Source organism: Polaribacter vadi (genome assembly GCF_018861005.1).
Classification (GTDB): domain Bacteria; phylum Bacteroidota; class Bacteroidia; order Flavobacteriales; family Flavobacteriaceae; genus Polaribacter; species Polaribacter vadi_A.
This window is the reverse complement of sequence record NZ_JAHKQL010000004.1, coordinates 150,854-207,839: the sequence shown is the minus strand read 5'-3', so window position 1 is coordinate 207,839 and position 56,986 is coordinate 150,854. Positions and strand designations below refer to the sequence as shown.

Below are 56,986 nucleotides of genomic sequence, written 5' to 3'. Positions count from 1 at the left end.
TTCAGTATTCAGTATTCAGTGTTCAGTGTTTTGGTGTGGTAAAAAGAGTTGTTTTTTTCTTTGATTTTCGACTTTAAATTTATTTTGCTACTGCTAACTGCTAACTGCTACCCCTTAACAGTTCTCCTGCTTTGCAACCATAAATAAAATTGTAATCCAAATAAAATGGCGCCTGCTAATAAATGTGTAGCTTGTGTGCCTAAAGGGAATTCAGCATAATACATTAAAATACCAGTTAAGGTTTCTAAGAATAGTAAAAAGATAATCCAATTAACTAATTTATAGCCTAACTTTTTTATTTGATTGATGTAAAACATCCCAAAGTTTACTAGCAAAATAGCAATAGTAAAAGATCTATGAAAGTAAAATTTAAAACTAGGTTCCATTAAACTGTAGTTCTTGTTCTCGAAACCAAAAAGTTTTACTTGCTCATCAATAAACTGCCTAACTTGTGTGCCCATTGCAATTTGTATCAAAGAGAAAATTACAGAAACAATTAATAGTTTATTAAAAGTTGAGTTGTAATTATAAGTTTTTTTGTCAGAAAGAATAAATTTTAACTTTAGTAAAATGGCAATGATAATTAAGCCAATTACCATGTGAATTGTAATAATTGCGGGAGTTAAATTAGTGTCTACCACTGTTTTTCCTAACCAAGCTTCAAAAAGCATTAAAAAGAAAGCTGCAAAAGATAAGTAAGTAATTGTTTTGTTTTCTTTCCAGAATTTGGTGGCTCCATAAATTAAAAATAGAAATACAAAACCAGCTAAAACAGAAGTTAATCTATTAATGTATTCTGTCCAAGAGTGATATTTATTAAACTTATTATAATCGTGTTTGGTGTATTTAGCCCAATTATTCGCGTTAAATTCAGAAGATGTTTTTAAATCATTTTCAGCAACAAATAAAACCTCATCTTTAATAATGATAAAACCTTTTTTAAATTCAGTATTTGGTTTCCAAGTAATTTGTTCTTCAGAAGTTGGTGGTATGTAATAGCCAAAACATTTAGGCCAATCAGGGCAACCCATTCCAGAGCCTGTCATTCTAACTACAGAACCAGCTAAAAAAATAAGATAAAGAGATATTATAGAAATTTGAACAATTTTAGGAAATCTTGTTTTCATCAAAAAAAAATGTTTTTGCAAAAATACGGCAAAAAAAAGTCGCTTAAAATAAATTAAGCGACTTGTGTCTTATGTAAAAAAATTCTAAATAATATAATTAGATAACTCTAACGTCTACTGCGTTTAAACCTTTTCTACCTTCTTTCAGGTCAAATTCTACTGCATCACCTTCTCTAATTTCGTCAATTAATCCTGATACGTGTACAAAATACTCTGTTTTTGAACCGTCTTCAATTACAAATCCAAATCCTTTAGATTCGTTGAAGAATTTTACTGTTCCGTTTTTCACTTTGATATATAATAAATGTTAATAATACCACAAATATAAGATTATATGTAGTAAGTTTTACAATTCTTTGCTTTAAATAATTATCAATAAGATTATTTAGAATATATTTTTATTTTGATGATTCTTTTTTGATGTAAAAAGTTCAAATAAAAAATCATTTTAAGAATGTCAGCAATAGTAGGCTTTAGAAAGCTTTTAGTATTTTAAGTAGCTGTAAATCAGTGTTTAATATTTTTAAAAAAATCACATAAAATATGTTAAAAGTTTCTTTTTGTTAAAAACTTCAAGGGTTTTGTGAATAAGTAGGGCTTTCTTTTTTTAGTAAAAAATCCAATCTTTGTAGAGGTCGTTCTTAACGATTAAATAACATTCATAAACACTCAAATTTTTCACAATAATGTCTAAACAAGAGCCAATTTTACAACCAAATAACAATCGATTTGTTATTTTTCCTATTCAACATAACGATTTATGGGAATGGTATAAAAAACAACAAGCTTGTTTTTGGACAGCTGAAGAAATCGATCTACATTCAGATATTGTAGATTGGACTACCAAGTTAACTGATGATGAGCGTTATTTTATTAAACACATCTTAGCATTTTTTGCAGCATCAGATGGAATTGTAAATGAAAATTTAGCAGAAAACTTTGTAAATGAAGTGCAATATTCTGAAGCTAAGTTTTTCTACGGATTTCAAATAATGATGGAAAATATACACTCAGAAACCTATTCTTTATTAATTGATACTTATGTAAAAGACGAAGTAGAAAAAGATCAATTATTTAGAGCTATCGAAGTTTTTCCTGCCATAAAGAAAAAAGCAGATTGGGCTTTAAAATGGATCGAATCAGATTCTTTTGCAGAGCGTTTAATTGCGTTTGCAGCAGTAGAAGGTATTTTCTTTTCAGGTGCATTTTGTTCAATTTTTTGGTTAAAGAAAAGAGGTTTATTGCCAGGTTTAACGTTTTCTAACGAGTTAATTTCTAGAGATGAAGGTATGCATTGTGATTTTGCAGTGCATTTACATAATAACCATATGGTTAACAGAGTAGCACCAGAACGTATAAAAGAAATTATTGTAGATGCTTTAAATATTGAAAGAGAATTTGTGACAGAGTCATTACCAGTAAGTTTAATAGGTATGAATGCGCGTTTAATGACACAGTACTTAGAATTTGTAACAGATAGATTGTTGTTAGAATTCGGATGTGAAAAAGTGTATGATGCTACAAATCCTTTCGATTTTATGGAAATGATTTCTTTAGAAGGAAAAACAAATTTCTTCGAAAAAAGAGTGTCAGAATATCAAAAAGCTGGTGTAAAATCTGGTGGAACTGGAAGTATCAGTTTCGATTCAGATTTTTAAGATTTAAAGAATCTTTTCTATCAGTAAATAATAAATACTTAAATAAGTATATCATAAAAAAGAGCCTTCCAAAATTTGGAGTTTTTGTTGGCTGTAATAACTAGTGAATAATCGTAAATAATTAAATCGTAAATCTAAATTATGTTTGTATTAAAAAGAGATGGCAAGAGAGAGCCAGTTATGTTTGACAAGATCACAGCTAGAGTTAAAAAGATGTGTTATGGCTTAAACAAAATTGTTGACCCAGTAAAAGTAGCAATGCGTGTTATAGAAGGTCTTTATGATGGAGTAACAACTTCAGAATTAGATAACTTAGCTGCAGAAACTGCTGCAACAATGACAACTGCTCACCCAGATTATGCAAGATTAGCTGCAAGAATTGCTGTTTCTAACTTACATAAAAATACAAAGAAATCTTTTTCTGATACTATGGATGATTTATATTTCTATGTAAATCCACGTACAGAAAAAAAAGCACCTTTATTGGCAGATGATGTCTATAAAATTATTCAAGACAATAAAGAAAAATTAGATTCTACGATTATCTACAACAGAGATTTTAATTACGATTATTTTGGTTTTAAAACATTAGAGCGTTCTTACTTATTAAAGTTAAATGGCCAGATTGCAGAACGTCCACAACATATGTTAATGCGTGTTTCTATAGGTATTCATAAAAATGATATTGATGAAGCAATTGCTACTTACGAGTTAATGAGTAAAAAATATTTTACACACGCAACACCAACTCTTTTTAATTCTGGTACTCCAAAACCACAAATGTCTTCTTGTTTTTTATTACAAATGCAAGATGATAGTATAGAAGGTATTTACGATACATTAAAACAAACCGCTAAAATCTCTCAATCTGCAGGTGGTATAGGTTTGTCTCTACATAATATTAGAGCTACAGGTAGTTATATTGCTGGTACAAATGGTACATCTAATGGTATTGTACCAATGTTACGTGTTTTTAACGATACTGCACGTTACGTAGATCAAGGAGGAGGAAAACGAAAAGGATCTTTTGCAATGTATTTAGAACCTTGGCATGCAGATATTTTCGATTTTTTAGATTTAAAGAAAAACCATGGTAAAGAAGAAATGCGTGCAAGAGATTTATTCTATGCCATGTGGATTTCAGATTTATTTATGGAGCGTGTTCAAAATGATGCTGAATGGACTTTAATGTGTCCTCATGAATGTCCGCATTTATTTGATACTTATGGCGAAGAATTTGAACGTTTGTACACAAGTTACGAGGCTGCAGGTAAAGGAAGAAAAACCATTAAAGCTCGTGAATTATGGGAGAAAATCTTAGAATCTCAAATTGAGACAGGTACACCATATATGTTGTATAAAGATGCAGCAAACAGAAAATCTAATCAGAAAAATTTAGGTACAATTCGTTCGTCAAACTTATGTACAGAAATTATGGAGTACACTGCAAAAGATGAAGTTGCTGTATGTAACTTGGCTTCTATTGCATTGCCAATGTTTGTTTCTGAAAGAGAAAATGGAGAAAAATACTTTAATCATAAAAAATTATTCGATGTAACTAAGAAAGTAACTCGTAATTTAGATACTGTTATTGATGCAAACTTTTATCCTGTAAAAGAAGCAGAAAACTCTAACTTTAGACACAGACCAGTAGGTTTAGGTATACAAGGTTTAGCAGATACATTTATCAATTTACGTTTGCCTTTTACAAGTGAAGAAGCAAAAAAACTGAATCAAGATATTTTTGAAACAATGTATTTTGCAGCTGTAACATCATCTATGGAAATTGCAAAAGCAAAAGAACCATATTCTACATTTAAAGGATCTCCAATGTCAGAAGGAGAATTCCAGTATAATATGTGGGGAGTTAAAGATGATGAATTAAGTGGAAATTGGGATTGGGATAAATTACGTAAAAACGTAATGAAACATGGAGTTAGAAACTCATTGTTAGTTGCACCAATGCCAACAGCATCTACATCTCAAATATTAGGAAACAATGAAGCTTTTGAGCCTTATACTTCTAATATTTATACAAGAAGAGTTTTATCTGGTGAGTTTATTGTAGTAAACAAACATTTACTAGAAGATTTAGTAGAATTAGGTTTGTGGGATAATGATATGAAAGAAAGCATTATGCGTGCAAATGGTTCTATACAGCATATAGAAGAAATTCCTGCAGAATTAAGAGAATTGTACAAAACTGTTTGGGAAATGAGTATGAAAGATATTATTGATATGGCACGTCATAGAGGTTATTTCATTGATCAATCTCAGTCTTTAAACTTGTTTATGAAAGATCCAGATTATGGTAAATTAACATCAATGCATTTCTATGCTTGGAAATCTGGCTTAAAAACAGGAATGTATTATTTAAGAACAAAATCTGCAGTAAATGCAATTCAGTTTACAGTTTCTAAAGAAAAGAAAAAAGAAGAAATAGAAAAGCCAATGAGTGCTGCAGAATTTAAAGCAATGGTAGACGCTTCTAGAAATGCAGAGCCAGATGATTGCGAAATGTGTGGTTCTTAAATAAAAGGTTATTACATTGAGCTTTATGCAGAATTTTAATATTATAGATTGACAAAAAGAGAAGTAGAAATACTTCTCTTTTTTTGTATTTTCGAAAAATGAAAAAAATAATATATTTATTTGTTTTTTTGTCTTTTTATTCTTGTAAAAAAAATGATATAAAACAAAACGATATCATCATCGAAAAAGAAAATAGTATTAATTTAAATCAAATAAATTTTGATAACTATTTGTTTAATACTCTTAACAATCAGCAAGAAAAAATTGAATTAGAAAAAGGCAAAAAATATATTTTAGATTTTTGGTATTTAGAATGTCCTCCTTGTGTAAAACAACATCAGGAAATTAAAGAGCATCAAAATTTACTTGCTAAAAATAACATAGAAGTTATTGGTGTTTCTATTGATAGGAACCTTGAAAATTGGATAAGTTATATCAATAAACATCAATATAATTGGAAAAATTATAATCAATATTCTCAAGAAAATGAAATTAAAACGGATTATAAAATCAAACTTTTTCCAACTTATTTATATATAAATGATGAAGGAGTAATCTTAAAGAAGTTAAATTCTTTTCAAGAATTAATTACTTCATTAGAATTAGTAAGTGAAAATAAATAAAATAAAATGTTGAACTCAAATTATGAGTTTTGCATTAGTAAATTAAGAAATAAATGAATTGGGAACAACTCCTTTCTTTAAAACGTTTTGGTGATACACAAAAACGACCAAGAATAGCACAAGATGAAACACGCTTAGGGTTTGATGTAGATTTTGATAGAATCATATTTTCATCAGCATTTAGAAGTTTACAAGATAAAACACAGGTAATACCATTATCAGAAACCGATTTTGTACACACACGTTTAACACATAGTTTAGAAGTTTCTGTTGTTGGTAGAACTTTGGGTAGAAGAGTAGGTAAAGTGTTGTTAGAACGTCATCCAAATTTGGTGAATTTAGGTTATACTTTTAATGATTTTGGAGCCATTGTTGCTGCAGCATCTGTAACTCATGATATTGGAAATCCACCTTTTGGGCATTCAGGAGAAAAAGCTATTGGCGAGTATTTTAAAACAGGAAATGGTGCTAAATACAAAGACCAATTATCAGCAAAGGAGTATCAAGATTTAATAGATTTTGAGGGTAATGCAAACGGATTTAAAATTCTTACAGAATCTAGAGAAGGTATTTCTGGTGGTTTACGTTTAAGTTATGCAACATTGGGCGCGTTTTTAAAATATCCAAAAGAAAGTTTACCTAAAAAACCAACAAGTCATATAGTTGATAAAAAGTATGGTTTTTTTCAATCAGAAAAAAATGAGTTTTTAGATGTGGTGCAAGAATTAGGAATGAAACCTAAATCGTTAGAAAATAACTCTTTTTACAGACATCCTTTAGCATATTTAGTAGAAGCCGCAGACGATATTTGTTACACTATTATCGATTTTGAAGATGGTATAAACCTTGGTTTAATTGATGAAGATTATGCTTTAGAGTATATGATTAAGCTAGTAAAAGATACTATTGACAGTAAAAAATACCATTCTTTACAATACAAAAAAGATAGGGTAAGTTATTTAAGAGCATTAGCAATTGGTGTTTTAATTAATGAAGCTGTAGCCATATTTTTAGCAAATGAAGAAGCTATTTTAAGCGGGTCTTTTGAAAAATCTTTACTTGATAAATGCAAATACGAAGCACAAATAAACGATATTATTAAAATTAGTATCGATAAAATTTATAAAAGCAATGAGGTTGTAGAAAAAGAAGTTGCAGGTTATAAAATAATTGCAGATTTATTAAATGTTTTTGTTTATGCCTTAAATAATAAGTTTGATGGTAATCAATCTAATTTTGACAAATTGGTACTTAATTTAATGCCTAAAGAATATCAATTAGAAAGTGAGTGTTTATATGATAGAATAATGCAGGTTTGTAGCTATGTTTCTAGAATGTCAGACAGTTATGCAATTAGAATGCACAAAAAATTAACAGGTAATATTATTTAATTATTATAGTTTATTAACGAAACGTTAAAATTTAACATAATTATTAATCAATTATAGTTAAATTAGTGGTTCTATATTTAAAATTTTAACACTTATGAGAAAAAAAGTACTTGGTTTACTAGCTTTAGTTTTGGTTGCTTTTGTTGGTATAGTTTTATTATCTGATAAAAATGAAGCTAATAATGAAGTAGCATCTTTAAAAAAGATAAAAAAGAAAAAGAAAACCATAGAAGAGAAAATGCTTTATGCAAAAGAAAGAGAATTGTATGAGTTAGGGTTTCAAATCAATCCAACAACTGGTAAAATTCCTTTAGAAGAGAAAGAGCAAGAATACAATACCGCCTATAAATTATTAAATACAAAATCTAAAAGTAGTGTTGCAAGTAGAAGTTTTATCTCTAGAGGGCCTTCTAATTTAGGAGGAAGAACAAGAGCTTTAAGAATAGATGTTTCAGACCCTACAGGAAATACAATTATCGCTGGTGGTGTAAGTAGTGGTGTTTTTAGAACTACTGATGGTGGTGCAAACTGGACCAAAGTATCTAATAATGATGAAATACATAATGTTACAGCAATTGCGCAAGATACAAGAGTAGATTCTCAAAATATATGGTATTATGCAACAGGAGAATGGTCTGGAAATAGTGCGTCATTGGGTTCTGCATATAGAGGTCAAGGTGTTTGGAAATCTATTGATAGTGGTCTTAATTGGTCTCAAATTGCTTTAACAAATTCAGTTCATGAAGCTTTTGATTCTTATTTCGATTATGTAAATGCTTTAGAAGTAAGTCCTATTAATGGAGAATTATTTATTGCAGCTACAGGTAAAATTTATAGATATGATGGTACAACTATGAATGTTGAACTAGAGATGGCAGATGATGCTACAGGTTGGACAGATGTTAAAATTGCAAGTAATGGTAGAGTTTTTGCAGCTATAGAAGGTACATCTAAAACAGCAGGTGTTACAACTTCTCCTACAGGAAATGGTTCTTGGACTCTTTTAGCAAGAAATGGTAATCCAACAGGTTGGTCTGCTGCAGGCAGAATAACTTTAGCTGTTGCACCTAGTAATAATGATGTTTTTTATGCATTATATAATAATGGAAAAACATCTGATGCTTCTTCAGATACTTATGAAATAGAAGCAGATTTATGGAAATACGATTTATCAACTTCTACTTGGACAAATTACTCAGATAAATTACCAGATGAATCTGGAGGGAACTCAGAAGGTAATGACCCTTTTGCTATTCAAGGAGGGTATGATTTAGTAGTGTCTGTTAAACCAGATAATGAGAATTTTGTTGTTGTTGGTGGTACAAATCCATATAAAATTGAAAATATTACTACAGATGTTATGTTTTCAAGAATTGGAGGTTATGTAAATAATTTAAGTTATGGTACATATAGTGTTGGTGGTACAAATCATCATCCAGATATACACCAATTAGTATTCGATCCTCAAGATCCAACAACTCTTTACAGTGGTACAGATGGTGGAATTCATAAAGCATTAGTTACGGTGCCAAGTGTAGCTTGGACAAGCTTAAATAATAACTATCAAACATATCAATATTATCATGTTGCTATGGATCCACAATCTGGGAAAGATATTGTTTTAGGTGGTGCACAAGATAATGGAACTACTGTTGGTGGTTTAGATTATGCTAGTTCAGCAATTACTGATAAATCAACAATGGTTAGTATGGCTGGTGGAGATGGAGTTGCTGTTGGAATAGGTAGAAATAGTAATGCACTTAGATATTATTTAGGTTTTCAAAACGGAACAATTTATCAAAGAAAAAATGGGTTTTTAGAAATAACTCCAGATGATTCTTCTAGTCAGTTTGTTACTTATTTTTATTTAGATCCAGATAATAATGAAACATTATATTATGCAGGTCAATCTAGTTTATTTGTAACCAATGATGCAGAAAATATAACTAGTGAAACTTGGACTAATTTAGGAACTTTACCAGGTACTAACGAGTTTATTAGAACTATAGCAACTACAAGAGGTACATATAATGCTGCAACAAGTCACATTTATATTGGTGGTCAAAGTGGTGGAATTTTTAGAGTGTCAGATCCTCAAAATGTAACATCTATTTCTACTTCAGCTGTAAATATAACTCCAGCTTCAGCAAGTAAGGCAAGTGGGTCAATTGTAAGTGATATTGCTATTCACCCTACAAATCCAGATATTGTATTAGCAGTTTATTCAAACTACGGAATTAATAATATATACCTAACAACAAACGCAACTGCTGCATCTCCAACTTGGGATTTAGTAGAAAGAAATTTAGATGTTCATTCAATAAGATCTGCAGCAATTACACAAGTAGGTTCAGAAATAACATACTTTGTAGGTACAGCAAAAGGATTATATAGTTCTACAGATCCAACAAGTATAGATTGGGCTATTGAAGGAGCTAACGATTTAGGTTTAGCTATTATTAGTTCATTAGTTTATCGTCCTTCAGATAATAAATTATTAATTGGTACTCATGGAAATGGTATGTACGAAACTACTATAGAAGAAACACTTTCTGTTAGTTCTTTTAATGATGATTTAAAATTATCAATATATCCTAACCCTGTTGCAACTAATGTTTTCTTAAAGAGTAGTTTAATAGATTCAAATGATGATGTTACCTATGAAATTTATAATTTAATTGGTAAATCTGTAAAAAAAGGACAACTTAAAGATGCTCAAATTAATGTAGAAAATTTAACTGTAGGTGCTTATATTTTGAATATAAAATCAAAAGATTTAAAGCAGTCTGTTAAATTTATTAAAGAATAAAAATATGATAAAGAAGTTCTACAGCTTTCTTTTAATGTTTATTTTCCTTTTTGGATGCGCTAGTGGTAATATGAAATTAGAAGATAAACCTTTAGTAGAAATTAAAGAAGCCTACTTTTCTAAATATTCATCAGGAATAAAAGGAGGTGGAGCTGGTTTTAATGTTCATATTTCTATAAGTGATAAATTAGAACAGGATAAAAAACTTTCAGGTGTTTATTTTAAAGAAAAATATGCCAATTTAAAGTTTAATGAGCCTAATATTTATACAGCTTTTATAAGAACAAAAAAGTCAGAAGAAACAAATTTAGATGCTATTAATAGTTCTATAAAAGATGAAAAAACTAAAGAGGTTTTAAAAGATGATTTTCCTTTTCAATTAAAATCAAATGAAGCAGTTTTGGTTTATATGATAAAAGAAAAAAAGAAATATTTTAAAGTTCTTTTAGAAAAAAAAGATATTGGTATACCACAATAATATATAAATTAAAAAGACGCAGAAATGCGTCTTTTTTTGTTTTATATCAATCTAGAAAACACTTCTGATAAAGTTCTTGAATCTAGTCCGTTTTTTAATAGTAATCTTTCTTTAGAACCTTGCTCAATAAAATCATCAGGTATACCTAAAATTTTAATTTTATTTTGATAATAATTTTCAGCAGCAAATTCTAAAATAGAAGAACCAAAACCACCTTTTAAAACTCCATCTTCAATAGTAACTATGGTTTGATGTTTTTTTAAAATGGTATGCAATAAATTTTCATCCAAAGGTTTTATGAAACGCAGATCATAATGAGCAATTAAAGAAATTGAGTTTTCATTATTTAATTTTTTTTCTGATAAAACAATGGCTTTAGAAACATTTTCTGTAATTGTACCAACACTCAAAATAGCAATAGTTTTACCATTTTTTAAACAAATACCTTTACCAATATCAATTCTTTGAAAAGGTTTTTGCCAATCAACAATATTACCTAAACCTCTAGGATAACGAATTGCAATCGGATTTTTTAAACCTAATTGAGCTGTATATAAAATATTACGCAATTCAATTTCGTTTCTTGGAGCAAAAATAATTAGATTTGGTATACATCTTAAATATGCCAAATCAAAAACACCATGATGTGTAGCACCATCTTCGCCAACTAAACCAGCTCTATCTAAACAAAAAATTACTGGTAAATTTTGCAAAGCCACATCATGAATAACTTGATCGTAAGCACGTTGTAAAAAAGTGGAATAAATATTACAAAAAGGCACTAAACCTTGTGTAGCCATTCCTGCAGCTAAAGTAACAGCATGTTGTTCTGCAATACCAACATCAAAAGTTCGGTTAGGAAACTTTTTTAACATTAAGTTTAAAGAACTACCAGTTAACATTGCTGGTGTAATTGCTACAATTTTATCATTTTTTTCTGCGAGTTCAACAATGGTTTTTCCAAATACATCTTGATACTTTGTATATAAACTAGCTTCTTTCTTTAAACGCTCTCCAGAAATTTTATCAAATTTACCAGGTGCATGATAGGTTATTTGATCTTCTTCAGCCTTTTGTAAACCTTTACCTTTGGTAGTTATAATGTGTAAAAATTTTGGACCTTTTACAGATTTTAATCGTTCTAATTCAGTTAATAGTTTTGGTAAATTATGACCATCAATAGGTCCAGAATAATTAAAATTTAATGCTTTTATAATATTATTTTGAGCTGCTAATTTTCTATCGGATTTTACCTTAGTTAAATACTCTTTTAAAGCACCAACAGCAGGATCAATTCCAATAGCATTATCATTTAAAATGATGAGTAAATTTGCTTTAGAAACTCCTGCATGATTCAACGCTTCAAAAGCCATTCCGCTTGCAATAGAAGCATCACCAATTACAGCAATATGTTGTTTTTCTTTTTCTCCTTTTAAGTTCGATGCAATTGCCATTCCTAAAGCAGCAGAAATAGAAGTAGAAGAATGGCCAACACCAAATGCATCAAATTTACTTTCTTTTCTTGACGGAAAACCAGAAATACCACCAAATTGTCTGTTGGTATGAAAAACGTCTTTTCTTCCAGTTAAAATTTTATGTCCATAGGCTTGATGACCAACATCCCAAACTAATAAATCATTAGGTGTATCAAACAAATAATGCAAAGCAATTGTTAATTCTACAACACCTAAACTTGCACCCAAATGGCCTTCTTTAGTTGATACAATATCAATAATAAATTCCCTTAAATTTTTAGCTAATTCAGGTAATTGATTAGGATTTAATTTTCTTAAATCAGAAGGATTTGATATGTTGTCCAACAAATTTTTTGACATTCTACAAAAATACAATAATCCTTTTTTGTAATATTGATTTTTATTTTCTTTAAATTATGATACAACCTTTTGATGATACTTATTTTATGAGAAAAGCCTATCAAGAAGCAGAAATTGCTTTTGATAAAGGCGAGGTTCCTGTTGGTGCTGTTATTGTTTTAAAGAATAAAATAATTGCAAGAGCACATAATTTAACAGAGACTTTAAATGATGTAACAGCACATGCAGAAATGCAAGCATTTACTGCAGCTGCAGATTTTTTAGGTGGTAAATATTTAAAAGATTGTATTTTGTATGTAACTTTAGAGCCTTGCCAAATGTGTGCAGGTGCAAGTTATTGGGCACAAATAAGTAAAATTGTCTATGGTGCTTCTGAACCTGAAAGAGGTTTTGTAAATTTAAAAACTACTATACATCCGAAGACAAAAGTTGTATCAGGAATTTTAGAAAACGAATGTTCTCAAATTTTAAAACGGTTCTTTATCGAAAAACGTAATCTAAATTAAAAGTAAACTGTTAAATATTTAACAAACTCTTCTTAAAAAATTTGTAGTGTAATTTGTTTTAATCAACTTTAGGGTTAATTCAAATTTAATCAAACATTACAAATGAAAAATTTCATCTTGTTTTTTGTGTTTTTATTGACTGTTTCAATAAGTTTTGCACAAGAAACTCCAAAACCCAATTACAGAGCTGCAGCTAAATATTCGCCTAAAAATTTAGCAAAAATGGTACATTCAACCAGTGTAAATCCTCATTGGTTAAAAAAAGGAAACCGTTTTTGGTATTCTTACAAAACATCAGAAGGTTCTAATTATTATTTAGTTGATTTAGACAGAAAAACTAAAAAAACACTTTTTGATAACATAAAAATGGCAAAATGGTTAACAGAAATTACCAAAGATCCTTACGATGCAAAACATTTGCCACGTTTCAGTTTTAAATTTAACGAAGCAGAAAATGCAATTCGTTTTTATGTAACTTCTACAGAAGAAGTAGAGGTTATAGAAGAAAAAAAAGAGGTTAAAAAAGATTCTACATCAACCAAAAAAGGTAAAAAAGCAAAGCCTAAAAAACCTAAAAAGGAAAAGAAAGTTTACTATTTAGAATACAAATTAGGTAGTAATAGTTTAACCATTTTAGATAATAAAAAGAAAGAAAAAGAACCTTGGAAACGTTGGGCAAATATTGCTCCAGATAGTTCTATCGTTTTGTACTCTAAAAATTACAATTTGTATTGGATGGATAAAGTAAACTTTAAAAAGTTTATTAAAGATGAAAAAGACAGTACTGTTGTAGAAAATCAATGGACAAAAGATGGTGAAAAAAACTATGGTTATGGTAGAGGTGGTAGAGGACGAGATAATGAAGATATAGAAAAAAATAAAGATAAAAGAAATGGAGTTGGAGGTATGTGGTCTCACGATTCTAAAAAGTTTGTTTTTCAAAAATCAGACTCTAGACATATTAAAGATTTATGGGTAATTAACTCTACAGGTAAAAAAAGACCAACGTTAGAAACGTACAAATATCACATGCCAGGAGAGCAAGAATATTATAAATCAGAATTATTAATTTTTGATATTCCTACAAAAACACATGTAAGAGTTCCTTTAGATACTATTAAACAACAAAGTATTTCTGTTTTTAGAGCGCCAAGAAAACAGTCTGAAAGAGATGACGATTTTAGACCTTCTTTACTTTTATCTAAAAAAGGGAAAGTATATTTTAGTGTAATATCTAGAGATCGTAAAAAATACGATATTAATGTTGCTGATATTAATACAGGAGAATATAAAACCTTAATCGAAGAGCGTTTTAATACCTATATAGAATCTAAACCTTTGGTTTTATTTAATAATGAAACAGAAATGTTACATTGGGCAGAACGTGATGGTTGGGCACATTTTTATTTGTATGATGCCAATGGTAATTTAAAAAACCAAGTTACAAATGGCGATTATCATGTGTCTAATTTTGAGGGTTTAAACGAAAAAACTAGAACTTTATATTTTTCTGCAAATGGAGTAAATAAAGAACAAGATCCTTATTATGCTCATACTTATAGTATCAATTTAAATGGTACAGGATTAAAGACTTTAAATCCTGGTAATTTTACTGCAAGAACAAGTATGTCTGATTCTAATCAATACTTTGTAAATAATTTTTCTAGAGTTAATACAGTTCCAAAATCGGAAGTTAGAGATGCTAACGGACGTAAAGTTATGGATTTAGAAACCGCAGATTTATCGCAATTATTTGCATCAGGATATAAATTTCCTGAGCCTTTTAAAGTAAAAGCAGATGATGGAATTACAGATATTTACGGAGTAATGTACAAACCTTTTGATATGGATTCTACCAAAGTTTATCCGTTGTTAGAATATGTGTATCCTGGCCCACAAACAGAAGCTGTTAACAAATCTTTTTCTTACAGAATGGATAGAGTTGATAGAATGGCGCAAGTTGGTTTTATTGTAATTACGTTAGGAAACAGAGGTGGACATCCAGATAGATCTAAATGGTATCATAATTATGGTTATGGTAATTTGCGTGATTATGGTTTGGCGGATAAAAAATATGTTGCGCAACAATTGGCAAATAAACATAAATTTATCGATATCGAAAAAGTAGGAATTTACGGTCATTCAGGAGGTGGATTTATGTCTACAGCTGCAATGTTAGTGTATCCAGATTTCTTTAAAGCAGCAGTTTCATCAGCAGGAAATCATGATAACAATGTGTACAATTCTTGGTGGAGTGAAACGCATCATGGTGTAAAAGAAGAAATTGACGAGAAAGGGAAAAGTTCTTATAAATATAAAATTGATGTAAATCAGTCTTTGGCAAAAAACCTAAAAGGCCATTTAATGTTGATTCATGGAGATATGGATAATAACGTAAATCCTGCAGGAACCATAAGAATGGCAAACGAATTAATTAAAGCAAATAAACGTTTTAAATATATGATTATGCCAGGACAAAGACATGGTTTTGGTAATATGACAGAATATTCTTTTTGGTTAAGAGCAGATCATTTTAGTAAATATTTGTTAGGTGAAGAAAATACAAGTGCAGATTTTATGTTTATGAATTTAGACAAACCAATGAATAGATAAAACTGTTTATAGGTTTTATAAAATAAAAACTCCGAATGAAAATTCGGAGTTTTTTTTGGTTGAATTTAAAAGTTCTTGATATAATTTTTCTTCCTTTGTCAGAAAAACCACTCGAACTGACAATTAGATTTCTTTAAAGTTTTTAGTCTGTAATATCGAGTGATTTTGCTTTTTTGCAAAATTGTATCGAGATGTTTTTAATCTTGTTGATACTCTAAAATATCTGCAGGCTGGCATTCTAAAGCTTTACAAATTGCCTCTAAAGTAGAAAACCGAATCGCTTTTGCTTTACCAGATTTTAAAACGGATAAATTTGCGGTAGTAATGCCAATTATTTCTGCCAATTCTTTACTGCGCATTTTGCGTTTGGCAAGCATTACGTCTAAGTTTACAATGATTGCCATATTATATTGTTAAATCGTTTTCTTGTTTTTGATGTTTTGCAATTTTAAATATTTCACTTAAAACTAAAAAGAATAAGCCTAAACAAATAATTACTAAATGTTGATTCAATCCGAATTCTAAAGTTATTTTTTGTTCAAAATAAATTTTACTAATCATAGAAACTGTGAGAGAAATAATTCCGGAAACAGATAATAAATTTCCTGTTTTTTTTAATAATGTTATAACTGTTTCTTCAAATATTTTTATTCTTATAAAGTAGTTTAATACTTTTCTAAAAAAATATAAAGCTGTAATAATTAGTAAATAATTTAGTGCTGAAATAACCAATAATGTTTTTGATAACAAACTATCATTATTAAAATTTACTGAATTTATTTTGATATTTACCTCACTTAAATCAACAAAGAAAATCGCAATAGAAAAACCAAAAATCATTAGTATAATTGGCATAGAAAATATCCAAAGTAAATCTACAATCGCTTTTAAAATATTAATTTTTCTCATAGTTTTAAATTGTTAAATCGTTTTCTTGTTTTATAATATTTCCGTTTTTAATTAATGAAGAAATTATTAATACAAAAAGAGAGATCATGTATAAGTACATTCTTTTTGCAATGTTAGTTCCAAGAGCGTAACCCAAGTTATAAGAATTGGATTCTTTAGAGCTAACAGTACTATCTAAAAACGAATGGTCTATAGTTGTTTGTACAATGATAAGAATTGATGTGAAAACTATAATACCTTTTCCTATAGCATGTAATTGATTTGCGTTTTTGTTAGTGAAAACCTTGTTATCAATGAGGTTTTGAGCTATTCTTATCAAATTAAACAACTGATATATTAAATAAATTAAGCTGGCTAAAATAAAAATACTTATTATCCAGAGTAAAGATTGATTAATATCTTCAGGATACTCTATTCCAAATATTTTATTTAGTTTTTTATCGTTATTACTAATTAAATATAGATTCTGTATTTGTTTAAAAGTAAGATAGATAAGTCTTATTAAAAATATAAGCGATAGCCATTTTAAAATGTTCGATTGTGTTTTCATGGTTTTTTAAATTGTTAAATCGTTTTCTTGTTGAATAGTGTTTCCTTTTTTTATCAAATCTTGATAGAAGTATAAAAAGAATGCAACAACTAAATGAATAAATACAAAAAAATGAGGCTCATCAAATTTAAAATATCCTAAAGAAAAGTAACGATACAAGATGCCAATAAAGCCAATAATTATAGGGAAAAAGTTTAATTTGTAAAAAAGATTAAGCTGTTTTACAGCATGTTGATCAAAAGTATTTTCAAAAATAAATATTTTGAAAAATTTTTGTAATGCATAAAAATAAATAGCATAAAAAATCATTGTTCCCCACATTAAAATCATGGTATAATTGAGCCAAAATTCAATACCAATATTTTTAATTTTAGCAAAATCTAAACCTTCTCTTTTAACAATTTCTACAAAAGGAATATCCCAATTAAAATAATATTCTAAAAAAGAGGATAATGAAAGAGGGATCAGAATTAAAGTAAATAAAAGAAAACCCCAAAAAGTTATTTTAGAAATTAAATAGGCAATTTTTTTCATAACATTTTATAGTATTTGATATCACAAATATATAAAAATTATCGAAAAACAATAATAAAATACTAAATAAAGGTAATTTATACTTTTTTAATCACACTTGTTACAATTCCCCAGATCATAAAATCATTCTCTTCTGTAATGTTTATAATTGGGTAATCAGGATTTTCTGGTTGCAACCAAACTTCATTTTTTTCAACTCGTAAACGTTTTACGGTAAACTCGCCATCTAAAAAACAAACCGCAATTTTATTGTTGGCAGGTTCTAAACTTCTGTCAATAACTAACAAATCGTTATCATCTAAACCAGCATCAATCATAGATTGACCTTTTACTTTGGCAAAAAAAGTAGCGTCTTTGTTTTGAATTAATTCATCATCTAAAGAAATTCTAGTTTCTCTAAAGTCATCTGCAGGCGAAGGAAATCCAGCAGAAATGCCAACATCAACCAAAACAGCTCCATTACCAGAAGAAGCTTTTGGTGTAAAAAAAGTAAGATTTTTAGTTCCAATCATAAGTAGTTGCAAATTATAACTTTTCTTGAAATGTTTTAGCTATTATTTTAGAATTAAAATACTGTTTTACAATTATTACAGATGTGTTTTGTTTTTTCAAAAAAAGGAAATAACATAAAAAATATATTTTTCCTTTTAAGAGGAGCAATTAAAATTTGATTAGAATTACAGTTAGGACAAAAAATATCGTTTCCACTTTCATCTTTCTGATATGTTCTAATTTCATTGTAAATAGTAGCTGCTTTTTCAAAATCGTTTTTATGAACCAACAATTTTACGCCACCAATTGCATTGCTAACCAAAGGATCAGTATCTATCGTTTTTTCGTCCATTAGTAAGGTTTTTAAACCTTCTGAATCTAATTTAGATTTGGTAACATGTGCTTCTGTAGAATAATCAAAAACGGCTAAAATGTTGTAATTATCATTCATAAAAAAAACTTATTTAGTGGCTTTTATAATTAAAATATCATTGATGTTTGTGGTGAATTTAGGTGATAATCTTTCTTGACGCATTTTCCAAGTACGTTTTAAATCTTGATTCCCTAATTTAATTTTGTCTGCTTTAAATTTACGATTTAAATGATCAATCGCAGACATTAACGGCTTGTGTTTTGGGTTTTCGTGCGAAAATAAATTGAGTTGAAAATTATCATTAGGAACTAAACCAGTAACAATTACACCTGCTCTTTTGTATTTAATTCCGGGTTTAAAAATACTTTTTACAGCTTCAACAGCAGCTTTAGAAATGGTTAATGTAGAGTCTGTTGGATACGAAAAAACCACGGTTTTACTCTCTCTGTGTTGTGGTTCATTTTTTTGATGACGATTGCTAGAAAGCTGCACAATTAACATATGACAGCTCGATTCTTGATTACGCAATTTTTCTGCACAACTTGCAGCAAACGTAGAAATACGTTCTTTAAGATTATTGATATCAGAATACGTGTATTCGAAACTACGAGTTGTGGCAATCATTTTTTTTGATGAAACTTCTTCTAACGGAATTTTAGAAATGCCTTGTAAATCTTTTTGCAAACGCCATTCTACAATAGAAAAATTCTTTAAAACCCAATCGCTTGGTAATTGTGTAAAATCATAAGCAGTTGTACAACCTTTTGCTTGCAATCTGTTTTTTAAGCGTCTTCCAATTCCCCAAACATTGCCAATTTTTGTCCATTTTAAGGCTTTAATTCTGTTTTCTTCGCAATCAATAACACAAATTCCTTTAGATTGTTTTAGGTTAGAACGTGCAATTTTATTGGCAACTTTACTCAATGCTTTGGTGGGCGCAATTCCTACACAAGTTGGTATGCCTGTCCATTTTAAAACTCTACTTCTAATTTTTGTAGCATATTCTTGTAAATCATAATTATCAAAACCTTTTAATTGTAAAAAAGATTCGTCAATAGAATACACTTCAATATCTGGCGAAAAATCGGCCAGAATATTCATTACTCTTGCACTCATATCCCCATACAAAGGATAATTAGAAGACAAAACTGTAATGTTTTTTTCTTTGCAAAATTGTTCCCATTTAAAAATTGGAGCACCAAATGGGAGTTCTAATTTCTTAGCTTCATCGCTCATAGAAATTACGCAACCATCATTATTGCTTAAAATAGCAACAGGTTTGTTTTGCAAGTTTGGGTTAAAAACTCGCTCGCAAGAAGCATAAAAATTATTACAATCTACAAGTGCAAACATGGTATAAAAATACCTAAAAATAGCAGACAAAATTGCGTTGTTAATATCTTAATTTGTAAAAGAAGCAGAATATTATCAACCTAACTTAAAGACAGATTTTTATAAGCGCTTTTTAATTTCTGAATAACAATTTCGATTTCATTTTCATTTAAATGACCAAACCCAAAGCGAATTGCACAAGTGTTTTTATTCTGATATAAAATAGTTTTGGGTAAAAATAAATTGTTTTTTTCTGCTTCTTCAGCCAATTTAACTAAAGGTATGGTTGGGTAAAATGTTAACCAAATTGCCAAACCACCTTCAGGAATTTTCCAAGCTGCAATTTTATCAAAATATTTAGATAGTAATTGATTTAAATAATCTCTTCTTTTTTTATAAATAACAATATTCTTTTGCATTAATCTGTATATTTCTCCTTCATTAATTAATTCTGATAACATTTGTTGCTGAATTAAATCTCCTTGTTCATCTAATAAATACAAATAATTTTTAGCTTCTGATATTAAATTTTCTGGTGCAATTACAAATCCGATTTGAAAACTAGGAAACAAAGATTGCCCCAATTTGCCTAGATAAATGACCATTCCATTTTCATCAGAATTTGTCATTGGTAAAACAGGAGAATTATCAAACTGAAAATCAAAATCAAAATCAAAATCATCTTCAATAATGGCAAAACCAAATTCTTTGGCCAATTTTAGTAATGCAGTTCTACGTGTTGCGCTTAAGGTAACTGTGGTTGGGTAATCTCTGTGCGCACAAAGATAAACACATCTAATACTGTTTTTTATAAAGTTTTTTCTGATAAATTCAACATCTAAACCATCATCATCAGTAGGAATTGTAATTAGTTGAGCTCCTACTTGCTGAAATATCATATTAGAAGCATAATTGCTTAAATCGCCAACCAAAACAACATCATTTTTTTGAATTAAAAGTTGAGAAACAATGTACAAACTCATTTCTGTACTTCTGGTACTAATTATATTTTTAGGGCCTACATGTAATCCTCTTGTGGCATTTAAATAATTACACAGTTGTGTTTGAAACATAGAGAGTGATGCTTCTTGAGGTCTGTTCCATTTTTGAATTAAAGTTTTACGTTTCATAGCTGCACTATACCATCTTGTAAATTGATTTACAGGATGTAAACGCAAATCTGGTTTGCCATCATTTATAGAATATTTAGCTTCTGTTAATTGCACAGTAGATGCCAAATGAAACGATTTTTGAAATTCGAAACCAGTAGTTTTGGCTAAATTTTGATGATTTATAAATTCAGTTTTTCGGTTTTTATTAGTGAATCTCACTTTTTTAGTAGATACAAAAGTGCCTTTGTTTGGTTTAATGTCTACCCAACCTTGAGAGGCTAATTCATCATAAATAGCGACAGCAGTATTTCTATGAATTTGTAATGTTTTTGCAAGAGCTCTAGTGCCTGGTAATTTTGTTTTTTTTAGGATGATGTTCCTCTGAAACAAGTGTACAAATGCTTGCGCAACTTGTATGTAAACAGCTTGTGTTTTAGATTTATCAAAAGTGACGTTTTTCTGGATTATTGACAAAAGTGGACTATCTCTCATTTAAAAACCGGACTATTTTAAGCGGTTATAAAGTTACGACTTTTGCAGTCTATTTAAATCACTATTTATGAAAATTAAAATTACGTTAGTAATTCTTGGAATGTTATCCGTTTTACAAGTAAAAGCACAAGAAAAAGTTATAAAAAGAGATACTTTAAAAGAGGTTGTTATTACATCAACAAGAATAGATTTGCCTTTTAAAGCAAATTCTAGAACTATAAATGTTATTTCATCCAAAGATATTAAAAATAGTGCAGCTACTAATGTTGCAGATTTATTACAACAAGTTGCAGGTGTAGATATTAGAAGAAGAGGTACTGCTGGTAGCCAAGCAGATTTATACATTAGAGGTGGAGGTTTTGATCAAACTTTACTATTAATTGATGGTATTAAAATGGACGATTCTCAAACAGGGCATCATACATTAAATGCGGCTTTACCAATAGAAGTTATTGAAAGAATAGAAGTAATAAAAGGACCTGCAGCAAGAGTTTTTGGTCAGAATGCATTTACAGGTGCTATAAATATTGTAACTAAAAAGAAATTGAATAATGTTGCTTCTGTAAATGTAGAAACAGGTTCTTTTGGGCAATTAAATGGTTCTGTAACTGTGGGCAAAGAATTTGAAAACTCATCAATAATAGCACACGTTGGTGCATTAACATCAGATGGTTATAGAGAAAATTCAGATTATAACAATTACAATTATTTCTTAAAAGGAGTTTTTAATAAAAAGAGCCAACCAATAGAGGTTTTGGCTACTTTTTTCGATAAAAAATTCGGAGCAGAAAACTTTTATACCACTAACGAAACGTTTCACGAATACGAAGAAACTCAGAATAGTGTAATTGGTGTCTCTACTACTTTTAAATCAGAAAAATTAAAAATTACACCAAGAGTGTATTGGAGAAGAGGTCAAGATATTTTCTTGTTAAGAAGAGACGATCCTAGTTTTTACAGAAACTTGCACATTACCAATAAAGTAGGTGTAGAAACAAATGCAGCTTACACATCTAATGTAGGTGTTACTGGTTTTGGAATAGATGTTTCTAGAGTTTCTATTAGCAGTAATAATTTAGGTGATAGAAATAGAACAATGGCTAATTTGTTTTTAGAGCATCGTTTTAGTTTGGCTGATGATAAATTAGACATTACTCCAGGTATTGCAGTTACTTATTTTTCTGATTTTAAATTCCATGCTTTTCCAGGATTAGATTTAGGGTTTAAAATATCAGACAAAGTAAAAGCTTACGGAAACATTGGTTATACGTATAGAATACCAACTTACACAGATTTATTTTATAGTGATCCTGTAACAGTGGGTAACGAAAATTTAGAGCCAGAAGAAGCTTTTGCACAAGAAATTGGTTTTAAATTTGATGATGCTAAATTCTCTACTTCAGTTGCTTTCTTTAATAGAGATTCTGATAATTTGATAGATTATGTAAGAGAAAATACAGATAATAGTGCATTTACAGCAACAAATATTACAAAAGTTAATACCAAAGGTTTTGAATTAGATGCAGGTTATAATTTTAAAATAGGTAGTTATACTCAAACTATTTCTACAAACTATACTTTTTTAGAGGATGATATTTTAGATCAAAATAAAGATTTATCTCGTTATTCTTTAAATACGTTAAGACATCAATTTACAACACGTTTTACAAGTAAATTGTTTAAAAATGTGCGTCAGAATATTATTTACAAACATGCAGAACGTACAGTTGGTACTTCTTATAATGTTTGGGATGCATCTATTATTGTTGATGTAAATAAAATTAACTTTACAATTACAGCTAATAATATTTTTAATGCAGATTATATAGAATCTGGTTTTGTACCAATGCCTCCAAGCAATGTTTTATTTGGATTGAGATACAATTTTTAAGGAATCTAAAATTCCCGTTTTTTTACTTTAAGCCTTGATAATTTTTTTTATCAGGGCTTTTTTTTTGTCTATTATTGTAACAAAATATATTTTTTATCTACTAATAATATACAATCACTTTTTTATTTTTTCAAGAATATAAATTGATCTTTTTTGCCGAAGATAAAGTCAGTTTATAAACGCAAAAAGCAGTATATTTATTCACTTTAAAATTAATTTTCTATGATGGAATGGTTTCAAGAATTAGCGTCCTTCCCTAAAACGTATTGGATTATTACAGGAATCTCTACACTTATTTTTCTATTCGTTTTAATCACCACCTTTATTGGTGCTGATACAGATGATATTGGTGATGTAGATATGGAGGTTGATGCAGACACAGGAGCAAGTTTTCAATTTTTTACCTTTAAAAATGTAGTAGCCTTTTTTGCTATTTTTGGGTGGAGTGGAATAGCGTGTATAGATGCAGGTTACTCAAGATCTACCACAATAATTGTTTCCTTACTTTGTGGTTTGGCAATGATGTTTGTAATGGCAGCAATGTTTTATTACATCAGTAAACTAACTTCTAGTGGCACCTTAAAAATGCAAAATGCTTTAAATTCTATTGGTGAAGTTTATTTAACAGTAGGCGCAAACAGATCTAGAATAGGCAAAGTACAGGTAAAAGTACAGGGAGCTTTAAGAGAATTAGAAGCTTTAACAGATTATAAAGAAGACTTAAAGCAAGGAAATGTTATAAAAGTGATTGAAGTAACTAACAACGGAATTTTAATAATAGAACCTCAAAAATAATAAATTACTATGCTAAATTTAATGATATTACAAAGTAGCCCATTTGCGGGTTTAGTAGGAATAGGAATTGCAATTCTCTTTATTTTTATATTGATAGTTGCCATGATAAAACGCTACAAAAGATGTCCATCAGACAGAATTTTGGTAGTGTATGGTAAAGTTGGGGGAGGCGAATCTGCCAAATGTATTCATGGTGGAGCTGCATTTATTTTTCCTGTAATACAAGATTATGAGTTTTTAGACTTAACACCAATTTCTATAGAAGTAAATTTGGTAAATGCACTTTCTAAGCAAAATATTCGTGTAAATGTTCCTTCTAGATTTACTATTGGGGTTTCTACAGAACCAGGAATTATGCAAAATGCAGCAGAAAGATTGTTAGGTTTAAATCAAGATAACATTCAAGACTTAGCACAAGAAATTATATTTGGGCAGTTGCGTTTGGTGGTTGCATCTATGGATATAGAAGAAATTAACAATGATAGAGATAAGTTTTTAACCAATATTTCTCAAAGTGTAGAAACTGAGTTAAAGAAAGTAGGTTTAAAATTAATCAACGTAAATATTACAGATATTGTAGATGAATCTGGTTATATAGAAGCTTTAGGTAAAGAAGCTGCAGCGCATGCAATTAATGCTGCAAGAAAATCTGTAGCAGAAAAAAATAGAGATGGTTCTATTGGAGAGGCAGATGCTGTACAAGATGAAAGGATTAAAGTTTCTGAGTTACAGGCAAAAGCAAAAATTGGGGAAGCAAAAGCAGCTCAAAATGAAAGGACTCAAGTAGCAGCTTCTATGGCAGAAGCAAAAATTGGGGAAGCTAATGCAAATCAGAATGAAAGAGTACAAACCGCAAATGCAATAGCACTAGCTAAAATTGGAGAAGCAGAAGCTCTAAAATCAGAAAGAATTAAAACATCAGAAGCCAATGCACGTGCCATTACTGGAGAAAATACAGCTAAAATTTCTATTGCAGAATCAGATGCTTTAAGAAGAGAAAGAGAAGCAGAGGCAGAAAAACGAGCAATTGCATCAGAAAAAGTGCAAGCAGCAAAAGCTTTAGAAGAAGCATATGCAGCAGAACAAGAAGCAGAAAATGCACGTGCGTCTAGAGATAAAGCTACAAAATATGCAGATATCGTTATTCCTGCAGAAATAGCAAAATCTAAAGTAGAGATTGATGCAGAAGCAGAAGCAGAAAACATAAGAAGAATTGCTAAAGGAGAGGCAGATGCTATTTTCTTAAAAGCAGAAGCAGAGGCAAAAGGTGTATATGAAGTATTAACAAAGCAAGCTGCAGGTTTAGATGAAATTGTAAAAGCTGCAGGTAACGATTCTAAAAACGCAGCTTTATTATTAATTGCAGATAAATTGCCAGAATTAGTTAAAACACAAGCAGAAGCAATTAAAAATATTAAAATTGATAAAGTAACTGTTTGGGAAAATGGAGGAGGAAAAGATGGAAAAACATCAACTTCTAACTTTATTTCTGGTATGTATAAAGCAGTGCCACCTTTACAAGAAATGTTTGATATGGCAGGTATGCAATTGCCAGAATATTTAAAAGGAAAAGAGATAGATACAAAAGAAATTAAAGAATCTACAGATGATGTAATCTCTTAAAAATTAATTCAATCTTAATGAATATCTTTAAAAGTCATGCAATTTAAATTGCGTGACTTTTTTAGATTATTACTTTTCATAACGTTTTCTTAACTTTGCTTTTTAAAATTTTTTAAGCATGAGTTTAAACTTATCTCAAATAGATAGAGTAAAAACAATTACAAAAGAAGACTTTATAAAAAAATATTTTAAACCACAAAAACCTGTGGTTATAGAACAATTTATAGAAGATTGGCCTGCGTATAAAAAATGGAATTTAGACTATATAAAAGAAGTTGCAGGCAATAAAACTGTGCCTTTGTATGATGATAGACCTGTAGATTATAAAGAAGGTTTTAACGAGCCACATGCTAAAATGAAAATGGCAGATTATGTAGATTTATTAAAACGTGAACCTACTAAATATAGAATTTTCCTGTGGAATATCTTAAAAGAAGTACCAGTTTTACAAAAAGACTTTTCTTACCCAGATTTTGGCTTGCGCTTAATGAAAGGGTTACCAATGTTGTTTTTTGGTGGAAGAGATTCTTATACTTTTATGCATTATGATATTGATTTAGCTAATATTTTTCATTTTCATTTTGAAGGTGAAAAGAAAGTTATTTTATTCGATCAAAAACAAAATAAACATTTATATAAAATTCCTTATTCTTTAATTACTAGAGAAGATATCGATTTTAATAACCCTGATTTCGATAAATGGCCTAAATTAAAAAATGCTAAAGGTTATGTTACTAAATTAAATCATGGTAATGTTTTATACATGCCAGAAGGTTATTGGCATTACATGAGATACATTACACCTGGTTTTTCGTTGAGTTTAAGAGCAATTGCAAGAAATCCGAAAAATTTAGGAAAAGCTATCTGTAATGTCCTTATAATGCGCTCAATAGATAATGTTATGCGTAGGCTTAGAGGTGAAAAGTGGATAGAATGGAAAAATAAGCAGCCTTTATTAAAGAATCTTTAATAATTAAAAAGGTTCTATTTAATTGTTTGATTTTAAGTATATTCGTTAAGTCTAAACAAATAAAAACTAACCTATGAAAGCTTGCCCAAGATGTAAATCTGAGTCTAGGCACAGATTAAAAAGAAAAGCGGTAGTAAAGATGATTCCAGGTACAAGAAGTTATGGGTGTGATAAGTGTAATACTTATTATACTTGGTTTCCTATTATTAATCGTACTTTAAGAGTTTAACAAAAGGGCCTCGCAAATGCGAGGCTTTTTTGTTTTTATTAATATATTAGGCTAGTAATAAGCTCATCTCAGATTGTAATTCTTTAGCTTTTTTAGCAGCTGCTTCTGCAAAATTTTTATCTTTTGATGCATAAATAATTCCGCGAGAAGAATTAATTAATAAACCAATAGTATCATTTAAACCATATTTACAAACATCTTGTAAATTACCACCTTGTGCACCAACTCCAGGAACTAATAAAAACGAATTGGGTACAATTTTTCTTATTTCTTTAAAATATTCGGCTTTTGTAGCACCAACAACATACATTAAGTTTTCAGAGTTTTTCCAGTTTTTAGAAGTCGTTAAAACTTGTTTGTATAATTCTTTATCATCAACTTTTTTGGTCTGAAAATCAAAAGCACCTTTGTTAGACGTTAAAGCTAACATAATAGTATGCTTGTCTTTAAAAGCTAAAAAAGGCTCAACAGAATCTTTACCCATATAAGGAGCAACAGTTACAGAATCAAAAGCTAAATCGTTAAAAAAAGCTTTGGCATACATAGTTGAGGTATTGCCAATATCACCACGTTTTGCATCAGCAATTGTAAAAATTTCTGGATAGTTATTATTAATGTAGGCTATCGTTTTTTCTAAAGCTAACCAACCTTTTATTCCGTAAGCCTCATAAAAAGCTGTATTTGGTTTGTAGGCAACACACAAATGATGTGTAGCATCAATAATTGCTTTATTAAACTCAAAAATAGGATCTTCTAAATCTAATAAATGAGTTGGAATTTTGTCTAAATCTACATCTAACCCAATACATAAAAATGATTTTTTTAGATTTATTTGTGATACAAGTTGTGCTGTTGTCATTATTTTTGTTTATCAGTTTACAAAAATACTATTTTAAACTTTTAAGGTTTGTAAGAAAGTAATTTTTTAATGGACAAATTAAATATGAAAAAAATCTTTATTCTATTTGCTGTTTTAATGTTGTTGAGTTGCTCAGAAGATCCAAAACAATTTTCTGAAGAAGCAAACTTAGAAATGTTAATTGGTTTAGATAATTCTAAAATTACTTTAAGAGAAGTTTTATATCAACATAAAGAAAAAAAAATTTTAATAGATGTGTGGGCTTCTTGGTGTAAGGATTGTATTGTTGGTTTCCCGAAAGTAAAAGCTTTGCAAAAAGAATTTCCAGATGTTGTTTATTTATTTTTATCTGTTGATAGAAGTAATCCTTCTTGGAAAAGTGCCATTAAAAAATATAATTTAAAAGGTGTTCATTATAATTTACCAAAAGGACAAAATGAAGGTGATTTCGTCGATTTTATAAACCTTGGTTGGATTCCTAGGTATATGGTTATAGATGAAAAGGGAGAAATTTCTTTATTTAAAGCTACAATTGCATCAGATAAAAAAATAAAAGAAGCTCTTAAAAAATAGTAAAAAATCGTTTTAGTAACTATTTCTAATTCTACTCAATATTTAGGTTTCATTTCTTAAATTTACAAAGTAATAAAAGTATATAATTATGAGACAAAAAATAGTAGCTGGAAATTGGAAAATGAATAATGATAAAAATCAAACTCAAGTACTTATTAATGGTATTAAAGAAGAAATTAAAGATTTAGCATTAGAGAACACTAGAGTTATCATTTCTCCATCTTTTATAAATTTAGAATCTGCTGTTAATAATACTGAAGATTCTAAAATAGAAGTTGTTGCACAGAATATGCATCAAGCAAAAAGTGGAGCTTACACAGGTGAGGTTTCTGCAGATATGTTAAAATCAATCAGTATTAAATCTGTTATTTTAGGGCATTCAGAAAGAAGAACTTATTTTGGTGAAACTGATGAATTGCTTGCTGAAAAAGTAAATACAGTTTTAGAGAATGATTTAGAGACTATATTTTGTTTTGGTGAATTGTTAGAAGATAGAAAATCTGATAATCACTTTAATGTAGTAGAAAGTCAGTTAAAAAATGCTTTATTTCACTTAGAAGCTAAAGATTGGGCAAGTATTGTTTTAGCTTACGAACCTGTTTGGGCAATTGGTACAGGAGAAACTGCAAGCCCAGAACAAGCACAAGAAATGCATGCTTTTATTAGAAGTATTGTAGAAAAACAATATAATAAAGAAGTTGCAGAAAATGTTTCTATTTTATATGGTGGTAGTGTAAAACCTGCAAATGCAGTAGAAATATTTTCTAAACCAGATGTAGATGGTGGTTTAATTGGTGGTGCAGCTTTAAAATCATCAGATTTTTCTGCAATTATAAAAGCGATTTAAAAGAACTTAAATTTAAAACTAATAAATTTGCGTCAAGATTTAATTCTTGACGCTTTTTTTATGATGGATAATATATATATAGAATACAATTTTACAGTAATACCTAAAGAACCAGCTACAGAAATTTTAATTGCTGAATTAGGTAATGTGGGTTTTGAGAGTTTTGTTGAAAATGAAAACGGAGTAACAGCTTACATTCAAAAAGACGAATATTCTGACGATATTTTAAACGATATTTTTGTTTTAAATTCAGATGAATTCCAGATAGAATATCAAAAGAAAGAAGTTGCACAAACCAACTGGAATGCAGAATGGGAAAAGAATTTTACACCTATTCAGGTGGATGAATTAGTGAGTGTAAGAGCTCCTTTTCACGAGAATCCAAATCTAAAATATGATATTGTAATTGAACCAAAAATGAGTTTTGGTACTGGTCATCATGAAACTACACATATGATGATTCAGCATTTATTACAATTAGATTTAGAAAATAAATTTGTTTTAGATATGGGTTGTGGAACAGGAATTTTAGCAATTTTTGCAGAAATGAAAAATGCTAAACCTATTGATGCTATTGATATTGATAATTGGTGTTACGAAAATTCTTTAGAAAACGTACAACGTAATAATTGTACTAATATTTCCGTTTATGAAGGTGATGCATCACTTTTAAATGATAAAAAGTACGATGTTATTATTGCCAACATTAATAGAAATATTTTGTTGATGGATATGAAAATTTATACCAATTGTTTAAATGATAAAGGAGTCTTATTACTGAGTGGTTTTTACAAAGAAGATCTACCAATTATAGATAATGAAGTTTCTAAATATAATTTAAAGTTAGAGACATTTATTGAAAGAAATAATTGGGTTGCATTGAAATACAATAAATTGTAATTTTGTTTATATGAGTACAAAAGAAAAAATTAAAGAAGAAGTAGACGTTTTAGAACAAAGAACAAATCAACATGAAATTGTATTGCATAATGATGAGGTTAATACTTTTGATTTTGTAATAGAATCTTTGATAGATATTTGCGACCACACTTTAGAGCAAGCAGAACAGTGTACTATTTTAGTACATTATAAAGGTAAATGTACAGTAAAATCTGGCGAGTATAAAGATTTAGAACCTAGGTGTTCTAAATTATTACAATTGGGTTTGTCTGCAGAATTGGTTTAGGTTTATGGAAAACGTTTTAAAATATTATGAATTCTCTGAGTTTTTTAAAGATAATTCTTCAGCTTTTTCTGGAAATCAAATTGCATATACCGAATTAAATGCAACTCATTTTTTAATTTTCGAAAAAAATAATACAACCTATAATTTATATGTTTCTAAATATCAGCAAAGAAAAGATATTGGTGTTAAACCTCCAGAAATAGTAGAGTTGTTGGTAGAAAATTACAATAAAAGTATACCAGAACACAGAATAGCGATAAAGCAATATTTAAACTAAAACCTGAGAATTTCTTAGGTTTTTTTGTTTTTATAAAATTAAATGTGACTTATTAAATTTTGTTGTGTCTTATAAATAGAGAACGATAAAAGAAAAAGTAAATAAAGATAGTAGTTAGTTTTTATACTAAGTTTGGTTAGACGAAAAGGCTCTTAACATATGTTAAGAGCCTTTTCTATTTTATACTAAGGGTATAAAACTATTTTGTTATTTCTTTAACTATACCATAGATTAAAGTGTCTTTATTATTTACAACTTCTCTCCATTTTAAAACTTTCATTCTATGAATTTTATTTTCTTTATCAATGTATTCTGGTTTGCTATGTAATTTTTCGCCAGTAACTGAAACTGCAATATCAGCTTCGTAATATTGTTGTGCCATATTTTTATTAAAAGATTCAAAATTGGTTTTACCAATTATGTTATAACGATTATAATCAAAAGAGTGACCAAAACATTCTATAAAAGCTTTATTAACATATTGTAAAATAAATTTGTCTCCTCTTTTTACTTTTTGCCAAACAGGTAAAGGAAAATCTTCATAATCACCATTAAAGATAATCATATTTTGTTTTAAATTATGGCTTTTTTCTTGTAAAGTCGCATATTCAATTTTTACTGTTTGGTTTTCTGATCTTAAAAAATAGGTAGAAACAGTTAAAAATAATAATGATGCATAAGTTATTATTTTATGTTTCTTTTCTAAATTAGAAACATTAAATATAATTTTTTTAGATTTTATGGCTAGTTTACTCATAATGTTGCTGTTTTAGAATTCAAAATAAAATTGCTGCATTTTATTTTGTCATTCTCATTAGAAAACAAAAATTGAGTACTATAAGTTTTTGTATCCATATTAAGGGGGATTTGGATTGTTAAATACATTTACTATTTATTAGTTTCTGTGTAAGGTAGAATCTCTTTTACCATCCCATAAACTAATGTGTCTTTATTACTTTTAATTTTTCGCCATTTTATAACTTTTAGAGTAATAATATTACCATGTTTGTCTACCACTTTCTCTAAGCCTTCTATTTTTTTTCCTGTTTTAGAAACTGTTATATCATGAACAAAATATTCTTGAGCAATTTTATCAGGAAAAAGTTCAAAATTATTTTTACCTAATAATTCATATTTATCATTATTAAAAATATGACCAAATTCTTTTACATATTCTGGGTTTATATATTGTATAATAAATTCATTGCCTTTTTTTATTTTCTGCCAAACAGGTAAAGGAAAACCTTCGTAATTTCTATTAAACAGAACCATATTGTATTTTAAATTACTACTTTCTTCTTTTAAAATAGCGTAATTAACCTTTACATTTTGGTTTTCAGTTCTCAAAAAATAAGTAGAAACCGTTAAAAATAGCAAAGAAATATAAGTAATTATTTTATGCTTTTTTTCTAGGCTAGAAAACTTAAATAATACCTTTTTAGATCTTATGGCTAACTTTTTCATTCGCTTTTAATTTAGGGGATAATAAAAAAGTTAAACAATTAAAAAATCTATTTTTTGCAAAAATAAATTTAAAATCTAATGATTTTACTACGCTATTTTTATTCTGAATATTGTTTTTAATATCAAAAGCAATAAAATTAGAAAATGTTTCTAAAAACATAAATAGCACAGTTTTAACTGCCCCCAAAAAAATAAAAATAAAAAATTTTGTGTTTGATGTTTTTGTTTCAAAAAAGAATATTTGGTTAAAAATTTGATTTTCAACCACTTGAAACAAGTTTTCAGTAAAATTAGTTTTTATAATATCCATAATTGGGGGGATTGGATTCTTTTAATAACTAATTATCTATAATTATTACAGATAAATGTACGTTTCAAATATATATAATAATAATAGTTTGTACAAGTTTTTTAATGTTATTAATTCGTTAAATGACATTAAATTATTGATTGTTCAGTGAAATGGAAGTAAAGATTTACGATTGTTAGTAATTTGAAGGTTTTGATTAAAATTCAATAATAAATAATAGGACAATTATATAAAAACACCTAAAAACAATAGAACAGTATTTAAATGTAATTTTGCCCTATTTTTCTTTCTCAAAATATTTAAAATTGAGTTTTTCTGAAAATTATAGGCAAATAAAAAACCAGCAATTACTAATGTTATAGTAAACTGCTGGTTTTGTTGTGACCATGCTAGGATTCAAACCTAGAACCTCTTGAGCCGTAATCAAGTGCGCTATTCAGTTGCGCCACATGGCCTTTAAGCGGCTGCAAATATAATATCATTTTTTCGAATTAGAAAATCTATATTATATTTTTATGAATTAATTTTTTCTTTATATTTAGTAAGTATCTCATTAGCTTTCTCAAGTTTATTATTTAAAACATGTATTTCTACTGCTCCTAAAGACTCTCCAAAACCTCCTAATCTAGCAGATTCAAATCTGTCTTTAATAATATATTTTATATTATTATTTTCTAATATATTCTGTAAACCATGTACAATTATATTAGTATCTGTAAATAATTTAACATATGTTGCATTCATAATTTTAGTTTTTAGTTAAGAGAATTTATTGTTACAAAAGCTCTATAACCAATTATAGCCAATTGCAGTTTAGTAGCTTTAGAGATGTCCAACTTCTTTTTTGTAAAAGAAGGTAAAATAGCTTTATTAATTTTTGCTAAAGTTTTAAAAACTTGTTTTTTCATTCTGGTTTGATTAGTCGTCAAATTTAATGAAAAATAACAACTCAGTATTTTAATAAAGTGTTGTTCTTGTAAAATAACTCTTTCATATTCTTATTTTTATTTAGTTGATTTTATTTTGGTTGTTGTAGGTTTTCTAGTTAGTTTTTAAGTCTTTTTAAAAAAATAAAAGAAATATAAGAGTAGAAATAAATTTGATGAATTTTAGAGCAAGAACAATCATGATAATAGAGTTTTAAAGTTAGTAAATTTGGTTGTTTGTTTAAATGTTTTTTGAATATACAATGATTGAAATCACATAACCAAAAGTTAATATTTAAATTATTTAAATTGATTTTACATATAAAACTAAAAAAATACATATAGTTGTAATGTGTAATAGTTATAACTACAAAAAGGTTTCTGTTTGTTGTTTTATTTTGTGTAATAAAGGAATACTGTAATTAAGTAAAGGGTATTTTTGAATGTTTTTTAAAAAGTAATGTAAAACCCATTAATTAATAGGGGTAATTTAGCTTTTTGATTTTTTGTTCTCGCTAGAAAGTGATAAAAATGTATCTTCGCAAAAAAGAAAATAAATGAATTTTTTACTAATTATTGGAGGTTTAATTTTATTAATTTTAGGTGGAAACTGGTTGCTAAAATCGGCAGTTGCTTTATCATTAAAATTAAATATCTCTAAAGTTGTTGTGGGTATGACAGTTGTTTCTTTTGCAACTTCCGCACCAGAGCTAATAGTTAGTATTAATGCTGCTTTAAATGGTTCATCAGATTTAGCATTAGGTAACGTTATTGGTTCTAATATTGCAAATTTAGGTTTGGTTTTAGGTATAACATTACTTTTAGGTAAAATGGAAGTAGCAAAAAACTTTTATAAAGTAGATTGGCCTGTAATGATTATTGCTTCTGCATTACTCTTTGTCTTTTTAGCTAATGACAACATCATTGTGCAATATGAAGGAATTATATTATTTACGCTATTAATAATTTTTTTAATTTACCTTTTACGTTCTCAAAAAAATATTGATTTAGATGAATTAGAAGAAGAAACACCTTTAACAGTTTTTAAAACCACAATTTATCTAGTTATTGGAGGTTTAGGTCTTTGGGGAGGTTCTGAACTATTAATAAATGGAGCTACAGCTTTAGCCTTAGATTTTGGAGTTACAGAACGTGTAATTGGTGTAACTGTGGTTTCTATAGGTACAAGTATCCCAGAATTAGCAGCATCTATTATTGCAGTTATTAAAAAAGAAAAGGCCATTTCTTTAGGTAATTTAATAGGCTCTAATATTTTTAATATCCTAGCAGTAATTGGTATTACATCTATAATTACACCTATTTCTTTATCTGATCAGAGATTATTAACTAGCGATATTTTTTGGATGTTAGGTATCTCATTTATTGTTTTACCAATGGTTTTACTTCCTAAAAAATATTCTCTAAATTGGAAAAATGGTAGTGTTTTGTTAATTGCTTATTGTGTTTTTATTTATTTAACTTTGTAAACTTACTTTAGCTTTAGTTGCTTTTTTTTGAAGTATTTTAAGTAGAATAACTAAAATACCAACTCCTAAAACTGCAAAAGCAGTCATAAAATACCAAGTAAATTCATAGCCAAACTTATCAAACATTTGCATACCTGTATTATGGCTAAATATACTAGCTAAAGAAAAAGACATAGCATACATAGCCATATATTCCCCTTGATTTCCTTTTTTAAGCCGGACTTTTAGTAATTATTATATTTTATAGAGAAACTATCAAAATAGATTTACAGACCGAACTTTGTGGTTTTTCCACGAAATTTGAGTACATAAAATAATGACAGTTTTCATTTTTATTAATGTTCCAAAACTACATAAAATATATGAATGTTGTATTTTTGAAAAGTGAAATTTTTAATGAAATGAAAAAAATAATTCTGACTTTTAGTTTTTTAGTGCTTGCAATTTCTTGTGGTAGTGGTAAATCTTTTCAAAGTTTTTTTAATGATCATAAAAGAGATTTAGGAGTTACAGCTTTTCAGGTTCCTAATTTTATGATGTCATTAGTACAAAATATTTCACCAGAATTAAATAATTTATTTGGTAATGTTAGTGATTTTAAATTTATCACTTTTGATGCCATTTCCAGAGAAAAACAAAATTTATTAATTTCTGAAATGAATTTAGTAACCAACAATAATTTTACAGATGTATTAAGAAAAAATACAGTAGAAAAAACAAAAATTGTTTCTGTAAAAGAAGATGGTAATGTAGTTACTCAAGCTATTGTTTTCAATTCAACACTTGATAAAACATCTGTTTTTTATTTAAAAGGACGTTTCAATCCAAATAGAATTAAAGAATTATCAGAAACAAATCAGTTTGAAAACTTGTCATCTAAATTAATTCAAAATTATCAAAAAACACCTTTAACGCCAGGTTTTAATCCTAATTAAAAAATGAAAAAAATACTTTTATTATTAGTTTTGTTAACTATGATTTCTTGTAACTCACAAGGTAAAAGACCTTTGGTTGGTAAAACAGAATATCAACAAAAATTAAATTCGAGTTACAAAGACGCAACAACATCACCCTTAAAAAAGAAGGATTTAAAAAACTTTAAAGGGTTAGATTTTTTTCCTGTAGATTCTTCATTTATCGTAATTGCAAAACTAAATATAACTGTAGATGCGCCTATTTTTAAAATGGCAACAACTACAGACAGAACTCCTTTGTATAAAGAATATGGCAAGCTAAATTTTACAATACAAGGTAAAGATTTAGAATTAACTATTTATCAAAGTCAAGATGATTTAGAAGATGAAAAATACAAAGATTACTTGTTTGTGCCTTTTACTGATGATACTTCTGGAGATGAATCTTATGGAGGTGGACGTTATATGGATGTAATGCTTTACGATATTAATGCAGATGGAACAGTAATTTTAAACTTTAATAATACTTATAATCCTTACTGTGCTTATAATGATAAATATTCTTGCCCATTAACACCAAGAAAAAATCATTTAGATATAGAGATAAAAGCAGGGATAAAAGTTTTTGAAAAACATTAAGCTTATTTTTAATTATAGGTTTCTAGATAAGGCAGAAATTACAGTCATTATATTTCATCAAAATAAATTAAAAATTTAAACATTATAAATAATACTTTCTGTTGAATATGATAATTATAAATTTATGAAATCATTACAATTTTAAATATTTATCAAACAAATTCAACGAAATAGATAGTACTATCAATTCAATTTGCATAACATCTACTAAAATCGTAACATTACACTAGAAAAATTAGAAAATGCAGAACAATAAAAACTTATCTGAAATAGAAATAGAAGATCAAAAAATTATAGAGAATAAAGAATTGAATCTTTTAGAATCTCTAATTCCGGTAATTATTTTAATGTGTTTATTAGCATACAATATTTTTTTGGTTGAAGACCAAGAATGGTTAGGTGGTTACACAAATCAATATATATTATTAATGGGTGGCGTAGTTGCAGCAGCTGTTGGTTTTTATAATAAAGTTTCTTTTAAAAGAATGATTTCTGAAGTTTGGGAAAACTGGAAAAGTGTTTTTGTGCCTATAATGATTCTTTTTTTAGTAGGTGCATTAGCAGGTACTTGGTTGGTAAGTGGTATAATACCAGCAATGGTTTATTATGGATTACAAGTTTTGAGTCCTACAATATTTTTACCAGCATCAGTAATCATTGCAGCTATAATTTCGATTGCAACTGGTAGTTCTTGGACAACTTCTGCAACAGTTGGTATTGCATTAATTGGTATTGGTAGTGCTTTAGGTATACCAACAGGTATGATTGCAGGAGCCGTAATTTCTGGGGCTTATTTTGGGGATAAAATGTCTCCACTTTCTGATACTACAAATTTGGCGCCAGCAATGGCTGGTACAGATTTGTTTACACATATTAAATATATGGCATTTACAACAGTGCCTACAATTGTAATTACATTAATCGTTTTCGGAATTTTGAGTGCGAACTTGGAAGCGTCTGGAGATGTAGATACTACTTTTATATTAGGAACAATTGATAAGTATTTCAATATAACACCTTGGTTGTTTTTAGTTCCAATTACTGTAATTGTATTAATACTTTTTAAAACCAAACCCTTAATAGCTTTAGGCACAGGTGTCATAATGGCCGGAATTTTTGCTTTTATTTTTCAATCAAGTTTAATTCAAAATATTTCAGATAATAAATCAAAAGTAATTATTAATTCTGTGTTATCAGATACAGAAATTGAAATAGATAACTCGAAATTTATTTCATCGTTTTCAGAAAATGAATTGAATTTACTTAAAAAAGATGAAAAAATAAAAAATTTATTTATTGATGGAAATGATTTGAAAGGAGTATTTACAATTGAATTATTATCAGATTATTTTCCTGAAAAAAGTTATAATGAATCAATAATTGCTGAAAAAGTTTATAATTTAGATAAATTAATTACAATAAAAAGGTTAAAAAAATTATTCTCTTCAGGTGGAATGAATGGAATGCTTTGGACTATTTTTCTAATAATCTGTGCAATGGTTTTTGGTGGGGTTATGGATGCTATTGGTGCTTTAGCTAAAATTACCAAAAGTTTGTTGTCTATTGCTTCTTCAATCTTCGGGTTATTTGCAAGTACAGTTGTAAGTTGTTTAGGATTAAATATTGTAGCATCAGACCAATATTTGGCTCTTGTAATTCCGGGTAAAATGTTCAAAAAAGCTTATGAAGATAAAGGTTTAGCTCCAGAAAATTTAAGTAGAACTTTAGAAGATTCTGGTACTGTAACATCGGTTTTAATTCCTTGGAATACCTGTGGTGCTTATCAATCTAGTGTTTTAGGAGTTGGAGTAGGAGAATACTTTTTATATGCCATTTTTAACTGGTTAAGTCCTTTTATGACATTACTTTTTGCTGCTTTTAATCTAAAAATTAGAATGATTAAAGGTAAATAATGATTGTTGTTGCAACAATTTCTGATGCAAAAATACTCACGGAAATTGCATTAAAATCTAAAGCTTATTGGAAGTATTCTGCTGATGATTTAGAAAGTTGGAAACCAGATTTAACAGTGTCAGAAAAAATGATTGATGAACTGTTTGTCTATCAATTTATATTTGATGATACAGCTGTTGGTTTTTATATTTTAAATCTGCCAAAGGAAAAAACAATTGAATTAGAAATGCTTTTTGTACTTCCTGATTTTATTGGCAAAGGAATAGGAAAACAATTGTTAGTACACGCAGTAGAAAAAGCAAAATTTCTTGAGGTTGAATCTATAACTTTATTATCAGACCCAAATGCAGTTTCTTTTTATAAATCTAAAGGTTTTTTAATTATAGATAAAAAACAAAGTTCAATAGCTGGACGTTTTTTGCCTATTATGAAACTAGATTTATCAAACAATCAATAAAATTTTACAAAAAAACAATATTTTATGTACAAACAACTAAAGATTTTTATTTCTAAATTTAAAGAGTTTTTATCTAAAAAATTCCAAAAATACGATGGTAAAATTCCTTATTTGGTAACCGTATTAATTACATCAATAATAGTTGTTTATGGTATTAAATTTTTTGTAAAACTTACTAAAAATTTACACACAGATGTTCTATCAGAATTCGATACTTCAGTAAGCAATTATATTACAAGTTTTAGATCAGACCTTTTAACAAGCTATTTTAAATTTGTTACAGATGTTGGTGATGCTTTAGGCTATTTTGTTGTTGTTTCTCTTTGTAGTTTGTTGTTTTATCTGTTTTTTAAGAACTGGAAATATGTATTACAATTGTTATCAATTTTAATATTAGCGCTAAGTTCTAACTTAATTTTAAAGCAATTAATAAACAGACAAAGACCAACTTTAGAGCATTTGGTAACAGTAAAAACATTGAGTTATCCAAGTGGTCATGCAATGACAGCAATGGCTTTTTATGGTTTTTTAATCTATTTGATCGTTACCTTTAAAATCAATAAATTCTTAAAATTTTGTTTAATTACGGTTTTTACAATTCTAATTTTAAGTATAGGAATTAGTAGAATTTATTTAGGTGTACATTTTCCTTCGGATATTGTTGGTGGTTTTGTAGCCGGCTTTATTTGGGTAGTATTCTGTATTTTAGTACTAAATCTATTTAAAATATTTAGAGAAGACCCTAATACAATAAATTTATATTGATGATTAACTAAACATTAATTAGTAAATTATATGTCTTAGTAATGTATAAGTATCATCAACATAAAATAGATAATACTTATACATTAAATTTACCTGTTTCTACCAAGTATAGTTTTTTAACTCAGCTTGTCTTTTTATCGCTTTAATCATTACGTTATTCAAAACATCTTTTTGAGTTCCTTCTTTTTGTTTTTTTGCGATAAAACTCCTTCTTTTTATATCTAATTCTTTAATTTTTTTCTGTATTTCAGCTCTTTCATTTGCTTTTTGTTTTACATAATTTTTTATTTCAGTCGCAGATTTGTTTTGTAAAATTTTTGGTAATTTTTTCTTTTCTATAGATTTATAATCTACTTTTTCTTTTTTATCAGCATCTACTAAATCCCAATTCGAATTTTCATACAATCTAGAACTTTTACTAACAGCTCTTTTTACTACAACAGCTTCATTCATTTCTAAAGCATTCTCATCTTGTGTTTTTTGATTCGAAAATTTAGAATAACCTGCATTTCCATAGTAAATATAAGTGGCATTTAGTTTTTTGTTTAGAATGATAATATCATCATCATAAGGAGTAATTATATGTACTACTTTTTTATCTTGATTAATTGTCATATAATCTCCACCACCTAAATCTGCACCATTTTTCCACATTCCAGAAATTCCATTAGAATAGTTGCCACAGAAAATGGTATTGATTACCACATCCTTTTCTTTAGCATCAGTAATTGCATCTTTATAATTAATTTTTCCTTGAGTAAAAGGTTCGTTACCAGCAATGAATAATAATTTTAAATCATTTTTGTTTTTACCCCAAGAAAGTTCTTTTAAAGAAGTAGAAATTACTTGTCCACAAAACTCATTTCCACCATTTGTGGTAAGTGAAAATAGTTTTTCAGAAATTTCATCTAAATCGTTACTAAACTGTAAAACTTGTCTAATGAACCCTTCTCTAGAAGGTAAATTTGAATTTCCATATTCATACAAAGCAATTTCTAAATCTGGTTTTTGCATGCCGTATTTAGCATAAGAAAGTTCGTTTACAATTTCCCAAAGTTGTGCTTTTGCTTGGTTTATTAAACCATCCATACTATTACTAGTATCTAATAAAAGTGCCACTTTTATAGTTTGGTTTTTTACAGTTTCTTTATCTGTTTGATGATTAGCAAAACTAAAAGTACTTGCTAAAACAAATAAAATTGAGGTTACTTTTAATACAAGAGATTTCATAATTAATGTTTTTTAAGATTTATAATTTGATTAAAAGTTCGGTGTTTAATGTTATCCAATATTACTACCAACTTTTTTCTAAATAAAACCAGAATGAGTAAAGTGGTTCATTGAATGAGTAAACAAGATTGCAAAATGAGTAAACTCTATTTTTTGACTGTTTTTATAGGCTATAACACACTTTAATGATTTTTTTGGATGCTAATTTGTGTCTATGTTTACAAAGAATTTAAATAGATTTACTATGAAATATCAAATTACAATACCAAAACCTTGTCATGAAGATTGGAACATAATGACATCAACAGAAAAAGGAAAGTTTTGTAAAAGTTGTAGTAAAGAAGTTGTTGATTTCACAAATTTATCAAACTCAGAAATTGCTAAAAAAGTAAGCAAGGATAAAAATCTTTGTGGTCGTTTTAAAGACAACCAATTAAACACAGAGTTAGAAGTAATAAAGAAAAATAATTTATCGAAAGTTGCTGCTGGGTTAGCTTTAATTTCTGCAATTTCGGCTTCAGAACCTGTTTTTACGCAATCAAAAAAAGAAAATGTAGAAGTGTTAAGTTTTAGATTGGGTAAAGTTTTTGTTGAGAATGATTCTATCCAAAAAGACATTATCATTACAGGTAAAGTGAAAGATTCTTTTGATGTTTTACCTGGAGTTAGTATTGTGTTAAAAGAATCCACTTTAGGTACAGAAACCGATTTTGATGGAAATTTTTCCATCAAAATACCTAATAAAAAGGCAAAGTCAACTATATTAGTTATCTCTTATTTGGGGTATAAAACACAAGAAATTGATGTTTTATCAATCAAAAAACCGCTAATAATTGAAATGGAAGAAACTAATGAACTTTTAGGAGAAATTGTAACTGTTGGAATGGTTACTATAAAAAGACCAAATATTTTTAAAAGAATTGGAAACCTTTTTAGAAAAAAGGAAAACAGAAGATATTAAATGTTAAAAAGAACGTACATATTATTCACTTTTTTATTGTGCAGTTTTGCAACAATATGCAGTCAAGAAATTATAATTACAGAAAAAGGTGTCGAGTTTTCTGTTAGAATTACAATTGTTGATGATAGCACTAACGAAAAAGTAAAAAATGCTGAAGTTTCTGTAAACGGAATTAATTATAATTACCCAGATATTAGTGGTAGATATATTGTAAAAGCCAGAGTTGGAGATGAACTTAGGGTATCTCACCCAGATTTTGAAACCATTTATTATACAATTAATTCTAGTGAAGATATTAAGGTTCTCATAGAAAATTCTGGGAATACTAGAAACCGAGATTCAAAATATTTAAGTAAAACTAGAAGTCAAGATTTGTATTTACAGCATTTAGATTCCGTTAAATTTTACAAGAAAAAAGACATTGAAAAAAGTTTGTCATTTGTAGAAAAGGCATTAGAAAGTAAACAAAATAAAGAAAGAAATGCAGCTACATATAAATTGCTTGCAGATGTTTATTTGTACTGGAAACAATACGATTTAGCAGTTTATAACTATAAATTATCGCATCAAATTAAAGAAGATTTAGCAACTAAATTGGCTTTGGCAAAAGCACAGTTTTTACAAAAAGAGTATGCAGATAGCGAAAAATCATATCTAGAATTAATATCAAAAAAACTGAGTAATTACGAAAGAATTCTGGTTTATGAAGGTTTAGGTGATGTGAATTTTGCTCAAAAAAAATGGAGTTTTTCCAAAACTAATTATCAACAAGCCTTAGAAATTGCGAAAGAGAATATAGTTACTCCTAAAATTACAGATATAAGTTCTAAAATTGCTGATGTTTTAGCTGCACAAGGAAAGGTAAATGAAGCTGAAAATCAATTTATAAATTCTTTAAATTTTGCGAAAAAAGAAAATCCAGAAAGAGCTTTAGTAGAAGAAGAAAAAGTAGCAGATTTTTACAATTCTAATCAACGTTTTGATGAAGAAATTGCCATTCGTAAAAAGAGTTTACAGAAGGCAGAAAGCAATTCTTCTTCTAGAAAATTATCAAAAGAAAAAGATTCAATTACAGCTCAAAAAATTAATTATAAAATCGGGAACGCTTATCTTTTAAAAGAGGATTATAAAAGTGCAATTCCGTTTTTAGAAAAAAGTAAAAAAGGTGCCAAAGAAAAGAATGATATTGTTGTAGAAAAAGATGCTACAAGAAAAATTTCTGAGGTTTTTGCTAGTTTAGGTGATAATGAAAAAGCGCTTAAAAATTATAAAGAATATGTGGCTTTGGTAGATTCTTTGTATGTAAGAAAAGAACAAGAAATTCAGCAAATAAAACGTTTTTCTAAGAAAATTGCAGACAATCAAAATAGAATTGCAAGTTTAGAGAAAGATAAAGAATTGTCGCAGAGTAAAATCAGTTTGGCTTATGTAGATCAAAAATTATCAGAAGAAAGTAATCAAAAACAACGTTTAATTATTTACTCTTTAATTGGTGGTTTTTTATTGATGAGTTTGCTGGCCTATTTTATGTTTAGAACAAATAAACAACAAAAATTAGCGAACAATTTATTGGCTTTAAAATCAATGCGATCGCAAATGAATCCGCATTTTATTTTTAACGCACTAAACTCTGTAAACAGTTTTATTGCTGTAAATGACGAACGAAATGCAAACCGTTATTTAAGTGAGTTTTCAGTTTTAATGCGTTCGGTTTTAGAAAATTCTGATGAAGATTTTATTTCGTTAAATAAAGAAATTGAGTTGCTAGAATTGTATGTAAAATTAGAGCACAATCGTTTTAAAGATAAGTTCGATTATAAAATTTCTGTTGATAAAACTATCGATTTAGAACAATTTTCAATTCCGCCAATGTTATTGCAACCTTATATTGAAAACGCAATTTGGCACGGATTACGTTATAAAAAAGAGAAAGGGAGTTTAGAAATAGCAATTCATAAAAAAGATGATGAAACTGTTTCAATTTCTATTATTGATGATGGAATTGGACGTAAAAAATCGCAGGAATTAAAAACAAAAAATCAACTGAAACAGAAATCAAAAGGAATGAGCACTATTAAAAATAGAATTGCTATTCTAAATGATATGTATAAAGAACGAATAGCTGTAAATGTTTCTGATGCTATAGAAAATGGAGAAGGAACAAAAGTTGAGTTGTTACTAAAGAAAAAATGATCAGTATTCAGTTGCAGTTTTCAGTAAAAGTAGACTCTTATATATGCTGATATTAATTTTAAGATTTTAAAAAGTTGGCAAACAAGTTTAGCCTTGATTGAAGCAATTGTTTGAGCTCTTTTTTTAGTGTCAATTCGAGTGATTTTTCTGACAAAGGAAGAAAAATTGTATCGAGAACAAACAAAAAAAAAGCGAGTGCGAAAAGCAGGAAACAGCTTCTAAAAAGTAAATAAAAACAATAATGAAATTAAAAGCCATAATAGTAGAAGACGAACAAATAAGTAGAGAAATTCTGCGTAATTATTTAGGTAAATATTGCCCAAATGTTTCTTTATTAGGTGAAGCAAGTAATATTGATGAAGCCTATTCTTTAATCAATAAACACGAATTAGATTTAGTGTTTTTAGATGTAGAAATGCCTTTTGGCAATGCTTTTGACTTGTTAGAAAAAGTAGAAAACAGAACTTTTGAAACAGTTTTTGTAACTGCTTATGATCATTATGCAATAGAGGCTTTAAATAACCATGCAAGTTATTATCTGTTAAAACCAATTTCTATTGATGAGTTGATTAAAGCTGTAAATATTGTATCAGAAATTAAAGAAAAAGAAAATGAATTACAGCATAAAATATTGGCGCCAAAAACAAAATCTGCAGAAGGTAAAATAACCATTCCACAACAAGATGGTTTTGAAGTTTTAAATATTGATGACATTGTTTTTTGTAAAGCCGATGATAATTATACAGAAATACATTTGGCAAATTCTAAAAAATTAGTGAGCAAAACCTTAAAGTATTTTGAAGAAGTTTTAACAGAATATACGTTTGCAAGAATTCATAAATCGTATTTGGTAAATGTAAACGCAATTACCAAATACAAAAAAGGAAAAGGAGGAAGTGTAATTGTTTCTAATGGAAAAGAAATTTTGGTTTCTGCCTCGCAAAAGAGTAATTTGCTGTCTTATTTTAAATAAAAAAAGCTCATCTTATTCTTCCCCAAGGGTAGAGAATGTAGATTGGAATTAATTTGATTTTTCATCAAATTTCTATTAAGATATTTTTTTAATTTTTACATTTACTGCTAAATTAAAAGACAAAAGAATATGCCTATCATAAAATTAGTAAGAGGAAATTATCCACAAATACCAGAAGATTGTTATATCGCAGAAAATGCTACTATTTTAGGTGAAGTTTCTTTAGGTTCAGATTGTTCTATATGGTTTAATGCTGTGATTAGAGGAGATGTACATTTCATCAAAATAGGCAATAAAGTAAACATTCAAGATGGAGCAGTAATCCACGCAACTTATCAAAAATCGCCAACAACAATTGGTAATAATGTTTCTATTGGGCATAATGCAATTGTGCACGGTTGTACAATTCACGATAATGTTTTAATAGGTATGGGGTCAATTATTATGGATGATTGTATTATAGAATCTAATTCTATAATTGCAGCTGGTGCAGTAGTTACTAAAAATACAAAAGTAGAAAGTGGTAGTATTTATGCAGGTGTACCCGCTAAAAAAGTAAAAGACATTTCAGAAGAATTAATTTCTGGAGAAATTGATAGAATTGCTAATAATTATTTAAAATATTCGAGTTGGTTTAAAGAGTAGAATTTAACGCCAATATTCTCATAAAAAACATCAAATTAAGAAAAAGGTATTAAAAAAGTTTCTGGTTTTGCAAGATTAGTAAGCTGTTTTAAAAGCATAAAAAAGCCCAATTTCCTCTAAAGGAAATTGAGCCATATATAAACCAATCAACCAAATCAGTTACTATTAATCTCTTTTTTCTTTTGCCATTCTGCGCTCTTTTGAGTCTTTCTTTTTCCCCTTCATTTTTCTGCCTTTGTTCATTTTTTCAAATTTTTCAAATTGCTCATCATTTAAGATTTTTTTCATGTTGTTTTTAAATGCAATTTGATCGTCTAAACGTTTGCTTTGCATCGCATACATTTCATCAGCAGTTGGCTTTGTATCACTTTTTCTAGCCTCTTTTCTTTTTTCCATTCCTGCTTTTCTTTCTTCTGCTTGTGCTTTAATCAAAGGTTTAATTTGATTTTGTTGCTTGTCAGATAAATCTAAAGCTAATGTCATTTTCTTAACTGTTAAATCTGTATGCTGTTCAACAGTCATTTGCGGTCCTTTATTACCTCTTTTTTTCTGTGCTTGTGTTGTTAAAGTAAAAACGAATACTAAAACTACGATACCTATTATTTTTTTCATGATTTTAAATTATTTTTTTGTTACGCTTCTTTGACATCAAAAAAATTAAAAGGTTTAAATTTGTTTTATTATTTAACAGCTGCTTAACAAATTACTCTTATGAAAAAACTACTTGTTCTAATCTATTTTTTATCTTTTTTAGTAAATGCGCAAGAGATTGTTAAGGTGGACTTAAGTAGTCCAAAATCAGCGGTTTATACGCATATTTATTTTTTGCAAAACGATTCTTATCAACCAAAAAAAGCTGCAAAAACTATCTTAGGTTTACCAGAAAAAACAGCAATAGAAAAAGCAATAAAAATTAAAAAAGTTTTAGATGGTAAAGGTTTATTTATAGATTTTAATAGGTTGCCAACAAATGCTAATTATAAAGATACCTTAGATTATAACTCAAAAGAAAAGTATGTTTTGTTTCCTCAAAGAATGCCAAGTATCTATGTAGAAAAGGTAGAAAATAGTTGGTACTATTCTTCAGAAACTGTAGCAAGTATAGATAGAATTTACAAAGAAGTTTTTCCTTGGTATGTAGATAAGTTTCAGGATTTTATTCCGAATTCGGGTTATACAAAAGTGTTAGGCATTGAGTTGTGGCAATTTGTAGCAGTTATCATTTTATTTATTTTAGCTTTTGTAATCTTCTTAATCTTTAAGAAAATTACTTATTCTATTTTACAAAAACTACAACATTATATAACTAAAAGTAATTCTAGTTTAGCCATAAATACAGTACTAAAAAAGTTAGCACACCCTATAAGTTTGTTAGTTGCTATAAAATTTATAGATACTATTTTTCCGTCTTTACAATTTTCTTTAACTGTAAATAAATGGGTGTTTTTAGCCATAAATATTGCAGAAACTGTTTTTTGGATTTATGTTTTCTTAAAGCTGGTTAAAGTTATAATGAAGATTTATGAAGAATTTACCTCAAAAACAGATAATAGATTAGATGACCAATTAGTGCCAATTTTAAATAATTTATTAACAGGTGTTGTATTAATTTTTGGTTTCTTTAAAGTTTTGCAATTATTTGGTGTAGATACAACAACTATTTTAGCAGGTGCTACAATTGGAGGTTTAGCTTTTGCATTAGCCTCTCAAGATACCGTAAAAAACTTTATTGGTACAGTTGCCATATTTTTAGACAAACCTTTTCATATAGATGATTGGATCTCTGCAGGCGAAGTTACAGGTACAGTAGAAGAAGTTGGTTTTAGATCTACAAGAGTTAGAGCTGCAGATACAACTGTGTATCAAATTCCAAACAGTAAATTAGCAGAAATGGTAATTAACAATAGTGGTTTGCGTTTGTACAGACGTTACAACACAAATTTAGGATTGCGTTATGATACACCACCAGAATTAATTGAGGCTTTTGTAAACGGAGTTCGTATTATTATTAAAGAACATCCAGAAACAAAATCTGATTCTTATAATGTAGAGTTTACAGGTTTTGGAGATTCTGCTTTGTTGGTAATGATGAATGTTTATTTTAAAAGTTTGGCTTGGAGCACAGAACAATCATCAAAACACAGATTGCATATGGCTATTTTAAAATTAGCAGCAGAATTGGGTGTAGAGTTCGCATTTCCGTCTACAACTGTATCTATTGAGCAATTTCCAGATAAAAGTAACTTGTCACCAAAATACAATACAGATAAAGAAAAAATAAAAAATTCTTTAGATAAAGTTTTAGAGAATTTTAGAAATGATACTCCACCAGAAAATACACCAGAAAGCTAATGAAACGTTTTTTTAAAATTATTTTTCGATTTTTTTTACTGTTGATAGTAGCCTGTGTACTTTTCTTTTTTTGGGCTTCATCATCTACCTTAAACGAAAGTGAGTATGAAGATTTAAATGTTATAAATGCCGATCAAAAAACAGAAAATGATTCTATTTTTAGCATTGTTACTTATAATATTGGTTATTTAAGTGGAATGACGAATAACTTGCCTGTTGCAAAACCAAAGTCTTTGTTTGATACGAATTTGAAGAAAGTTTTATCAGAAACAAAAAAGATCAATCCAGACATTATTGCATTTCAAGAAATCGATTATGATGCTTCTCGTTCTTATAACATAAATCAAGAACAAGAAATAGCCAATTTGGGTTATGGTTTTAGAGCAAAAGCTGTTAATTGGGACAAACGTTATTTACCCTTTCCTTATTGGCCCATTTCTATGCATTTTGGTAAAGTGGTTTCAGGGCAATCTATTATTAGTAAATATCCTTTAAAAGATCAACAGAGATTTGTTTTGCAAAGAGTTGCAGATGCACCTTTTCATAGAAATGCTTTTTATTTAGATCGTTTGGCACAAATAGTAAAAGTTACTTTAAACAAACAAGAAGTTGTTTTAATAAATATTCATTTAGAAGCTTTTGATAAAGTTACCAGAGTTAAACAATTTGATGAGGTTTTAAAATTATTCAATCAATATAAAAAAGACTATCCTACAATTTTATTAGGTGATTTTAATTCTGAAGCCAGAGATAAAGATGCTATTATTCAAAAAATGTTTGCATTAAAAGATATTGGAAATGCGGCTTTTAATCAATCAGATATTAAGAATACTTTTGATTCTAAAGCGCCTGTAAAAAGAATCGATTATATTTTTTATACCAAAAACTCAATAGAATATATTTCAGGAAAAGTATTGAATGAATTTGAACAAGCTTCAGATCATTTACCAGTTTTTATGGAATTTAAATTAAAATAAAAGGCAACATTTACAACTGAAATTGCATGCCTTCATCAGCAAAATGAAAGCCTAATTTTTCTATTTCTTTTCTTGCAGGGCTATTCTCTTGCAGAGTTGGGTTTGTATGATTATAGTGTATAAAATATATTTTATTTTTAGTTGTTATGGCCTCATTAACAAATAACCTTACAGTTTCTTCAATAAATGGATGTGGTACTTCAGACATCGCTCTTTTAACTTCATGCTGATTTAGAAAAGTAGCATCTAAAAAGGCATAATCTACTTTTTTAACTTCTTCAATTATAGAGTGTTTCCATTTATGCCATTTATCAACATCTGGTATAAATAAAATAGATTTATTATTCCCTTCAATTTTATAGCCTACAGTTTCAGAAAATTCATCTCTATGTGGTACTAAAAAAGGAGTTACTTTTAATTTATTACTTAGTACAATTGTAGAATCGTTTTGTAATTTTTTAAGTTTAATATTTTTTAAAGACACCAATTGACTCCAAGGACCATTGTTTTTTAAAAATGATGTCATTTTAGGCATCGCAAAAACAGGAATATTAGTTTTACCATAGGCTTCTCTACCAAAATACATTAAACCTGTATAATGACCAATATGTGCGTGCGTTAAAAATACTCCATCAATAATTTTTTCTTTTTTTAGATGATGTTGTTCTAATGTAGCTAGTTGTGTGTGTAAATCTGGTGTAGCATCAAATAAATATTTTTGTTGATTTTCTATATCAACCAAACCCAAAGAAACTACACTTTTTCTTTCATTTACATCATTGTAAAAGTTTTTACAACATTGTTTTTGGCAGCCTATATGTGGGTAGCCTCCATCTTGTGCAACTCCTAGAATTGTTACATATTGGTTGTGTCTTGCTTTATTTTTTAAGTTTTTTGCTACTTTGTTTTGTTGCTTACAAGAAGTAAAAAGGAAGATGCTTAAAAATGTTAAGAATAATTTCATAAAGAAAAATTAGATTTTAAAGCTACAAAAAAAGCATCAACATTAAGTTGATGCTTTTAGAATTTATTTAAATATTACTTTATACAAAAACTCTCCAACCATAAGGGTCTTCTGTTTTATTAGTTTGTATGTCAGTAATTAATTTTTTTAATTGAGCAGCATAAGGGTTTTCTAATTCTGGTAAATCAAAATCACTATCATTATAACCAAAACCAGAAATTGGAGATATTACAGCAGCAGTTCCTGCACCAAACATTTCCTTTAAACTACCATTTTTAGCAGCTTCTACAACTTCACCAACAGAAATTTTTCTAATTTCGGTGTCAATTCCATTATCTTCTGCAATTTGTAAAATACTTTTACGGGTAATTCCGTCAAGAATTCTATCGCTTGTTGGGCTTGTAATTAAAGTATCATTAATTCTTACAAAAATATTCATTGCACCAGCTTCTTCAATAAATTGGTGCGAGTTATCATCTGTCCAAATTACTTGATTGTAACCTTTATCTATAGCCAATTGTGTTGGGTAAAATTGTGCAGCGTAATTACCACCAGCTTTAGCATAACCAACACCACCATTTGCAGCACGTGCATATTTTTCTTCGATTAAAACCTTTACTTTACCTGCAAAATAAGGTCCAGAAGGAGCAGAACAAATAATAAACTTATAAGCGTCTGCAGGTGATGCATGAAAACCATTACCAGAAGCAAACATAAAAGGCCTTATGTATAAAGAACTTCCGTCGTTTGTAGGTATCCAATCACTATCAACTTCTAATAATGCCTTTAATCCGTCCATAAAAATATCTTCAGGAATTTGCGGAATTACCAAACGCTCAGCAGATTTGTTTAAACGTTTACAGTTATCTAAAGGTCTAAAAAGCATCACATTTTCATCTGCATCTTTATAGGCTTTCATACCTTCAAAAATAGACTGCCCATAATGAAAAATCTTTGCAGAAGGGTCTAAGGTTATAGGTGCAAAAGGCACAATTTTAGGTTCTTGCCATTTGCCATTTACAAAATCGCAAGTTAACATATGGTCAGAATATACACTTCCAAAAGGTAAATTATCAAAATCTACAGAAGCTATCTTCGAATTTTTAACACGTTGAATTTCTATGCTTGATGTCATTTTTTGTTGATTATGTAAAAGCAAATGTACGCAATTTATTTATTCAAAACTCATAAGTAAATTCACATTTCTTATTAAATTTAGTACTTTTGTGATGAATCCATTAAAAAAATATAAGATGAAAAATTTAATAAAATTTTGTGCAGTATTCCTTTTAGTATTTACAGCTTGTAAAAAAGGAAAAGAAGAAAAAACTACAGAGGTTAAAGAAGAAAAATTGGCAATGAATTTCGATTCTTTTGGTGATAAAATTACTTCGGATAAAGCAATGTCTTCAGATGAAATGTTGGCAAAATTTAATACATTAAGTATTGGTGATACTTTAAACGTAAAATTTGCATCTAAAATTAATGATGTTTGTTCTAAAAAAGGATGTTGGATGAAATTACCTGTTGGCGAAACTGAAACTATGGTACGTTTTAAAGACTATGGTTTTTTTATGCCTTTAGATTCTAAAGACAGAGAAGTTATTGTAGAAGGTAAAGCATTTTTAAAAGAAACTTCTGTAGATGAGTTAAAACACTATGCAGAAGATGCAGGTAAATCTGAAGAAGAAATAGCTAAAATTACAGCACCTAAAAAAGAATTTGCTTTTGAAGCAAATGGTGTTTTAATGAAAAAATAATGAAGCAATCATTTTGTTTTTTACTGTTTTTACTCACTTTATCTTGTTCTCAAAAAAAACAAGACAAAGTAGTAGTTACAGAGAATAAAGAATACAAGCAGTCAGAAATGGCTGCTTTAATGCTTAAAATGTATGCAGAAAATTTAGAAAACAAAAAGTTGATTTTAGAGGGCAAGTTTCCTGAAAAATTTAATCAAGAATTTTTAAATATTCATACAGCAAAACTTACAGATTCTACAGATAGAAACGCAGCCTTTAAAGGGTTTTCTCAATTTTACTTAAAGAATTACGAAATGCTTTTTGAGTCGCCAAAAGATTCTTTAAAAATAAGTTATAATAACACAATTAACAGTTGTATAGCTTGTCATAAAACAACTTGTATTGGTCCTATTCCTAAAATAAAAAAACTATTGATTAAAGAGTAGTGAAGAGAGAAATAATAATAACTTCTGATGGATCAACATCCATACATTTACCAGATTGGAATGAACAATACCATTCTAAACACGGAGCTATACAAGAGGCATATCACGTTTTTATAAAAGCAGGTTTAGAGCATTTTTATGCTGATTTTATTTCTAATTCTGATAAAAAAACAGAAGGCGAAATTTCTATCTTAGAAATTGGTTTTGGCACTGGTTTAAATGCTTTTATTACTTTTTTAGAAGGTAAAAAAAAGAGTTTAAAAGTTAATTATGTGGGTGTAGAAGCTTATCCTGTTTTAGATGATGAAATCCAGAAGCTAAATTATGTTTCAGAATTAAAAGCAACAGAATATCAACCAGAATTTGATAAAATACATTCAGTTTCTTGGGATGAAAAACAGTTGATTTCTGATGATTTTAAGCTCACAAAAAGGAAACAATTCTTTGAGCAAATAGAAGATGTAAATAAATTTGACATTATTTATTTTGATGCTTTTGGGGCTACTAATCAACCAGAGTTATGGACAGAAGCTATTTTCTTAAAAATGTATAAAGCATTAAAAAAAGAAGGAGTCTTAACAACATATTCTGCAAAAGGTAGTGTTAGAAGAGCAATGCAAACTGTTGGTTTTACAGTAGAAAGATTAGCAGGCCCACCAGGAAAAAGAGAAATGCTAAGAGCAACTAAAAAGTAGTTAAAAGTTTTCTAAAAATAGATTTCAATGAAAAATCTAATATTTTTAGTTTGTAAACGTTGCAGTAAGAACTTTTAAAATTAATAAGAAATAATTCAAGTAAAAATGGAGTTCAAAAGAAAATTTGGAAGACAAAAAAAAACAAAACCTACAAAAGGGCTTTTTTTAATTTTATTATTAGCATTGGCTTTATTTTTATGGTTTAATGCAGAATCACTTTTAAATTCTTTATTCTAAATAATTGGCAATAGAAAAAATAATTTTAGGCATAGATCCTGGAACAACAATTATGGGTTTTGGTATCATAAAAGTTGTGGGTAAAAAGATGGAATTTATTCAAATGAATGAATTGATCTTAAAAAAATACGACGACCATTACCTAAAATTAAAACTCATTTTTGAAAGAACTGTAGAATTAATAGATACCTATCATCCAGATGAAATTGCTATTGAAGCACCTTTTTTTGGTAAAAATGTACAATCTATGCTAAAGTTAGGTAGAGCACAAGGTGTTGCAATGGCTGCAGGTTTATCTAGAGAAGTGCCAATTACAGAGTATTTGCCAAAGAAAATTAAAATGGCAATTACAGGAAATGGAAATGCAAGTAAAGAACAAGTAGCTTTAATGCTAAAATCGTTATTGAATTTAAAAACTTTGCCTAAAAATTTAGATGCTACAGATGGTTTGGCAGCTGCAGTTTGCCATTATTATAATTCAGGAAAAGTTGTTGGTGGTAAAAATTATTCGGGTTGGGCAAGTTTTGTAAAACAGAATAGCTCCCAAATCCCCAAAGGGGGATCAAAAAATTCTCTTACAATAAACTTAAGGAAGAAGAAATAACAATTTAATGGATAAAAATATAAATTTCCATAAAGAGGACAGTTCCTCTCCTTTGGAGAGGTTAGGAGAGGCCTCAGGAATCTACATTCACATACCATTTTGTAAACAAGCTTGTTATTATTGCGATTTCCATTTTTCTACATCATTAAAAAAGAAAGAGGAGCTAATTTCGTGTTTAATTAAAGAGATTGAAATTAGAAAAGAAGAGCTAAATCAATCAAAAATAGAAACCATTTATTTTGGTGGTGGAACTCCGAGTTTGTTATCAACTAAAGAAATAGAAATGTTGGTAAATGCTGTTTATCAAAATCATAATGTTGTAGAACATCCAGAAATTACGCTCGAAGCAAATCCTGATGATTTATCCGAAGAAAAAATAATTGAACTTTCTAAATCACCAATAAACAGATTGAGTATTGGTGTGCAATCTTTTTTTGAAAAAGATTTAAAGTTGATGAATAGAGCTCATAATGCATCAGAAGCAAAAAAATGTTTGCAAACTGCAACTAAATATTTTAAAAATATTTCTGTAGATTTAATTTACGGAATTCCAGATTGTACAAACGAACAATGGCAAGAAAATATAGCAACTGTTTTGGGTTTTAATATTCCACATATTTCTAGCTATGCTTTAACTGTCGAAGAAAAAACTCCGTTAGCAAGTTTTATCAAAAAAGGAATTATTAAAAATGTTGATGATGAAAAAGCACAGGAGCAATTTAATATTTTAATTGAGGAATTAGAAAAAGCAAATTTTGTACATTATGAAACATCAAACTTTGGTAAAGAAAGTTTTTTTAGTAAAAACAATTCTGCCTATTGGTTAGGTAAACCTTATTTAGGCATTGGTCCATCAGCACATTCTTTTAGTAACAATCAACGTAGTTGGAATGTTAGAAATAACTCAAAATATATAAAAAAAATTCAGCAAAACCAATTACCAATAGAAAGAGAAATTTTATCTAAAACTGACAGATATAATGAATATATTATGACAGGATTAAGAACAATTTGGGGAGTTTCTTTAGCGAAAATTAAAAATGATTTTGGTGTTCAGTTTGTTGATTATTTAGAAAATCAATCAAAAAAATACATTCAACAAGAATTGTTGTATCTTGAAAACCAAACTTTAAAAACCACAAAAAAAGGAAAGTTTTTGTCAGATGGAATTGCAGCTGACCTTTTTATGTTAAACTTAAATTAAACAATATTATTTGAAAGCAACAGTAGAATACAACTCAAGAAAAATAGTAGTAGATATCTCTAACCCTATAGATATTTCAATTCCAATAGACCCTGCAAAAGAGAGTGTAAATGCTTGGTATACAGATGGTCCAAAAATTTCTGCAGAAACACAAGAAGGTTATGAAATAAGTGTTGCCAATGGTGCTGTAGTAAATTTTAATAGCATACAATTCAATCCACATTCACATATTACACATACAGAATGTGTTGGTCATATTACAGAAAAAGTACATTCTGTAAACCAAAATTTAAAGTATTTTATCTTTCTGGCAGAGGTGGTTACAATTGCACCTTTGTTTCATAATGGAGATTTTTTAATTGGAGTAAAACAATTAAAAACTGCTTTGAGAAATAAGAAACGAGATGCTATAGTTATTAGAACTTTACCTAATTTAGAGGATAAAAAGAGTATGAAATACTCAAATACAAACCCTACTTATTTGTCAGAAAAAGCGGCAATTTATTTAAGAGAAAAAGGCGTAAAACATTTGTTAATAGATTTACCATCTGTAGATAAAGAAAAAGATGATGGTCAACTATTGTCTCATAATGCTTTTTGGAATACAGCAGGAGAAATAAGAATGGATGCCACAATTACAGAATTTATTTATGTACCAAATGATGTTGAAGATGGTGAGTATTTATTAAACTTAATGATTGCACCTTTTGAGAATGATGCTACACCAAGTAAGCCTGTTTTGTATGAAATTATAAAGTAATTTTAGCTTTTGTAAAAAGGGTTTTTTATTGATGAAAGCACTTCTTGAAAATACCAGACTTTTGCTTGTATTTATAACTTCACTATATATTTATCTATATATGGAGTTTTCAGTAAGAATAAATAATACAATTACAATGTTAGCAGAAAGTAGTTCAAATAGAGCTATTGGAGTTTATGTAGCAATTAATATTGCCAAATTCGCTGCTTTTTTATTTAGTTTAATTTCATTAATTTTTCTGATAAAACTAATCGTTGAAAAAAAGAAAAATTAAAACCATTTTTTACGTTTAAAATACCAAACAGCAGCAATAGTAACTAACACCATTATTCCTAATAAAATAAAGTAACCATATTTATATTTTAATTCAGGAATATACTCAAAATTCATTCCGTAAATACCTGCTAAAAATGTAAGTGGAATAAAGATTACAGATAAAATTGTTAGTGTTTTCATCACCTCATTTAATCTATGACCTTGTATACTAAAAATCAAGTTTATTTTACTTTCTAACTCTTGTAATTCAAAATCTATATTAGAAATTAAATTATTCGATTGTTCTTTTAATTCACTAAAATATTTTACATCAAAATTTGTAATTTCAATCTTTTCTAGCTTTACAATAGTATCTCTTAAACTCATTGTAGCTTTCTTAAAGTTGAATAATTCTTGTTTTCTTTTTTCTACTAAGGATGTAAATTCAGGTGTGGGTTTTATTTGAGTAGAGTTTAATTTATCTGCACTTAAAGCTGCATTTTTTTGATAAGTTTCTTGATAATTATCTACTATCGATTCTAAAATTAAAAACAATAAATAATCTGTTTTTTTCTTTCTAACAATGCCTTTATTTGCTTCTAAACGCTCACGAATCCAATCAAAATAATCGCCTTCTTTTTCTTGAATACTCCACAAATAACTAGACGAAACTACAAAAAGCATTTGTTCAGATTCTAAAGTTTCGCTTTTGGTAATTAATACACGAGTAGACACAAATACCAAATCATCTAACAAAATAACTTTATTAGAATGCTCATCATCCATAAATAATTTTATCAAAAAATCGTCTAATTTATTCTGATTAACGATTATTTTAAAAATTTCTGAATACTTGTTTCCATAAGTATTTATCCATTCTGTAGAAGGTATTTTGTTCGATAAAATAATATCAGAAATAGCATCATATTTATTTTTTTGATAATTATTTTCAGAATAACTAATTAATGATGTCTGTTTTAAAAACTCCTTCTCCATTATAAAATTAATTGTAGATTTGGTTTTATAAAGATACTTTTTTAAAACCAACAACTAAAATGGATATAGAACAATTAAGAGATTTTTGTATCGCTAAAAAAGGAGTAACAGAACATTTTCCTTTTGATGATGTAACGCTTGTTTTTAAGGTGATGAACAAAATGTTTGCTTTGGTTGGCTTAAATAATTGGGAAAAAGGAGAACAGAAAATCAATCTAAAATGTAACCCTGAAAAGGCTTTAGAACTACGTGCTGAATACGAA

At 28.3% G+C, this 56,986-nt stretch carries 60 protein-coding genes and 1 tRNA gene (1 of these 61 only partly in view); 38 read left to right on the top strand and 23 right to left on the bottom strand.

The window, feature by feature from the left end; all coding sequences use genetic code 11:
• Positions 1-107: 107 nt before the first annotated feature.
• Together KO506_RS03570 and KO506_RS03565 are read right to left on the bottom strand one after the other, a co-directional pair.
• Complete coding sequence (locus tag KO506_RS03570; RefSeq protein ID WP_215993518.1) at positions 108-1,127, bottom strand: COX15/CtaA family protein; 1,020 nt, start codon at positions 1,125-1,127, stop codon at positions 108-110.
• A 97-nt stretch (positions 1,128-1,224) separates the two neighbouring features.
• The gene (locus KO506_RS03565) at positions 1,225-1,416 is read right to left on the bottom strand and encodes a cold-shock protein (protein ID WP_015481089.1); all 192 of its coding nucleotides are present in this window, start codon (positions 1,414-1,416) and stop codon (positions 1,225-1,227) included.
• 397 nt (positions 1,417-1,813) lie between these two features.
• Between KO506_RS03565 and KO506_RS03560 the strand changes: the two genes are divergently transcribed.
• The 6 genes from KO506_RS03560 to KO506_RS03535 all read left to right on the top strand — a co-directional run bounded on the left by KO506_RS03560 (position 1,814) and on the right by KO506_RS03535 (position 10,618).
• Positions 1,814-2,785, top strand: a complete 972-nt coding sequence (locus KO506_RS03560) for a ribonucleotide-diphosphate reductase subunit beta (RefSeq protein ID WP_215993517.1) — start codon at positions 1,814-1,816, stop codon at positions 2,783-2,785.
• 141 nt (positions 2,786-2,926) lie between these two features.
• Positions 2,927-5,317: a ribonucleoside-diphosphate reductase subunit alpha gene (locus KO506_RS03555; RefSeq protein WP_215993516.1), complete on the top strand. Its 2,391-nt coding sequence runs from the start codon at positions 2,927-2,929 to the stop codon at positions 5,315-5,317.
• Between the two features lie 98 nt (positions 5,318-5,415).
• Complete coding sequence (locus KO506_RS03550) at positions 5,416-5,940, top strand: TlpA family protein disulfide reductase (protein ID WP_215993515.1); 525 nt, start codon at positions 5,416-5,418, stop codon at positions 5,938-5,940.
• A gap of 53 nt (positions 5,941-5,993) precedes the next feature.
• Complete coding sequence (locus KO506_RS03545; protein WP_215993514.1) at positions 5,994-7,331, top strand: deoxyguanosinetriphosphate triphosphohydrolase; 1,338 nt, start codon at positions 5,994-5,996, stop codon at positions 7,329-7,331.
• 94 nt (positions 7,332-7,425) lie between these two features.
• Positions 7,426-10,140 (top strand): T9SS type A sorting domain-containing protein, encoded by a 2,715-nt coding sequence (locus KO506_RS03540; protein WP_215993513.1) that lies wholly within the window; start codon positions 7,426-7,428, stop codon positions 10,138-10,140.
• A gap of 70 nt (positions 10,141-10,210) precedes the next feature.
• A complete protein-coding gene (locus tag KO506_RS03535) occupies positions 10,211-10,618 on the top strand; it encodes a hypothetical protein (protein WP_215993512.1) in 408 nt (135 codons plus the stop codon).
• Positions 10,619-10,659: 41 nt separating this feature from the next.
• On the opposite strand, the gene dxs is transcribed toward KO506_RS03535, so the two are convergent.
• Positions 10,660-12,453 (bottom strand): 1-deoxy-D-xylulose-5-phosphate synthase, encoded by a 1,794-nt coding sequence (dxs, locus tag KO506_RS03530; protein ID WP_215993511.1) that lies wholly within the window; start codon positions 12,451-12,453, stop codon positions 10,660-10,662.
• A 56-nt stretch (positions 12,454-12,509) separates the two neighbouring features.
• Between dxs and KO506_RS03525 the strand changes: the two genes are divergently transcribed.
• Positions 12,510-12,959 carry a nucleoside deaminase gene (locus KO506_RS03525; protein WP_215993510.1) on the top strand — a complete coding sequence of 150 codons (450 nt, stop codon included), beginning with the start codon at positions 12,510-12,512 and terminating at the stop codon, positions 12,957-12,959.
• Between the two features lie 102 nt (positions 12,960-13,061).
• Positions 13,062-15,572 (top strand): S9 family peptidase, encoded by a 2,511-nt coding sequence (locus KO506_RS03520; RefSeq protein ID WP_215993509.1) that lies wholly within the window; start codon positions 13,062-13,064, stop codon positions 15,570-15,572.
• A 197-nt stretch (positions 15,573-15,769) separates the two neighbouring features.
• Here KO506_RS03520 and KO506_RS03515 read toward each other — a convergent pair whose 3' ends face one another.
• The 8 genes from KO506_RS03515 to KO506_RS03480 form a co-directional block, all read right to left on the bottom strand.
• On the bottom strand, positions 15,770-15,976 hold the full coding sequence (locus tag KO506_RS03515) for a helix-turn-helix domain-containing protein (protein WP_091895173.1): 207 nt from the start codon (positions 15,974-15,976) through the stop codon (positions 15,770-15,772).
• 1 nt (position 15,977) lies between these two features.
• Complete coding sequence (locus KO506_RS03510) at positions 15,978-16,481, bottom strand: DUF2975 domain-containing protein (RefSeq protein ID WP_215993508.1); 504 nt, start codon at positions 16,479-16,481, stop codon at positions 15,978-15,980.
• Positions 16,482-16,485: 4 nt separating this feature from the next.
• Positions 16,486-17,031, bottom strand: coding sequence for a DUF2975 domain-containing protein (locus KO506_RS03505; RefSeq protein WP_215993507.1), 546 nt, complete (start codon positions 17,029-17,031; stop codon positions 16,486-16,488).
• A 6-nt stretch (positions 17,032-17,037) separates the two neighbouring features.
• Positions 17,038-17,565 carry a DUF2975 domain-containing protein gene (locus KO506_RS03500; RefSeq protein WP_215993506.1) on the bottom strand — a complete coding sequence of 176 codons (528 nt, stop codon included), beginning with the start codon at positions 17,563-17,565 and terminating at the stop codon, positions 17,038-17,040.
• Positions 17,566-17,642: 77 nt separating this feature from the next.
• Positions 17,643-18,077, bottom strand: a complete 435-nt coding sequence (locus tag KO506_RS03495; RefSeq protein ID WP_215993505.1) for a LexA family protein — start codon at positions 18,075-18,077, stop codon at positions 17,643-17,645.
• 53 nt (positions 18,078-18,130) lie between these two features.
• Positions 18,131-18,508, bottom strand: coding sequence for a DUF2007 domain-containing protein (locus KO506_RS03490; protein WP_215993504.1), 378 nt, complete (start codon positions 18,506-18,508; stop codon positions 18,131-18,133).
• A gap of 9 nt (positions 18,509-18,517) precedes the next feature.
• Positions 18,518-19,783, bottom strand: coding sequence for a Y-family DNA polymerase (locus KO506_RS03485; RefSeq protein WP_215993503.1), 1,266 nt, complete (start codon positions 19,781-19,783; stop codon positions 18,518-18,520).
• 80 nt (positions 19,784-19,863) lie between these two features.
• Positions 19,864-21,366, bottom strand: a complete 1,503-nt coding sequence (locus tag KO506_RS03480) for a PLP-dependent aminotransferase family protein (RefSeq protein WP_215993502.1) — start codon at positions 21,364-21,366, stop codon at positions 19,864-19,866.
• Between the two features lie 67 nt (positions 21,367-21,433).
• Here KO506_RS03480 and KO506_RS03475 point away from each other — a divergent pair, with 67 nt between their 5' ends.
• From KO506_RS03475 to KO506_RS03460, 4 genes are all read left to right on the top strand, one after another.
• Complete coding sequence (locus tag KO506_RS03475) at positions 21,434-23,257, top strand: TonB-dependent receptor plug domain-containing protein (RefSeq protein ID WP_215993501.1); 1,824 nt, start codon at positions 21,434-21,436, stop codon at positions 23,255-23,257.
• A gap of 222 nt (positions 23,258-23,479) precedes the next feature.
• A complete protein-coding gene (locus KO506_RS03470; protein ID WP_215993500.1) occupies positions 23,480-24,052 on the top strand; it encodes a hypothetical protein in 573 nt (190 codons plus the stop codon).
• A 21-nt stretch (positions 24,053-24,073) separates the two neighbouring features.
• Complete coding sequence (locus tag KO506_RS03465; RefSeq protein ID WP_215993499.1) at positions 24,074-25,675, top strand: flotillin family protein; 1,602 nt, start codon at positions 24,074-24,076, stop codon at positions 25,673-25,675.
• Positions 25,676-25,793: 118 nt separating this feature from the next.
• Entirely contained in the window at positions 25,794-26,645 is an 852-nt protein-coding gene (locus tag KO506_RS03460) for a cupin-like domain-containing protein (RefSeq protein WP_215993498.1), read from the top strand.
• A gap of 275 nt (positions 26,646-26,920) precedes the next feature.
• On the opposite strand, the gene pyrF is transcribed toward KO506_RS03460, so the two are convergent.
• Positions 26,921-27,733, bottom strand: coding sequence for an orotidine-5'-phosphate decarboxylase (gene pyrF, locus KO506_RS03455; RefSeq protein ID WP_215993497.1), 813 nt, complete (start codon positions 27,731-27,733; stop codon positions 26,921-26,923).
• An 84-nt stretch (positions 27,734-27,817) separates the two neighbouring features.
• Between pyrF and KO506_RS03450 the strand changes: the two genes are divergently transcribed.
• From KO506_RS03450 to KO506_RS03430, 5 genes are all read left to right on the top strand, one after another.
• Positions 27,818-28,306, top strand: coding sequence for a TlpA family protein disulfide reductase (locus KO506_RS03450; protein WP_215993496.1), 489 nt, complete (start codon positions 27,818-27,820; stop codon positions 28,304-28,306).
• Positions 28,307-28,394: 88 nt separating this feature from the next.
• Complete coding sequence (tpiA, locus tag KO506_RS03445; protein ID WP_215993495.1) at positions 28,395-29,153, top strand: triose-phosphate isomerase; 759 nt, start codon at positions 28,395-28,397, stop codon at positions 29,151-29,153.
• A 63-nt stretch (positions 29,154-29,216) separates the two neighbouring features.
• Positions 29,217-30,053: a 50S ribosomal protein L11 methyltransferase gene (gene prmA, locus KO506_RS03440; protein WP_215993751.1), complete on the top strand. Its 837-nt coding sequence runs from the start codon at positions 29,217-29,219 to the stop codon at positions 30,051-30,053.
• Between the two features lie 10 nt (positions 30,054-30,063).
• The gene (locus KO506_RS03435) at positions 30,064-30,339 is read left to right on the top strand and encodes an ATP-dependent Clp protease adaptor ClpS (RefSeq protein ID WP_215993494.1); all 276 of its coding nucleotides are present in this window, start codon (positions 30,064-30,066) and stop codon (positions 30,337-30,339) included.
• Between the two features lie 4 nt (positions 30,340-30,343).
• A complete protein-coding gene (locus tag KO506_RS03430; RefSeq protein WP_215993493.1) occupies positions 30,344-30,616 on the top strand; it encodes a hypothetical protein in 273 nt (90 codons plus the stop codon).
• Positions 30,617-30,815: 199 nt separating this feature from the next.
• Here KO506_RS03430 and KO506_RS03425 read toward each other — a convergent pair whose 3' ends face one another.
• The 5 genes from KO506_RS03425 to KO506_RS03405 form a co-directional block, all read right to left on the bottom strand.
• Positions 30,816-31,373, bottom strand: coding sequence for a hypothetical protein (locus KO506_RS03425; RefSeq protein ID WP_215993492.1), 558 nt, complete (start codon positions 31,371-31,373; stop codon positions 30,816-30,818).
• Between the two features lie 131 nt (positions 31,374-31,504).
• Positions 31,505-32,080 (bottom strand): hypothetical protein, encoded by a 576-nt coding sequence (locus KO506_RS03420; protein WP_215993491.1) that lies wholly within the window; start codon positions 32,078-32,080, stop codon positions 31,505-31,507.
• A gap of 691 nt (positions 32,081-32,771) precedes the next feature.
• Positions 32,772-32,845, bottom strand: a tRNA-Arg gene (locus tag KO506_RS03415).
• Between the two features lie 58 nt (positions 32,846-32,903).
• Positions 32,904-33,134: a putative signal transducing protein gene (locus KO506_RS03410; RefSeq protein WP_215993490.1), complete on the bottom strand. Its 231-nt coding sequence runs from the start codon at positions 33,132-33,134 to the stop codon at positions 32,904-32,906.
• Between the two features lie 11 nt (positions 33,135-33,145).
• Positions 33,146-33,298: an SsrA-binding protein gene (locus KO506_RS03405; protein ID WP_215993489.1), complete on the bottom strand. Its 153-nt coding sequence runs from the start codon at positions 33,296-33,298 to the stop codon at positions 33,146-33,148.
• Positions 33,299-33,873: 575 nt separating this feature from the next.
• Here KO506_RS03405 and KO506_RS03400 point away from each other — a divergent pair.
• Positions 33,874-34,803 carry a calcium/sodium antiporter gene (locus KO506_RS03400; protein WP_215993488.1) on the top strand — a complete coding sequence of 310 codons (930 nt, stop codon included), beginning with the start codon at positions 33,874-33,876 and terminating at the stop codon, positions 34,801-34,803.
• Here KO506_RS03400 and KO506_RS03395 read toward each other — a convergent pair.
• Entirely contained in the window at positions 34,792-34,992 is a 201-nt protein-coding gene (locus tag KO506_RS03395; RefSeq protein ID WP_215993487.1) for a hypothetical protein, read from the bottom strand. The genes KO506_RS03400 and KO506_RS03395 overlap by 12 nt on opposite strands.
• 212 nt (positions 34,993-35,204) lie before the next feature.
• On the opposite strand from KO506_RS03395, the gene KO506_RS03390 reads away from it, so the two are divergent.
• The 5 genes from KO506_RS03390 (at position 35,205) to KO506_RS03370 (ending at position 39,492) form a co-directional block, all read left to right on the top strand.
• Positions 35,205-35,738, top strand: a complete 534-nt coding sequence (locus KO506_RS03390; protein ID WP_215993486.1) for a DUF4252 domain-containing protein — start codon at positions 35,205-35,207, stop codon at positions 35,736-35,738.
• Between the two features lie 3 nt (positions 35,739-35,741).
• Positions 35,742-36,356, top strand: a complete 615-nt coding sequence (locus tag KO506_RS03385; protein ID WP_215993485.1) for a DUF1684 domain-containing protein — start codon at positions 35,742-35,744, stop codon at positions 36,354-36,356.
• A gap of 242 nt (positions 36,357-36,598) precedes the next feature.
• Complete coding sequence (locus KO506_RS03380) at positions 36,599-38,269, top strand: Na+/H+ antiporter NhaC family protein (protein WP_215993484.1); 1,671 nt, start codon at positions 36,599-36,601, stop codon at positions 38,267-38,269.
• Positions 38,269-38,727 (top strand): GNAT family N-acetyltransferase, encoded by a 459-nt coding sequence (locus tag KO506_RS03375; RefSeq protein ID WP_215993483.1) that lies wholly within the window; start codon positions 38,269-38,271, stop codon positions 38,725-38,727. The genes KO506_RS03380 and KO506_RS03375 overlap by 1 nt, the downstream gene beginning before the upstream one ends.
• Positions 38,728-38,751: 24 nt before the next feature.
• A complete protein-coding gene (locus tag KO506_RS03370; protein ID WP_215993482.1) occupies positions 38,752-39,492 on the top strand; it encodes a phosphatase PAP2 family protein in 741 nt (246 codons plus the stop codon).
• A 99-nt stretch (positions 39,493-39,591) separates the two neighbouring features.
• Here KO506_RS03370 and KO506_RS03365 read toward each other — a convergent pair whose 3' ends face one another.
• On the bottom strand, positions 39,592-40,722 hold the full coding sequence (locus tag KO506_RS03365; protein ID WP_215993481.1) for a vWA domain-containing protein: 1,131 nt from the start codon (positions 40,720-40,722) through the stop codon (positions 39,592-39,594).
• 244 nt (positions 40,723-40,966) lie between these two features.
• Between KO506_RS03365 and KO506_RS03360 the strand changes: the two genes are divergently transcribed.
• From KO506_RS03360 to KO506_RS03345, 4 genes are all read left to right on the top strand, one after another.
• Positions 40,967-41,683: a carboxypeptidase-like regulatory domain-containing protein gene (locus KO506_RS03360; protein WP_215993480.1), complete on the top strand. Its 717-nt coding sequence runs from the start codon at positions 40,967-40,969 to the stop codon at positions 41,681-41,683.
• Positions 41,684-43,876 carry a tetratricopeptide repeat-containing sensor histidine kinase gene (locus tag KO506_RS03355; RefSeq protein ID WP_215993479.1) on the top strand — a complete coding sequence of 731 codons (2,193 nt, stop codon included), beginning with the start codon at positions 41,684-41,686 and terminating at the stop codon, positions 43,874-43,876.
• Between the two features lie 241 nt (positions 43,877-44,117).
• Positions 44,118-44,849, top strand: coding sequence for a LytR/AlgR family response regulator transcription factor (locus tag KO506_RS03350; RefSeq protein ID WP_215993478.1), 732 nt, complete (start codon positions 44,118-44,120; stop codon positions 44,847-44,849).
• 129 nt (positions 44,850-44,978) lie between these two features.
• Positions 44,979-45,494, top strand: coding sequence for a gamma carbonic anhydrase family protein (locus KO506_RS03345; RefSeq protein WP_215993477.1), 516 nt, complete (start codon positions 44,979-44,981; stop codon positions 45,492-45,494).
• A 165-nt stretch (positions 45,495-45,659) separates the two neighbouring features.
• On the opposite strand, the gene KO506_RS03340 is transcribed toward KO506_RS03345, so the two are convergent.
• Positions 45,660-46,106, bottom strand: coding sequence for a Spy/CpxP family protein refolding chaperone (locus KO506_RS03340; RefSeq protein WP_215993476.1), 447 nt, complete (start codon positions 46,104-46,106; stop codon positions 45,660-45,662).
• Between the two features lie 99 nt (positions 46,107-46,205).
• On the opposite strand from KO506_RS03340, the gene KO506_RS03335 reads away from it, so the two are divergent.
• On the top strand, positions 46,206-47,846 hold the full coding sequence (locus KO506_RS03335; protein ID WP_215993475.1) for a mechanosensitive ion channel family protein: 1,641 nt from the start codon (positions 46,206-46,208) through the stop codon (positions 47,844-47,846).
• A complete protein-coding gene (locus KO506_RS03330; protein WP_215993474.1) occupies positions 47,846-48,823 on the top strand; it encodes an endonuclease/exonuclease/phosphatase family protein in 978 nt (325 codons plus the stop codon). Before KO506_RS03335 ends, KO506_RS03330 begins: the two co-directional genes overlap by 1 nt.
• Before the next feature lie 10 nt (positions 48,824-48,833).
• Here KO506_RS03330 and KO506_RS03325 read toward each other — a convergent pair whose 3' ends face one another.
• Together KO506_RS03325 and KO506_RS03320 are read right to left on the bottom strand one after the other, a co-directional pair.
• Positions 48,834-49,787 (bottom strand): MBL fold metallo-hydrolase, encoded by a 954-nt coding sequence (locus tag KO506_RS03325; protein WP_215993473.1) that lies wholly within the window; start codon positions 49,785-49,787, stop codon positions 48,834-48,836.
• 79 nt (positions 49,788-49,866) lie between these two features.
• Positions 49,867-50,922: a branched-chain amino acid aminotransferase gene (locus KO506_RS03320; RefSeq protein ID WP_215993472.1), complete on the bottom strand. Its 1,056-nt coding sequence runs from the start codon at positions 50,920-50,922 to the stop codon at positions 49,867-49,869.
• Positions 50,923-51,040: 118 nt separating this feature from the next.
• On the opposite strand from KO506_RS03320, the gene KO506_RS03315 reads away from it, so the two are divergent.
• The 8 genes from KO506_RS03315 (at position 51,041) to KO506_RS03285 (ending at position 55,746) form a co-directional block, all read left to right on the top strand.
• Positions 51,041-51,547: a DUF4920 domain-containing protein gene (locus tag KO506_RS03315; RefSeq protein ID WP_215993471.1), complete on the top strand. Its 507-nt coding sequence runs from the start codon at positions 51,041-51,043 to the stop codon at positions 51,545-51,547.
• A complete protein-coding gene (locus tag KO506_RS03310) occupies positions 51,547-51,972 on the top strand; it encodes a hypothetical protein (RefSeq protein ID WP_215993470.1) in 426 nt (141 codons plus the stop codon). The genes KO506_RS03315 and KO506_RS03310 overlap by 1 nt, the downstream gene beginning before the upstream one ends.
• Positions 51,972-52,667, top strand: a complete 696-nt coding sequence (gene mnmD / locus KO506_RS03305; protein ID WP_215993469.1) for a tRNA (5-methylaminomethyl-2-thiouridine)(34)-methyltransferase MnmD — start codon at positions 51,972-51,974, stop codon at positions 52,665-52,667. The genes KO506_RS03310 and mnmD overlap by 1 nt, the downstream gene beginning before the upstream one ends.
• Positions 52,668-52,772: 105 nt before the next feature.
• The gene (locus KO506_RS17145) at positions 52,773-52,904 is read left to right on the top strand and encodes a hypothetical protein (RefSeq protein ID WP_289851787.1); all 132 of its coding nucleotides are present in this window, start codon (positions 52,773-52,775) and stop codon (positions 52,902-52,904) included.
• Positions 52,905-52,908: 4 nt separating this feature from the next.
• The gene (ruvC, locus tag KO506_RS03300) at positions 52,909-53,508 is read left to right on the top strand and encodes a crossover junction endodeoxyribonuclease RuvC (RefSeq protein ID WP_215993468.1); all 600 of its coding nucleotides are present in this window, start codon (positions 52,909-52,911) and stop codon (positions 53,506-53,508) included.
• Positions 53,509-53,515: 7 nt separating this feature from the next.
• A complete protein-coding gene (gene hemW, locus KO506_RS03295) occupies positions 53,516-54,712 on the top strand; it encodes a radical SAM family heme chaperone HemW (protein WP_215993467.1) in 1,197 nt (398 codons plus the stop codon).
• 10 nt (positions 54,713-54,722) lie between these two features.
• Positions 54,723-55,472, top strand: a complete 750-nt coding sequence (locus KO506_RS03290) for a cyclase family protein (protein ID WP_215993466.1) — start codon at positions 54,723-54,725, stop codon at positions 55,470-55,472.
• Positions 55,473-55,503: 31 nt separating this feature from the next.
• Positions 55,504-55,746, top strand: coding sequence for a hypothetical protein (locus KO506_RS03285; RefSeq protein ID WP_215993465.1), 243 nt, complete (start codon positions 55,504-55,506; stop codon positions 55,744-55,746).
• On the opposite strand, the gene KO506_RS03280 is transcribed toward KO506_RS03285, so the two are convergent.
• Positions 55,743-56,723: a CorA family divalent cation transporter gene (locus KO506_RS03280; RefSeq protein WP_215993464.1), complete on the bottom strand. Its 981-nt coding sequence runs from the start codon at positions 56,721-56,723 to the stop codon at positions 55,743-55,745. The genes KO506_RS03285 and KO506_RS03280 overlap by 4 nt on opposite strands.
• Positions 56,724-56,782: 59 nt before the next feature.
• Here KO506_RS03280 and KO506_RS03275 point away from each other — a divergent pair, with 59 nt between their 5' ends.
• Positions 56,783-56,986 carry the 5' portion of an MmcQ/YjbR family DNA-binding protein gene (locus tag KO506_RS03275; RefSeq protein ID WP_215993463.1) on the top strand. It continues 165 nt past the right edge of the window, so 204 of the gene's 369 nt are visible here — the first part of the coding sequence; its start codon is at positions 56,783-56,785; its stop codon lies beyond the right edge, outside the window.

Excerpts from the sequence above, each read along its gene's own strand:
- KO506_RS03365 (WP_215993481.1), bottom strand. The coding sequence starts at position 40,722 with ATGAAATCTCTTGTATTAAAAGTAACCTCAATTTTATTTGTTTTAGCA.
- KO506_RS03360 (WP_215993480.1), top strand. The coding sequence starts at position 40,967 with ATGAAATATCAAATTACAATACCAAAACCTTGTCATGAAGATTGGAAC.
- KO506_RS03475 (WP_215993501.1), top strand. The coding sequence starts at position 21,434 with ATGAAAATTAAAATTACGTTAGTAATTCTTGGAATGTTATCCGTTTTA.
- KO506_RS03320 (WP_215993472.1), bottom strand. The coding sequence starts at position 50,922 with ATGACATCAAGCATAGAAATTCAACGTGTTAAAAATTCGAAGATAGCT.
- KO506_RS03540 (WP_215993513.1), top strand. The coding sequence starts at position 7,426 with ATGAGAAAAAAAGTACTTGGTTTACTAGCTTTAGTTTTGGTTGCTTTT.
- KO506_RS03570 (WP_215993518.1), bottom strand. The coding sequence starts at position 1,127 with ATGAAAACAAGATTTCCTAAAATTGTTCAAATTTCTATAATATCTCTT.
- KO506_RS03410 (WP_215993490.1), bottom strand. The coding sequence starts at position 33,134 with ATGAATGCAACATATGTTAAATTATTTACAGATACTAATATAATTGTA.
- KO506_RS03435 (WP_215993494.1), top strand. The coding sequence starts at position 30,064 with ATGAGTACAAAAGAAAAAATTAAAGAAGAAGTAGACGTTTTAGAACAA.
- hemW (WP_215993467.1), top strand. The coding sequence starts at position 53,516 with ATGGATAAAAATATAAATTTCCATAAAGAGGACAGTTCCTCTCCTTTG.
- KO506_RS03375 (WP_215993483.1), top strand. The coding sequence starts at position 38,269 with ATGATTGTTGTTGCAACAATTTCTGATGCAAAAATACTCACGGAAATT.
- KO506_RS03510 (WP_215993508.1), bottom strand. The coding sequence starts at position 16,481 with ATGAGAAAAATTAATATTTTAAAAGCGATTGTAGATTTACTTTGGATA.
- KO506_RS03470 (WP_215993500.1), top strand. The coding sequence starts at position 23,480 with ATGATGGAATGGTTTCAAGAATTAGCGTCCTTCCCTAAAACGTATTGG.
- KO506_RS03485 (WP_215993503.1), bottom strand. The coding sequence starts at position 19,783 with ATGTTTGCACTTGTAGATTGTAATAATTTTTATGCTTCTTGCGAGCGA.
- KO506_RS03450 (WP_215993496.1), top strand. The coding sequence starts at position 27,818 with ATGAAAAAAATCTTTATTCTATTTGCTGTTTTAATGTTGTTGAGTTGC.
- KO506_RS03490 (WP_215993504.1), bottom strand. The coding sequence starts at position 18,508 with ATGAATGATAATTACAACATTTTAGCCGTTTTTGATTATTCTACAGAA.
- KO506_RS03380 (WP_215993484.1), top strand. The coding sequence starts at position 36,599 with ATGCAGAACAATAAAAACTTATCTGAAATAGAAATAGAAGATCAAAAA.
- KO506_RS03545 (WP_215993514.1), top strand. The coding sequence starts at position 5,994 with ATGAATTGGGAACAACTCCTTTCTTTAAAACGTTTTGGTGATACACAA.
- KO506_RS03335 (WP_215993475.1), top strand. The coding sequence starts at position 46,206 with ATGAAAAAACTACTTGTTCTAATCTATTTTTTATCTTTTTTAGTAAAT.
- KO506_RS03555 (WP_215993516.1), top strand. The coding sequence starts at position 2,927 with ATGTTTGTATTAAAAAGAGATGGCAAGAGAGAGCCAGTTATGTTTGAC.
- KO506_RS03500 (WP_215993506.1), bottom strand. The coding sequence starts at position 17,565 with ATGAAAAAAATTGCCTATTTAATTTCTAAAATAACTTTTTGGGGTTTT.
- KO506_RS03400 (WP_215993488.1), top strand. The coding sequence starts at position 33,874 with ATGAATTTTTTACTAATTATTGGAGGTTTAATTTTATTAATTTTAGGT.
- KO506_RS03505 (WP_215993507.1), bottom strand. The coding sequence starts at position 17,031 with ATGAAAACACAATCGAACATTTTAAAATGGCTATCGCTTATATTTTTA.
- pyrF (WP_215993497.1), bottom strand. The coding sequence starts at position 27,733 with ATGACAACAGCACAACTTGTATCACAAATAAATCTAAAAAAATCATTT.
- KO506_RS03495 (WP_215993505.1), bottom strand. The coding sequence starts at position 18,077 with ATGATTGGAACTAAAAATCTTACTTTTTTTACACCAAAAGCTTCTTCT.
- KO506_RS03535 (WP_215993512.1), top strand. The coding sequence starts at position 10,211 with ATGAAATTAGAAGATAAACCTTTAGTAGAAATTAAAGAAGCCTACTTT.
- KO506_RS17145 (WP_289851787.1), top strand. The coding sequence starts at position 52,773 with ATGGAGTTCAAAAGAAAATTTGGAAGACAAAAAAAAACAAAACCTACA.
- KO506_RS03280 (WP_215993464.1), bottom strand. The coding sequence starts at position 56,723 with ATGGAGAAGGAGTTTTTAAAACAGACATCATTAATTAGTTATTCTGAA.
- KO506_RS03420 (WP_215993491.1), bottom strand. The coding sequence starts at position 32,080 with ATGAAAAAGTTAGCCATAAGATCTAAAAAGGTATTATTTAAGTTTTCT.
- KO506_RS03355 (WP_215993479.1), top strand. The coding sequence starts at position 41,684 with ATGTTAAAAAGAACGTACATATTATTCACTTTTTTATTGTGCAGTTTT.
- prmA (WP_215993751.1), top strand. The coding sequence starts at position 29,217 with ATGGATAATATATATATAGAATACAATTTTACAGTAATACCTAAAGAA.
- KO506_RS03515 (WP_091895173.1), bottom strand. The coding sequence starts at position 15,976 with ATGGCAATCATTGTAAACTTAGACGTAATGCTTGCCAAACGCAAAATG.
- tpiA (WP_215993495.1), top strand. The coding sequence starts at position 28,395 with ATGAGACAAAAAATAGTAGCTGGAAATTGGAAAATGAATAATGATAAA.
- KO506_RS03385 (WP_215993485.1), top strand. The coding sequence starts at position 35,742 with ATGAAAAAAATACTTTTATTATTAGTTTTGTTAACTATGATTTCTTGT.
- KO506_RS03480 (WP_215993502.1), bottom strand. The coding sequence starts at position 21,366 with ATGAGAGATAGTCCACTTTTGTCAATAATCCAGAAAAACGTCACTTTT.
- KO506_RS03345 (WP_215993477.1), top strand. The coding sequence starts at position 44,979 with ATGCCTATCATAAAATTAGTAAGAGGAAATTATCCACAAATACCAGAA.
- KO506_RS03330 (WP_215993474.1), top strand. The coding sequence starts at position 47,846 with ATGAAACGTTTTTTTAAAATTATTTTTCGATTTTTTTTACTGTTGATA.
- KO506_RS03395 (WP_215993487.1), bottom strand. The coding sequence starts at position 34,992 with ATGGCTATGTATGCTATGTCTTTTTCTTTAGCTAGTATATTTAGCCAT.
- dxs (WP_215993511.1), bottom strand. The coding sequence starts at position 12,453 with ATGTCAAAAAATTTGTTGGACAACATATCAAATCCTTCTGATTTAAGA.
- KO506_RS03465 (WP_215993499.1), top strand. The coding sequence starts at position 24,074 with ATGATATTACAAAGTAGCCCATTTGCGGGTTTAGTAGGAATAGGAATT.
- KO506_RS03405 (WP_215993489.1), bottom strand. The coding sequence starts at position 33,298 with ATGAAAAAACAAGTTTTTAAAACTTTAGCAAAAATTAATAAAGCTATT.
- KO506_RS03550 (WP_215993515.1), top strand. The coding sequence starts at position 5,416 with ATGAAAAAAATAATATATTTATTTGTTTTTTTGTCTTTTTATTCTTGT.
- KO506_RS03525 (WP_215993510.1), top strand. The coding sequence starts at position 12,510 with ATGATACAACCTTTTGATGATACTTATTTTATGAGAAAAGCCTATCAA.
- KO506_RS03325 (WP_215993473.1), bottom strand. The coding sequence starts at position 49,787 with ATGAAATTATTCTTAACATTTTTAAGCATCTTCCTTTTTACTTCTTGT.
- KO506_RS03310 (WP_215993470.1), top strand. The coding sequence starts at position 51,547 with ATGAAGCAATCATTTTGTTTTTTACTGTTTTTACTCACTTTATCTTGT.
- KO506_RS03430 (WP_215993493.1), top strand. The coding sequence starts at position 30,344 with ATGGAAAACGTTTTAAAATATTATGAATTCTCTGAGTTTTTTAAAGAT.
- KO506_RS03390 (WP_215993486.1), top strand. The coding sequence starts at position 35,205 with ATGAAAAAAATAATTCTGACTTTTAGTTTTTTAGTGCTTGCAATTTCT.
- KO506_RS03285 (WP_215993465.1), top strand. The coding sequence starts at position 55,504 with ATGAAAGCACTTCTTGAAAATACCAGACTTTTGCTTGTATTTATAACT.
- KO506_RS03460 (WP_215993498.1), top strand. The coding sequence starts at position 25,794 with ATGAGTTTAAACTTATCTCAAATAGATAGAGTAAAAACAATTACAAAA.
- KO506_RS03425 (WP_215993492.1), bottom strand. The coding sequence starts at position 31,373 with ATGAGTAAACTAGCCATAAAATCTAAAAAAATTATATTTAATGTTTCT.
- KO506_RS03370 (WP_215993482.1), top strand. The coding sequence starts at position 38,752 with ATGTACAAACAACTAAAGATTTTTATTTCTAAATTTAAAGAGTTTTTA.
- KO506_RS03350 (WP_215993478.1), top strand. The coding sequence starts at position 44,118 with ATGAAATTAAAAGCCATAATAGTAGAAGACGAACAAATAAGTAGAGAA.
- KO506_RS03340 (WP_215993476.1), bottom strand. The coding sequence starts at position 46,106 with ATGAAAAAAATAATAGGTATCGTAGTTTTAGTATTCGTTTTTACTTTA.
- KO506_RS03560 (WP_215993517.1), top strand. The coding sequence starts at position 1,814 with ATGTCTAAACAAGAGCCAATTTTACAACCAAATAACAATCGATTTGTT.
- KO506_RS03315 (WP_215993471.1), top strand. The coding sequence starts at position 51,041 with ATGAAAAATTTAATAAAATTTTGTGCAGTATTCCTTTTAGTATTTACA.
- KO506_RS03520 (WP_215993509.1), top strand. The coding sequence starts at position 13,062 with ATGAAAAATTTCATCTTGTTTTTTGTGTTTTTATTGACTGTTTCAATA.